General features: G+C 46.4%; 44 protein-coding genes, 1 tRNA gene and 3 pseudogenes. 33 read left to right on the top strand and 15 right to left on the bottom strand.

Annotation, left to right across the window (positions count from 1 at the left end; all coding sequences use genetic code 11):
• Window positions 1-343: 343 nt before the first annotated feature.
• The 12 genes and pseudogenes from H6G00_RS30420 (at window position 344) to H6G00_RS35825 (ending at window position 10,664) form a co-directional block, all read left to right on the top strand.
• The gene (locus tag H6G00_RS30420; protein ID WP_347278246.1) at window positions 344-586 is read left to right on the top strand and encodes an RDD family protein; all 243 of its coding nucleotides are present in this window, start codon (window positions 344-346) and stop codon (window positions 584-586) included.
• A gap of 502 nt (window positions 587-1,088) precedes the next feature.
• Window positions 1,089-1,538, top strand: coding sequence for a cupin domain-containing protein (locus H6G00_RS30425; RefSeq protein WP_190799574.1), 450 nt, complete (start codon window positions 1,089-1,091; stop codon window positions 1,536-1,538).
• A 51-nt stretch (window positions 1,539-1,589) separates the two neighbouring features.
• Window positions 1,590-2,279: an NAD(P)/FAD-dependent oxidoreductase gene (locus H6G00_RS30430; RefSeq protein WP_190799575.1), complete on the top strand. Its 690-nt coding sequence runs from the start codon at window positions 1,590-1,592 to the stop codon at window positions 2,277-2,279.
• A gap of 826 nt (window positions 2,280-3,105) precedes the next feature.
• Window positions 3,106-5,277 (top strand): dynamin family protein, encoded by a 2,172-nt coding sequence (locus tag H6G00_RS30435; protein WP_190799576.1) that lies wholly within the window; start codon window positions 3,106-3,108, stop codon window positions 5,275-5,277.
• 16 nt (window positions 5,278-5,293) lie between these two features.
• The gene (locus H6G00_RS30440; protein ID WP_190799577.1) at window positions 5,294-6,253 is read left to right on the top strand and encodes a hypothetical protein; all 960 of its coding nucleotides are present in this window, start codon (window positions 5,294-5,296) and stop codon (window positions 6,251-6,253) included.
• A 9-nt stretch (window positions 6,254-6,262) separates the two neighbouring features.
• Window positions 6,263-7,375, top strand: coding sequence for a hypothetical protein (locus H6G00_RS30445; RefSeq protein WP_190799578.1), 1,113 nt, complete (start codon window positions 6,263-6,265; stop codon window positions 7,373-7,375).
• Window positions 7,376-7,652: 277 nt separating this feature from the next.
• The gene (locus H6G00_RS30450; RefSeq protein ID WP_190799579.1) at window positions 7,653-8,054 is read left to right on the top strand and encodes a hypothetical protein; all 402 of its coding nucleotides are present in this window, start codon (window positions 7,653-7,655) and stop codon (window positions 8,052-8,054) included.
• A gap of 6 nt (window positions 8,055-8,060) precedes the next feature.
• Window positions 8,061-8,489, top strand: a pseudogene (locus H6G00_RS36900) (HNH endonuclease).
• Between the two features lie 152 nt (window positions 8,490-8,641).
• On the top strand, window positions 8,642-8,935 hold the full coding sequence (locus H6G00_RS30460) for an HNH endonuclease (RefSeq protein WP_190799580.1): 294 nt from the start codon (window positions 8,642-8,644) through the stop codon (window positions 8,933-8,935).
• Between the two features lie 251 nt (window positions 8,936-9,186).
• Complete coding sequence (locus tag H6G00_RS36905) at window positions 9,187-9,675, top strand: alpha/beta fold hydrolase (protein ID WP_347278245.1); 489 nt, start codon at window positions 9,187-9,189, stop codon at window positions 9,673-9,675.
• 56 nt (window positions 9,676-9,731) lie between these two features.
• Window positions 9,732-10,286: a hypothetical protein gene (locus H6G00_RS35820; protein WP_242042598.1), complete on the top strand. Its 555-nt coding sequence runs from the start codon at window positions 9,732-9,734 to the stop codon at window positions 10,284-10,286.
• Between the two features lie 15 nt (window positions 10,287-10,301).
• A complete protein-coding gene (locus H6G00_RS35825; RefSeq protein WP_242042599.1) occupies window positions 10,302-10,664 on the top strand; it encodes a hypothetical protein in 363 nt (120 codons plus the stop codon).
• 121 nt (window positions 10,665-10,785) lie between these two features.
• Here H6G00_RS35825 and H6G00_RS30470 read toward each other — a convergent pair whose 3' ends face one another.
• The 4 genes from H6G00_RS30470 to H6G00_RS30485 form a co-directional block, all read right to left on the bottom strand.
• A complete protein-coding gene (locus tag H6G00_RS30470; RefSeq protein ID WP_190799581.1) occupies window positions 10,786-11,127 on the bottom strand; it encodes a DUF86 domain-containing protein in 342 nt (113 codons plus the stop codon).
• Complete coding sequence (locus tag H6G00_RS30475; RefSeq protein WP_190799582.1) at window positions 11,114-11,434, bottom strand: nucleotidyltransferase family protein; 321 nt, start codon at window positions 11,432-11,434, stop codon at window positions 11,114-11,116. The genes H6G00_RS30470 and H6G00_RS30475 overlap by 14 nt, the downstream gene beginning before the upstream one ends.
• Complete coding sequence (locus H6G00_RS30480) at window positions 11,431-14,271, bottom strand: SMEK domain-containing protein (RefSeq protein WP_190799583.1); 2,841 nt, start codon at window positions 14,269-14,271, stop codon at window positions 11,431-11,433. Before H6G00_RS30480 ends, H6G00_RS30475 begins: the two co-directional genes overlap by 4 nt.
• A 105-nt stretch (window positions 14,272-14,376) precedes the next feature.
• Window positions 14,377-14,784, bottom strand: coding sequence for a hypothetical protein (locus H6G00_RS30485; RefSeq protein WP_190799584.1), 408 nt, complete (start codon window positions 14,782-14,784; stop codon window positions 14,377-14,379).
• A 97-nt stretch (window positions 14,785-14,881) separates the two neighbouring features.
• On the opposite strand from H6G00_RS30485, the gene H6G00_RS30490 reads away from it, so the two are divergent.
• The 7 genes and pseudogenes from H6G00_RS30490 to H6G00_RS36360 all read left to right on the top strand — a co-directional run bounded on the left by H6G00_RS30490 (window position 14,882) and on the right by H6G00_RS36360 (window position 19,283).
• On the top strand, window positions 14,882-15,097 hold the full coding sequence (locus H6G00_RS30490; RefSeq protein WP_190799585.1) for a hypothetical protein: 216 nt from the start codon (window positions 14,882-14,884) through the stop codon (window positions 15,095-15,097).
• 75 nt (window positions 15,098-15,172) lie between these two features.
• Window positions 15,173-15,703 (top strand): HNH endonuclease, encoded by a 531-nt coding sequence (locus tag H6G00_RS30495; RefSeq protein WP_190799586.1) that lies wholly within the window; start codon window positions 15,173-15,175, stop codon window positions 15,701-15,703.
• Window positions 15,704-15,731: 28 nt separating this feature from the next.
• Window positions 15,732-16,118, top strand: a complete 387-nt coding sequence (locus H6G00_RS30500) for an alr0857 family protein (protein ID WP_190799587.1) — start codon at window positions 15,732-15,734, stop codon at window positions 16,116-16,118.
• A gap of 148 nt (window positions 16,119-16,266) precedes the next feature.
• Window positions 16,267-16,461, top strand: a complete 195-nt coding sequence (locus H6G00_RS30505; protein WP_190799588.1) for a hypothetical protein — start codon at window positions 16,267-16,269, stop codon at window positions 16,459-16,461.
• A 56-nt stretch (window positions 16,462-16,517) separates the two neighbouring features.
• A tRNA-OTHER gene (locus tag H6G00_RS30510) sits at window positions 16,518-16,594 on the top strand.
• 1,200 nt (window positions 16,595-17,794) lie between these two features.
• Window positions 17,795-18,933, top strand: a pseudogene (locus H6G00_RS30515) (IS630 family transposase).
• Window positions 18,934-19,157: 224 nt separating this feature from the next.
• Window positions 19,158-19,283, top strand: a complete 126-nt coding sequence (locus H6G00_RS36360; RefSeq protein WP_277882008.1) for a hypothetical protein — start codon at window positions 19,158-19,160, stop codon at window positions 19,281-19,283.
• On the opposite strand, the gene H6G00_RS30520 is transcribed toward H6G00_RS36360, so the two are convergent.
• Together H6G00_RS30520 and H6G00_RS30525 are read right to left on the bottom strand one after the other, a co-directional pair.
• On the bottom strand, window positions 19,258-19,548 hold the full coding sequence (locus H6G00_RS30520) for a hypothetical protein (RefSeq protein WP_190799589.1): 291 nt from the start codon (window positions 19,546-19,548) through the stop codon (window positions 19,258-19,260). The genes H6G00_RS36360 and H6G00_RS30520 overlap by 26 nt on opposite strands.
• Complete coding sequence (locus H6G00_RS30525; protein ID WP_190799590.1) at window positions 19,548-20,180, bottom strand: TetR/AcrR family transcriptional regulator; 633 nt, start codon at window positions 20,178-20,180, stop codon at window positions 19,548-19,550. Before H6G00_RS30525 ends, H6G00_RS30520 begins: the two co-directional genes overlap by 1 nt.
• 372 nt (window positions 20,181-20,552) lie before the next feature.
• Here H6G00_RS30525 and H6G00_RS30530 point away from each other — a divergent pair, with 372 nt between their 5' ends.
• Window positions 20,553-21,926 (top strand): lactonase family protein, encoded by a 1,374-nt coding sequence (locus tag H6G00_RS30530; protein ID WP_242042600.1) that lies wholly within the window; start codon window positions 20,553-20,555, stop codon window positions 21,924-21,926.
• A 36-nt stretch (window positions 21,927-21,962) separates the two neighbouring features.
• Here the strand turns inward: H6G00_RS30530 and H6G00_RS30535 are convergent, their stop codons facing one another.
• Window positions 21,963-22,868, bottom strand: a complete 906-nt coding sequence (locus tag H6G00_RS30535) for a LysR family transcriptional regulator (protein ID WP_190799591.1) — start codon at window positions 22,866-22,868, stop codon at window positions 21,963-21,965.
• Between the two features lie 168 nt (window positions 22,869-23,036).
• Between H6G00_RS30535 and H6G00_RS30540 the strand changes: the two genes are divergently transcribed.
• Entirely contained in the window at window positions 23,037-24,158 is a 1,122-nt protein-coding gene (locus H6G00_RS30540) for a TRAP transporter substrate-binding protein (protein WP_190799592.1), read from the top strand.
• A 272-nt stretch (window positions 24,159-24,430) separates the two neighbouring features.
• Window positions 24,431-24,886, top strand: a complete 456-nt coding sequence (locus tag H6G00_RS30545) for a cytochrome P460 family protein (protein WP_347278247.1) — start codon at window positions 24,431-24,433, stop codon at window positions 24,884-24,886.
• Between the two features lie 126 nt (window positions 24,887-25,012).
• On the opposite strand, the pseudogene H6G00_RS36910 reads toward H6G00_RS30545, so the two are convergent.
• Window positions 25,013-25,339, bottom strand: a pseudogene (locus H6G00_RS36910) (winged helix-turn-helix transcriptional regulator).
• 136 nt (window positions 25,340-25,475) lie between these two features.
• Here H6G00_RS36910 and H6G00_RS30555 point away from each other — a divergent pair.
• Genes H6G00_RS30555 through H6G00_RS30565 form a run of 3 tightly spaced genes read left to right on the top strand, consistent with a single transcriptional unit; the run spans window position 25,476 to window position 28,122 of the window.
• A complete protein-coding gene (locus H6G00_RS30555) occupies window positions 25,476-26,213 on the top strand; it encodes an SDR family oxidoreductase (protein ID WP_190799593.1) in 738 nt (245 codons plus the stop codon).
• Window positions 26,214-26,269: 56 nt separating this feature from the next.
• Window positions 26,270-26,920, top strand: coding sequence for an NADPH-dependent F420 reductase (locus tag H6G00_RS30560; protein WP_190799594.1), 651 nt, complete (start codon window positions 26,270-26,272; stop codon window positions 26,918-26,920).
• A gap of 35 nt (window positions 26,921-26,955) precedes the next feature.
• Entirely contained in the window at window positions 26,956-28,122 is a 1,167-nt protein-coding gene (locus H6G00_RS30565) for an MFS transporter (RefSeq protein ID WP_190799595.1), read from the top strand.
• Window positions 28,123-28,152: 30 nt separating this feature from the next.
• Here the strand turns inward: H6G00_RS30565 and H6G00_RS30570 are convergent, their stop codons facing one another.
• The gene (locus tag H6G00_RS30570) at window positions 28,153-29,049 is read right to left on the bottom strand and encodes an NmrA family NAD(P)-binding protein (protein WP_190799596.1); all 897 of its coding nucleotides are present in this window, start codon (window positions 29,047-29,049) and stop codon (window positions 28,153-28,155) included.
• Between the two features lie 60 nt (window positions 29,050-29,109).
• On the opposite strand from H6G00_RS30570, the gene H6G00_RS30575 reads away from it, so the two are divergent.
• Window positions 29,110-30,087, top strand: coding sequence for an AraC family transcriptional regulator (locus H6G00_RS30575; protein ID WP_190799597.1), 978 nt, complete (start codon window positions 29,110-29,112; stop codon window positions 30,085-30,087).
• Between the two features lie 95 nt (window positions 30,088-30,182).
• Here H6G00_RS30575 and H6G00_RS30580 read toward each other — a convergent pair whose 3' ends face one another.
• The 3 genes from H6G00_RS30580 to H6G00_RS30590 all read right to left on the bottom strand — a co-directional run bounded on the left by H6G00_RS30580 (window position 30,183) and on the right by H6G00_RS30590 (window position 31,550).
• Window positions 30,183-30,452 carry a hypothetical protein gene (locus H6G00_RS30580; protein WP_190799598.1) on the bottom strand — a complete coding sequence of 90 codons (270 nt, stop codon included), beginning with the start codon at window positions 30,450-30,452 and terminating at the stop codon, window positions 30,183-30,185.
• A 43-nt stretch (window positions 30,453-30,495) separates the two neighbouring features.
• Complete coding sequence (locus H6G00_RS30585) at window positions 30,496-30,849, bottom strand: GFA family protein (RefSeq protein WP_199318813.1); 354 nt, start codon at window positions 30,847-30,849, stop codon at window positions 30,496-30,498.
• Window positions 30,850-30,932: 83 nt separating this feature from the next.
• Entirely contained in the window at window positions 30,933-31,550 is a 618-nt protein-coding gene (locus H6G00_RS30590) for an ABATE domain-containing protein (RefSeq protein ID WP_190799599.1), read from the bottom strand.
• Between the two features lie 110 nt (window positions 31,551-31,660).
• On the opposite strand from H6G00_RS30590, the gene H6G00_RS30595 reads away from it, so the two are divergent.
• Window positions 31,661-32,578, top strand: a complete 918-nt coding sequence (locus tag H6G00_RS30595; RefSeq protein WP_190799600.1) for a DMT family transporter — start codon at window positions 31,661-31,663, stop codon at window positions 32,576-32,578.
• 8 nt (window positions 32,579-32,586) lie between these two features.
• On the opposite strand, the gene H6G00_RS30600 is transcribed toward H6G00_RS30595, so the two are convergent.
• Window positions 32,587-33,219, bottom strand: coding sequence for a TetR/AcrR family transcriptional regulator (locus H6G00_RS30600; RefSeq protein WP_190799601.1), 633 nt, complete (start codon window positions 33,217-33,219; stop codon window positions 32,587-32,589).
• 133 nt (window positions 33,220-33,352) lie between these two features.
• On the opposite strand from H6G00_RS30600, the gene H6G00_RS30605 reads away from it, so the two are divergent.
• The gene (locus tag H6G00_RS30605; protein WP_190799602.1) at window positions 33,353-34,642 is read left to right on the top strand and encodes a glycosyltransferase; all 1,290 of its coding nucleotides are present in this window, start codon (window positions 33,353-33,355) and stop codon (window positions 34,640-34,642) included.
• On the opposite strand, the gene H6G00_RS30610 is transcribed toward H6G00_RS30605, so the two are convergent.
• Window positions 34,608-35,240: a TetR family transcriptional regulator gene (locus H6G00_RS30610; RefSeq protein ID WP_190799603.1), complete on the bottom strand. Its 633-nt coding sequence runs from the start codon at window positions 35,238-35,240 to the stop codon at window positions 34,608-34,610. The two genes, H6G00_RS30605 and H6G00_RS30610, sit on opposite strands and share 35 nt — an antisense overlap.
• Window positions 35,241-35,373: 133 nt before the next feature.
• On the opposite strand from H6G00_RS30610, the gene H6G00_RS30615 reads away from it, so the two are divergent.
• Both H6G00_RS30615 and H6G00_RS30620 read left to right on the top strand, forming a co-directional pair.
• Window positions 35,374-36,780, top strand: coding sequence for a cytochrome P450 (locus H6G00_RS30615; protein WP_190799604.1), 1,407 nt, complete (start codon window positions 35,374-35,376; stop codon window positions 36,778-36,780).
• A gap of 89 nt (window positions 36,781-36,869) precedes the next feature.
• Window positions 36,870-37,082 carry a hypothetical protein gene (locus tag H6G00_RS30620; RefSeq protein WP_190799605.1) on the top strand — a complete coding sequence of 71 codons (213 nt, stop codon included), beginning with the start codon at window positions 36,870-36,872 and terminating at the stop codon, window positions 37,080-37,082.
• 141 nt (window positions 37,083-37,223) lie between these two features.
• Here the strand turns inward: H6G00_RS30620 and H6G00_RS30625 are convergent, their stop codons facing one another.
• Window positions 37,224-37,388, bottom strand: a complete 165-nt coding sequence (locus tag H6G00_RS30625; protein WP_190799606.1) for a hypothetical protein — start codon at window positions 37,386-37,388, stop codon at window positions 37,224-37,226.
• 127 nt (window positions 37,389-37,515) lie between these two features.
• Between H6G00_RS30625 and H6G00_RS30630 the strand changes: the two genes are divergently transcribed.
• The 3 genes from H6G00_RS30630 to H6G00_RS36915 are packed head-to-tail and all read left to right on the top strand — an operon-like array spanning window position 37,516 to window position 40,924.
• Window positions 37,516-39,477: a Mu transposase C-terminal domain-containing protein gene (locus H6G00_RS30630; protein ID WP_190799607.1), complete on the top strand. Its 1,962-nt coding sequence runs from the start codon at window positions 37,516-37,518 to the stop codon at window positions 39,475-39,477.
• Between the two features lie 21 nt (window positions 39,478-39,498).
• A complete protein-coding gene (locus H6G00_RS30635) occupies window positions 39,499-40,422 on the top strand; it encodes an ATP-binding protein (RefSeq protein ID WP_190799608.1) in 924 nt (307 codons plus the stop codon).
• Complete coding sequence (locus H6G00_RS36915; RefSeq protein ID WP_190799609.1) at window positions 40,394-40,924, top strand: TniQ family protein; 531 nt, start codon at window positions 40,394-40,396, stop codon at window positions 40,922-40,924. The genes H6G00_RS30635 and H6G00_RS36915 overlap by 29 nt, the downstream gene beginning before the upstream one ends.
• Window positions 40,925-41,136: the final 212 nt, after the last annotated feature.

A 41,136-nucleotide genomic window follows, 5' to 3' on the forward strand; every position in this document is an offset into this window, starting at 1 on the left:
TTGTTGATTGGTTAGGTCTTTGCGTGAAATTGGATTGCGTGTAACCAAGATTGGTTTGTTGTCTTTGAAATACTCCTACTCCCATTTTAGCTGGGTTTTAAAACACGCCCTAGCACCATAAGAATCTGACAAACCGTCGTAAGAATCTGAAAGCGGTTAAGTATTAGTGTTTACTACACTGCAGGTAGAGAAGACAGAATGGATTAATAGTGAATGGCGGAGTGTGCTGGTGTAAATCAATTTCTGTTTATGACACAACTCATTAATGAACGGAGATTGATCAGCAGAAATAGTCTTGCGTCTCCCAATAAGGAAAAGAAACAACTCATGACACAACATCAAAATACAGTACTTTGGCTACTTCTGGAGCTGTCGAGGACGATCGATCGGCATGGGAATGATGAACATCAAAGTAGTCAAAACCGATTATCGTTCTTTATCTTTTCTGATGGCAGGTTTGCGTGGCTCCATTGGATACTACCTGAGCAGCCTCATCTTTTGGGTAGGGTGTCTCTGGTTTTTTGTGGATACACAGCAGCAGACTTGGCACGACAAGATTTTTAATACGATCGTGTTGGAAGGGTAGATGAAAGGAAATGATGAGGCATTTTACCCGGTTCACTTTACTGTATTTAGCAGCGAGAGTTTGCCTAACCGCGATCGCACTTCAGCTTCCTAACATCACCTCAAACACTAAAACAATTCTGCTCGTGAATGCTGGATTGTTATACCTTTGTGCTATCCTCAGCCCCTTCCCGTTTTGGCATCGAAGTCAAGCAGGACTACCTCAAGATCGAAATTCCATCATGCCTCGGGTCATTATTGCATTGATGCTTATTATCACAATTTCCGACCTGGTGCATCGCAACTGGACACTGGAATCTATTGCAAGAGCGTTTTTAGTCCTACTGGCCATCTTGGGACAGACAGAAAAACTCTTTATCAGAAGCCAAATTCGGAGTCATCTTGATAACTAGAGCAAGCACCGGATGAGGACGGACTAAGGAAGAAGATTAATCGTTATTGCGATCGAGTGCGTTTAAAACAACTACAGCGCCATTACACATAAACTCAATAGGAATAATTTCATGATGCAATATTTCTGGTTTTTTGGTTCTTGCCTCACCATCCTTGCCGATCACACCACAACCGGAGGGCAGTATGATCTGATCGAAGGTTACTTTCCACCTGGCTCACAGACTCCTCCTCATCGCCACACGCGCTATTCTGAACAACTCTACGTGCTGGAAGGAGAATTCACGATTTGGGCAGGTGAGCAAGAATTAGTACTCAGCACAGGTGAAAACTTTCTGATTCCAGCCGGCACACCTCACGTCGTTGCCGCACTCGGCGACCAACCAGCGAATGGATTGATGATTGCTGCGCCCAGTGCCTTTGCTCGATTAATTGCAGCCGTAGGAACGCAGAATAGAACGGACATACCAAATATCGAGTTGTTCGATCGCATTTCTGCCGACATTGGCGATGAGATTTTAGGTTCGCCCGGAACTTTACCCTCTGCTAGCACAGAAACGTAGTCAATCACCATTTATAACGCTTTACTCCTCTTTTGTCAGCGAACTAGAAACATGAACACTTACACTTCGTCTAGTCTTTTGGATGTGATTATTGTGGGTGCAGGTCCAACCGGACTTAGTGCTGCTCTGCTGTTGGGGCGATCGCGCAAACAGGTTCTCGTCATCGATTCTGGTCAACTCCGCAATGCTGTATCTCACGCAGCAAACGGCTTCTTTTCCAGAGATGGAATTGCACCTTCAGAACTGTTGCAAATCGGACGTGAGCAGTTGCACAAGTATAAAAATGTGAGATTTCAGACAGGTAAAGTAATCGATGCCAAGCCGCTTGGAACAGAGAAGGATGATCGCTTTCAAATCACACTCGATTCGGGTGAGCAATTCACCACGCGAAAATTGCTGTTAGCGACGGGTGTAACAGATAAGTTGCCTGCGATCGCAGGCTTTGCAGAACTATGGGGAACGGGTGTGTTTCACTGCCCCTACTGTCACGGCTGGGAAGTTCAAGATCAACCGCTGGCAATCTATGGCAAAGGTGCAACAGGGTTTGAAATGGCGCAACATCTCACAGGCTGGAGCCGTGATCTAATCCTTTGTTCAAATGGTAACGCGGAATTAAGTGAGGACCAACGAAACCAATTATCAACGTGGGGAGTTGAACTTCGCGAGGAAAAGATTGCCCGGCTGGAGCAAGAAAACGGAGCATTAACTGGAATTGCGCTGACTACTGGTGAGGTGATGTAGAGCGAAGAAATAAGTGTCACAACCGAAGAAATAAATGTCACAACCGCTTTTTGCCTCAAAGCTTTACAGAGTAAGACTTTGAGGTTTTTTAGTCGCCAATTTTTAGAGAAAACGCCACCGAAGAATTACGTGTCATTTCGTGAGGCTACCGAAGGAATAAATGTCATTTCGTTAATCATTGCTTGAAACTCCTATTCTGCAAGGGCTTTAGCGTTTTCTGCGATCACCGAAGAATTTCATGTCACTTCGTTAGCTTAGAAGCTAAAACCTATATGCAACAGTAATTTCAGGCTTTTCTGGCTTAAGCGAAGAATTACGTGTCATTTCGTTGGAGCCGTTTTCCTTCACGCTGAGATCGCCTATCACTCATGAAATAATCCTACGAGTAGATTCTATGTTGGAATCGATTGCTTTGTTTAGGGAGTTGTCGCTGAGTGGCTACCCATCCTCACTCTGATCCTAGGGAAGAAAATTTGTCTTATCTTGTATGATTGCAACCGCTACGCTACAACTTCCAGACCCAATTTACCAGTGACTCGTTGATACAGCGATCGCATTCGAATAGGTCATGCTCCATCGCTGAAAGTAGTAGCCCCCGGACTTGAATGCTCTTCACATTGGTGCAGACAAGACGACATGATCATGCGAATAGCATCAATGGTGAACGCGTCCATGGGGTTATGCAGTTTGAGATGAGGCTAACCCAATGTGATAAACCCCTCAAAAGAGGGAACTCTAATTCTAAAGCAATCCTGCTGTGGGATGTAAAGGTTCCTTGCAGTTGCTCTTGTCATAGTACTGTCACAACAATAAGTCCTTCTATTCAATGAATACTTCTAGAAGCGCTGTCATTGACCAAATCATTGAGAAACGTAAACCGCTTGCAAAAAAGATTCAGCAAATTGAAGCTAACTTGGAATTTTTAGCAGACAAGTTAGGACGTCTTGAAGCTTACCGACAGGCTGTGCTTGGGCAAGCTAAAAGTCAAGTGGTTAGGCAACGTTTAGAGATGGTCAACATTTCACGTTGCAAAGACAGTATCTCTAACGAGCTAAAAACTTTAAGGAAGCTGAGAAACCGGTTTGATAGACCTACACTCAATGTTGGCGTTATCGGGCGAATGGGGCAGGGCAAAAGTACTTTGCTACAAAGCTTTAGCGGATTGACCGATGTTGAGATCCCGGCAAGAGTGGGACGAGCTTGCACCGCAGTTCGAAGTGTTTTATACAATCACGAGGGTGCGACTCAAGTTTCAGTTGTTTTACATTCAGAAGAATCATTTTTACGGGACGTTATTCATGAATATTGGCAAGAGCTAGGTTGGAATGAAGCACCTGTAAATCTGAATGCATTTGCATATAATCGATTGCCAGACTTGGTAGATGATGATGCGCTGAAGATTGAGGTTTACAAGCATCTCAAAGATTATCATGAGCATGTAGATAAGTATCGATCGCTCCTACAAGCGGACATACAACCTAGAAAAAAAGAAATTTCTAAACAGGAAATTGAAGAGTACGTTACTCAACAGAGGGATAGCCAAAATCAGTTAACGACGTTCAAGCATTTAGCAGTAAAGGAAGTGAAAATTAACTGCTGCTTTAGCAATGAGGATGTTGGTAAAATCGCACTGGTTGACGTTCCTGGTTTAGGAGATACTAAGTTGGGTGACGAGGCTCTAATGCTAAGAACTCTAGGGCAAGAAGTAGATGTTGTCCTGTTTGTGCGTAGACCCGACCCAATCCGGTACCAGTGGGAAAAAGAAGATGCGGTCTTGTATCGCAATGCTGCGAGAGAGCTCAACCAGATCGCTCAACGAGCATTCATGGTATTGAATCATCAATCTAGTGCTGGTGACAACTTGAGTGGTTGCAAGGAGTTACAAAAAGCTATTTCATTTGATGTTGTTGAATGTTTGATTGTTGATTGTTCAAATCATGAAGCATCCAATCAACTGTTGGATGCTGTTTTGACACATCTAACCAATCCTGATCTTCGTCTTGATGAAGAATATTTTCAGTCTGTGTGCAAGAGTAGTTTGCAGCAAATTCAGGAGGACGTGATTGCAGAGTTAGAAAAAGCACGGCAGGGGTATGAGAGCTCAAGTTTTGCTGAGGAAGAACGCGTTGACGATCTGTTTGAGGAATTTTGGGAGGCATTGGCCGGAAGTTTGAAGGCGAAATTGGGTGAGATTCGCAGTCGGCGTAATGACCCTGATCCCGCATTTAAGAAGCAGATGGAGGAAACACTGCAACATTGTCGGGAAGATACAGGTGTTCCACCTCTAAGTACTATTCAAGGCTGGATTGATAGCAAAGGAGGACCTCAAACAGCCTATGAATTGTGCCTCAACGAAGTTCGTTTGATGCTCTCGCAAAAATTTATTTCGCTGGATCAGGGCTTAAAGCAATCCCTAAATCAGGCAAAGGGTGAAATGGCTACTGCACTGGCTACCGCCAGTGGTTTATCAGGGCTTTCACAGGCAAAAGGAGCTGAGTTTCTGAACGAGGTTGCTCAACAAATTCCTAACGATCTGCACATCTTGAAAGAAGTCTTTCAAACCTTTGCAGGATTTGACCTTCTATATCGTGGGATGATTCAGCATCGCATTCGCCCCCAACTTGATCCCCTTACCCCTGGCGCACTTAACTGTCCTCAAATTTCTAAATCGCCTACCGCACAGGATATTTTGGAAACTTTAGGAGAATTACAGAAAGAAGCCGTTTACAACTGTGAGCAAGCGTTGAAAGGCTCGCACGAAACAAAGGGATTACTGGAAGAACCAAGCCAAGCTGTGTTTGCGATCGCAGAGGAATTTGTAGATGGGGTGCTGTGGGCAAAAGATGTTAAAGCCCAATGGAAAAAATTCTTGCGACGAGTCCGTACTAAGGTTTGGACTGGTGAATTTGAAGTCTTTGAAGCCTGGAAAGAATGGCAAAGACTGATTGAGCGTGTTGAAGACGCGAATAAATTGCTCCTCAACGATCTTCTAAATTGAGTAAAGGGTATTTGCAATGACAGAGATAAAGATCACGATGCTGGGACCCAGTAGTGTCGGCAAGACAAGCCTGCTTACTGCTATGTACGAGCAGTTTAAGGATGTTGCTAGTGGGACTAGGTTACAGTTAACTCCGGTAGGTGATAGTGGAATTCTTTTACAAGACCGATTGAGCGAACTTAAAAACCTTCCTGACACATTTACCAGTATTAAAGCTGAAGGAGGGATATCAAACTCTAATAAAGTTTCAGTATTTAAGTTTGACTTAGGGAAACGGGGTAAAAACAACTCGTTACTAACCCTACAATTTCTGGATTACCCCGGTGGTTACCATAAAGATAAACAGGAATATCTCACTCAACAATTGACTGAGTGTGTTGCAGTACTAGTTGCAATCGATGCCACAGCACTTATGGAAGAGGGTGGTCGCTGGCATGATTCGGTTAACCGACCGCAACAGATTACTGAGTTATTCGAGAATACTTACATAAATTTGGATTCACCTCGATTAGTTATTCTAGCACCTGTCAAGTGTGAGAAATATTTGCAAGACAGTGAATCGCTTCGCAAGTTGCACAAAGCAATTCGAGAGAGCTATAAGAACTTACTCAATCATCTTCGTTCAGAAGAATTGCTAACAAAAGTTGCAGTTGTAGTTACACCCGTACAAACTGTTGGTAGTGTTTTCTTCTCTCGTATTGATGTAATTGAGGAATCTCCTCAATTTGTGTTCCGCAAGCCAAATGCAGCTGCTAAATACAATCCAAAAGGTAGCGAGCAACCCCTACGCTACTTACTGAGCTTTCTCCTGAAACGTTATGACGAGCAGCGGGCATGGGGATTCTTCAAATTAATTCTTGCCCTCCTCAATAGAGATACAGAGTTTAAGGATGCAATTCGTCAATTTACATTTGCTTGCGTAAGAGATAGTAGCTCTGAAGTAGTGCAGGGGCAACTTCTGCTGACTGTTGATTAGGAGGGTGAGATGCAAATTTTTATTCAAAGTCGTGGCTTTTCACGGGAGCAGGACTATACCTGGCTAAAGCTTAACCAATCTGGGATAGAGCCTTTAGATCCACCTTTGTACTCATCAATGATCGATTCTATAGAACTGAGGGATTTCTCAGTAGTACTGGGAAGATGGAATGGTCAGATCTGCTTACTGGTAGCGGGACTGAAAAGTGATCGCAAGGATATTGCCCACCGCCCGATCAGGAATTCGGTGATGTGGATTAGCCAAGATTCTGAGGATGAGTCTGCATTCCGAGCACTAGCTGCCTATGCCTTGAAAAGCCAGATATCGACATCTTCTAACCGATCCCTACAGCGAGATGTAGATAAAGTAGTACAGGTCGCAGAAAACTATGGATTTCAGTCTTCATTTTCTGCTCTACAGCCTGAAGAATTTGCTGCATCCAGCATTTCTGAGCCTAAAACTAAACTTGAAATAAATGACGATGACAGATGCACAGCAGATAAAATTAACAAGATTGCTGAACAGATTGAAAAGTGCTATTTGCCCCAAAACAACCAAAACTTAATTTTTATTTTTACATCCTCAACATCTCTAAAGAAATTGGATGAGCCACAGAATTGGCGAGTAATTAGGAAATCATCTAGTACATTAACTACTCCCCGTAAAGTCATGCCGTCTGCAATATCTTTAGATCAAGAAAATACAGCTATCTCTAATCTAAAAGATTTTTTGATTAAAGCCCTTTTTCCATCATTAGTTTCTGCAGCATTAACAGCGATTATATTTTTAGCGCCCCCTATTAGGAACTGGTTGGCCTCACCTTGTCCATCTTTGCCTAGTTCTGCGGCAGTAACTTTTAGCGGACAGCCAGTTTTTGCAGGACTAACTATTCCTTTGGTCATTGAAGGAACGGACTCTCGAATCAAGAAGTTAGTTTTGATTCGAGATCATAAGGAAAGCCGGGAAGTAGGTTTAAAGTCTAGTGGGTTTTATGAATATCCTGGATTTCAAACTGAAGGAAAGCATTATTTGACTCTGCAAGGGCTTGATAATGAAGGTAATGTAATCGGTGAGCAGACAAGGGAATATATAGTCCAAAAGCTCTCAGTCATTAAACGATAGATATTGTCTCTACACAAAATCTAAGGTAAAGAAGAACCTAGAAGTTCTACACTCTATTGGTTTTGAGTTTCACCAATTTCCCAAAAGATTACGTGTCATTTCATGGAGGCAACTCCACCTTCCGTTGGTAATTACCTACCATTGACGCTAAATCTACTCTTTCATGAGGCTTTTTAGGTGTAAGGTACTATGTTCTTTCAGCTGGTACTCGCTGACTGGCTTTCCGTCTTCAAGATGCTCCCGGTAGAATATGAGGAGATAAACTTGTTGTCCTCGTATGACTGCAACTGTCACATTGCAACTTCCAGATCCTATCTATCAGCGATTGGTCAATACGGCGATCGCAACCGGGCGATCGCTTGAAGAGGTCATGCTTCATGCGCTGAAAGTCGGTAGTCCTCCAGATTGGGAGAATGCACCCGATGAGTTCAAGGCAGATTTAGCCGCTCTTGACCGTTTGGAAGATGAGGCTCTATGGAAAGTTGCCACCGGTCGCAAGACTGAGGAGGAGATGGCACGGCATTTCGAGTTGTTGGAGCGTAACAAGGAACACACTCTTACCCCAGCAGAACAGGTGGAGTTGGTAGAACTGCGATCGCAGGCGGATCTTTTCATGTTACGGAAAGCCCATGCTGCTGCTCTTTTACGTTGGCGTGGTCATCGTGTTCCCCATCTCTAATTACTTGTGTCTGCCTATATTCCTGAATCTTTAAGGACTCAAATTCGAGAGGGCGATCGCCATCGCTGCTGCTACTGCTTGACTAGCGAAGCCAATAGCGGTCTTCCGATAAGCTTTGACCACATTCATCCTCAGTCCAAAGGCGGGAACACTTCCTTTGAAAATGTTTGCTTGGCTTGTCGCTCCTGCAGTGAGTACAAATCCGACTTGACCAAGCCCAGGATCCGCTCACTGGGGAAATCGTTCCCTTGTTTAATCCGAGGGCACAGCAGTGGTCAGAACACTTCGCTTGGAGCCTAGATGCAACTACGAGTGGAGGGGCAAACGCCAGTCGGACGAGCCACGATTGCTGCATTACGGATGAACAATTCGGTCATCGTGGCTGCTCGTTCGCGTTGGGTTATTAGTGGTTGGCATCCTCCTACAATTCAGTGAAAGTTTTTTCCTGCCTGCCACTGACAAATTCAAACGCTCTACAACTGTGTGTTGGAGGTAAACCGATTAGGCTGGTAGTGTTGGACCGGGAGGGCGATCGCTAGGATCAAGTTATGGGTCACTGTTCCCCATCATCCACTGATTACTAAACAATGCCGCAGCCCTGTGAACCTTGCCAGCGAGAGATGTCCAATCTCACCGAACACCACCTGATTCCTCGTCAAAAGACGAAACGCAAGGGTCTTGACCCCAGCCCCACAATTCAAATTTGCTCTGCCTGCCACCGACAAATCCATACGCTCTACGACAACTCCCATCTGGCACTGCACTTGAATACGTTAGAGAAGCTGAAGCAAGACCCGCAGCTACAGAAATTTTTCGTCTGGGTTCACCAGCAAGACCCGAATAAGCGAGTGAAGATAGATCGAAAGCGTGACCCCTGCTGAAGCCGTTAAAATTGGTTCTAGATTGGCAATCTGTCGCGGGTGAACTGGAGTAGTGAGTTTCACGGCTTCGGTTCGCCTCACCGTTCAAGGAAAGCTGTTTTGCTCACATTGTTGGGGCGATCGTCGAGAAGAAATGGCTTTTCACGTCTGACCATGAATCGCTAACTTCGAGATATTGGCTGAATTTCTAAATCCTGAAGATTGATTTTGCGTTACACCAGTAGGTGGTGTTTGAACGTTGGCTGAAGCCCGTGAAATTAAACTATAAACGCTGGGGACTGCTGATACTCGCAATTCTGCTGGTTGTTTTGTCCTGGGTAGGTATCGCGATCGCTCGATCTGGGCTGGAGGTGCGATCGTTCCAAAAAGAGGGTATTCCTCTGCTCTACCTGGCTCTTCAAGGGGCAAGTGAAGTCCCAGGAGTGTTGGTTGCACATGGGTTTGCAGGCTCTAAACAGTTAATGTTGGGGTATGGACACGTCCTGGCTCATGCAGGTTATGCGGTCATGCTCTGGGATTTTGATGGACATGGCGCGAACGGGACTCGTTTACAGCGTTATGAGCTACAGCAGAATCTGGATGTCGCTTTGCAAGCTCTCCTAGAACAACCCCAGGTTGACCCAAGTCGCTTGGCATTGCTAGGGCACTCGATGGGCAGCGGCATTGTGATGAATGCTGGCATTCGTGAGCGAGATCGCTTTGCGGCGACCGTTGCGGTTTCTCCAATGGGGGGAATGTAACTCCCCAATCTCCCCGAAATCTGCAACTACAGGCAGGGAGTGGAGAGGGACGATTTGTGGGCAATGCCGAGCGATTGCTGGCACAGGCGGGGGGAGATAACACAAACTTGGCAACAGGGCAGGGGCGAGAACTGGTGGTCATTCCGGGTGTCGAACATATCACAATCCTGTTTAGTGATGGTAGTCATCAGGCAGCACTACGGTGGCTGGATGCAACGTTTGGGGGAGCAAATGGTAGCCAGTATCGCGATTTGACGAGTCAACGCTATCGCGACCGCCGCATGGCTTGGTATGGACTACACCTGTTAGTTTGGTTAATCGGATTAGCAGCAATCTCACCCTTCCTAATTCACCCTCCATTGATAGCCACAAAAATAGCTCCTATTCGACGATGGGCAGGCTTAATCCTTGCTCCGCTGGCGGCAACCGCAGGGTTAGTCGTGCTGAGTCAGCAGTTTGAACTCCAGAATTTGGGTGGTGTTCAAGTTGGTGGAGCAGTTGGAGTCTGGTTTTTGATTGCTGGATTCACCTGGCTGGGAGTGCTAGCGCGTCTACCTCGCCCTACCCTTCCTGCCGTTGGGCTGGGAGTTGTGCTGTTTATCATCCTCTAGATTGCCTTTGGTGCATTGGCGCAGACGACTTGGCTTCAGTGGTGGCTGATTCCAATTCGACTCAAAGTGTGGGTGCCCGTGGCGATCGCCTGTTTCCCCTGGTTTTTGGCAGCGGGAATCGTGCAAGAGAATATTGGGGTTGGCAAACGCATTCTCTGGTGGCTGGGACAGAGCGTCGTCCTGATTGGTGGCTTCGTGTTGACACTCAACTTTCTACCTCAATTGGGATTTATGCTTTTGCTGTTGCCGCTATTTCCACCACTGATGGGAATCTTGTCTCTGGTTGCTAGTTTGTTGAATCGAGCATGGGTCTACGCAATCGGCTCTGCTTTATTCTTCGGTTGGTTGCTGGCAGCAGGTTTTTCCCTCTCTGCTTGACATCAGCAGAATTGATTGTGGAAGCGATCGCAGCACAATAGTCAGTCATTTCACTGCAATCGCGCTTCTGCTCCAAACCATAATGCGATTGAGAACATCCATAACTTTATTACGGCAACGGTTATGGCTCTTCCGACGGGAGTAACGACTGAAGAGAGGTTAGTAATTCAGGCAGTTTGTTTTGAATCACATCCCAAACGACATCGAGATCAACCTGATCGTACTCATGAACAATAACATCCCGCATTCCTGCAATTTCTCGCCAGGGAACTTCTGGATGTTGCTGACGAAAGTCCTGAGACAACCGTTTGGTTGCTTCACCAATAATCGTAATTTGATAGAGAATTGCAGATACTTTTTCGTCGTTTATTTCGAGACTGGCACGATCGCAATCAGCGGCATAGCGCAAAACTCGCCTGACTGCTCGTTCAATATCAATTAAGGATTCGTTATCGCGTGGCATAGACAACTTGTGCAGATTCGAGAATATTTTTGCGTCGTAGCCAGTTCTCGCTGCGTTCGATCGCCGCTTTGACAATAAAATCGACTTTACGACCGAAGATGATTTGTAGCTCGTCTTTCATTTGCAGGGTTTCAGATAACCCTCGTTTTGCTTCTGGTGCGAAAGTGACTAACACATCAATGTCACTATCAGGACGAAAATCATCTCGCAGAATAGAACCAAATAAGGCGAACTCGATAATCTGCCAGCGATCGCAAAATTTTTGAATTTGTTCTATTGGCAGTTCAATACTATTTTGGGTCTTCATAGCTTTACCTCTCCATCATCTGTAGACAAATCAGCACGAGTAGAAGGAGAACCATACCATGCGTGATAAAAGTCTAGATATCTCATGTTTTGAGCACAATGCCAAACTATATCAGTGTAAGATTCATACTGTAAAAGGTTGGCGTCAATGCTAGCAAGAAAACTTTCATTTGATAAAAAATTTCTCTTTAAAGTTCTAATTATTTCTGTAAAATTTTCACGTCTAAGCTCCTTTTTAATTTCTCCAGTAATTCTGTTAACATCCCAATCATCACTACAATTTTCAATTTCACAAATTAAACTATTGATGTTAATAGTAGAGCTTTCCTTAGTTGAATAACTTTCAAGGAAAGATTGAGTCTGATCGACTTCTGGAGTATGTGTATACATGACGACTTCATAAACGCGCTCATGTTCATCAACAGCAGCCATAGCTTCTTGATGTTCCGGGGCAATTTTAAGTAAAACTCCGGCAGCAAGAGCACGGTTCCAAAAATCCCTACTCGTTTGAAGTATCTGTATCAAAAACTCTATAATTTCTGGGCTTTTCTTTCCATTTCTCTCAAAGTAAGCGAGGATTTCACGTAAAACATTTTCAGGGATTCCTCGATTTACTAAACCAATAAGTTTTTTAATGACTTGTTCCTGATCAAGTCTCCTAAGTAACTCTCTAGCTGATCTTTCAACAGGTTTAATTGATTTTATAGAAGTTCTATTTTCAGGGTTTGAAATTCCAAAACTCAAATTTATTGTGTTATCTATCATTAAATTGTCAATCCTTTCTAGCAGTAATCTCATCTCATTGGAAGAGTTATCCAAAATTTTACTTTTGATACATTGAATGCCAATCGCAGCAAAAAATCTTGCTTGTAAAGTATAATAAATCCAACACTCCTCCTCAAACTCAATAAGCTCTAGAGTAGTTTCAACTTTTAGTCCAGTTTGAATATTGTCTATATCCATGTACAGCAGAAAAACTTCATTCCACTGCGATTCAAAAATTCGATAAGTTCCTTCATCTGGATTATGAGGAACATGGTTTAGGAAGAAATGCCAATCACCAATTACCAATGCTGCAAAGTATTCTTGAAACGTAGGATGGAAAAAGGCATAGACACTTTCGAGCGGATTTTCTTCTGCAACGCCAATACAATTGAGCCAACCAAGTTGGAGCGCAAGATAAAACAGTGAATCCTCATCATCGGTAGCACCAAGAAACCTGTTGACAAACCTCTCTCGTAGACGAAAGCGAGAACTTTTCTGATCAATTGCTTCTTTCGCCAGTTTTCCTAAAGCACGGTTCAATTCTTCACGCTTGGCTGCACTTAATTGTATTGGAACCTTGCCCTTATTCCATTCATAAAACGTATCCATAAACCACTCATACAGTTCAGCTTTTGTTTCCGGGAGTTCACCTTGCCGCAGTTGCCAACTGTAACAGAGCAAGGTCAAGCGCAATGGATTTTTCACCATATCCTGAATTCGTTCTCTGCCCGGTTGTTCCAACGCTACCTTCAGCTTTTGCTGTAATGCTGGTTCAGTTGCAAACCATTTATCAACAAGCTGATGCACTTCGGTTGGGTACTCAAAATCTAGATTGCGGTACACATCGAAACCATCAAGTGCATTCTTCCCCGTATCCCACACATTTAACCGACAGGTTAGAACAACCCGCACATTCTGCAACCAGCCCTCACGCATCTGAGTAGCAATCTGGTAAAGTGCATCCGAAATTGCCATTTCATCCACACCATCCAGCAACAACCAAACCTTCCCGGTTTTGAGCAGTTGCTCCAGTTCATCTCGGTGCTCTGGCGAGACTTCTAGCTCCTGAATTGCTGTTTGCAGCCAGTCACCCAGTAAACACTCTCTTAGTTTTCTTGTTCCTACTTCTGCTAACGGAATCCAAATGGGTATTCCATCGGTTTCCTCTAGAATCCAATCTTCAATTTTCTGAAGTTGGGTTGTCTTTCCGGCTCCAGGTTCCCCAATAATTGCAATACGCTCTCCTTGGCTATGCTTACTTTGCCGTTGCCGCAATACTTGTTCAAAAAAGTCCTTTGGGGTAATGGGTATAATCTTCTCCTCATAAAGTTCTGAACCTTGCTCTGCTGAGGCACCATCATTAGAGCTGTGTTTTGACTTCTCTCGTCTCTCTACTACTCCTAACGGCACAAAGATTTCATTCAGTTGAAAGCGAACTCCATTCCGCCTCATCAAAGCATTCGTTGTTAATCCTTTCCAATGGCTCAGCAGATCTCTGCAAGTTTCCCTCCAATCAATCTTTTGCCTTGATCTATCAGTCAGCACCGATGAAAACCTTTGATCTTCACCAAAATATGCTTCTAAAATTTCTTGAACTCTTAATGTTTTAGCAATTTCAAATTCAAGAATTTTGTTAAAAAGATCGTGATGGTTTAATATGTCTCTTTGTGAATCAAAATGAAATTTATTTTGAACGATCGATTGAATTACTTTATTAGAGTAAGGTTCTTCCTTGTCTCTCAGGATAAAAATAATCAATCGAGAATACTTTAAATACTGATTATCTTCGATAAATTTCTTAAGGGTTTTCTTAACCTTGTCAAGGGTAGGGGTAGCTGTGACTTGAATGGATATTCCTGCTACTTCATCAGCTAGATCAATACCAGGATAATTCTTTTTCTCAGAATTAAGATTTGTCAGGCTCCATCCATATACCTCATTGAGTAAAGGTATCAATATTGTTTCTGCGTCTTTATTGAGGTCAGTTCTACCGCTACGTGATCCTATATCAATTGACGTTACAAACTTAGCCAATAACTCTTCAATTCGATCTCGTGCCTCTGTTAGCCTCATTAGTTGTCTTAACCTCAAATAAAGCCTCAAAGCTTTCTATACAAGTCTACTAACAAAGTTTTCTGCTCAAAACGAGTATTGCAGCTATTTCAAGCGGCGATCGCCTCACTCTCCATCATCAGTCATTCCAAAACTCAGAGGAACCATATTTCCAGTCATTGTCAATCCCAACCACATGGGTTGTTGTGGATGGATCAGTTGACCCGTAACGGCGCATCGCTGTTCTTGCTGGGCAACTGCCCTAAACGTCGCTCGAATATCTGATAGGGAAAAGATCGAGGGGTAAGAGGGCAGTATGAAGCCGTTTTCCCTTTGGGGTAATTGCCGATTTCCATCATGCAGTAACTCGTCTGGTCGCACCTGTTGTTCTACAAACCGCCAGAGCACGTCTCGGATGAGGGTTTGATACCCCTGCTCTCCAGAGATTTCCCGTAATCGCTCCTTCAGTTCCGGTTCTAGTCGGATACTCGTGACCTGCATTTCCGAAGTGCTACCTCGCTTATGTGTATTCATAACCAACGCCCTAATTTCTCTAAAAGGGTGGACAAGTCAATACTACAAGTGTAGTATGTAGACATCCAGAATTGTAATACAAATACTACAGCTTTCCATGATACACATCCTCATCACATTAGCCAGCGCCATGCAGTGCCGACCCCATTCAGGTTTAGGCAGAGCAGCGGCGCTGTTTGCATTTGAGGGGACGTATCGGTTTAGTGGCGGTAAATCCGTCAGCGAAGGCATTGATAGCAAAGTGACCGGATGGCTCAATTCGGATCAACCCACTAGCAGCGGGAGGTGCAGGGCAATCCTGACACCGACATAGGGAAACCCATATTAACTTCCCCAACCCCCGCTCCTGGTGCTCAGAGGCGGGGGTTATTTTTTGAGGAGAAAACTGATGCAGACCAAGCAGCGACAGAAAATTCCAATACTCCAAAACCAGGTCGTGGTGTTCTCTAAGAACTACCTGCCCCTGGCGCGGATCAACCTTAAACGGGCGATCGTGCTTCTGGTTACTGGACAAGCAGAGACCCTGGAATTCAGTAGCACCCAGCAATGGGAAGTACGCTTTCCCAGTGTCGTACTACAAATCCCAGATCACATCCGGTTGACCAGTGGTAATTCAGAGCGGCACTGGAAACTGCCTCCAGTCAATCGTCGAGAAGTCGTCCGCCGCGACAACTACATCTGTCAGTACTGCGGCAGCACCAAGCACCTGACGCTGGATCACGTCATTCCCCGCTCGAAAGGCGGCACCCATACCTGGGACAACGTAGTGACAGCCTGCGAGAAGTGCAACTCGGCTAAGGGCGATAGCCTCCTACATGAAACCCCAATGGTGCTGAAGACCAAACCTAAAGCACCGATGCACCCTGCGATCGCCTTTGCCGAGCAGTTCTGGAAAGAGCAGCAGCCTGTTGACACCTGACCTCAAGCCTAGAAAGGAGGCACGACTGATGTTGAAGCTGAACTACACCGACGTTGGGCTGTACATGGAGCAAACCATGACCAACCCCGAATTGTTGATTGCCCAGCGAGTCCTCTTGGCAGTGCAGTTAGGGCGATCGCTCCATGTTGAACCCGGTTGTGCCTCCTTTCTGCTGCCTGCTGATATTCCTGAACTGAAAGTGCTGGAGATGGCACTACATCGGGAGTACGGCTTAGTAGCCACCCTCATTGCTGTGGATGAGGAGTTTGTCGAAGTCGGACTCAGCGGAAGCTGGATTGCCGAGGACAAAGACGCTCACGAAGGGATGTTCTTGGCGGTAATGAGCGATCGTACTGAGTTCTTGATCTACAAGCTGTGGCAGATGAGCGAAGCCCACATTTCCTCTCCAGCTTAGGGGTCAGATCCAGTGGGAGAGAGAGATACAAGGATTTTCTGGCAGTCGTTCTCTCCCAGCTCCAAAAAAGTTGTAGTACCCTCTTGACACTTTGTAGTACGTTGTATTATATTTGTAGTATGAGATGAAACACAGAGGAGCTAATCCAATGAACACTCACTCCCTCACTAAAAACAATGGTCTCTTGAAGTTCTTAGAGTTCTTACCCACTCATGTTTCTGGCATTTCCACGCCACTTCAAGACGACCCATCAGATCAGGGAAATTCATCTTTCACTCAGTACAAGCAAAAGCGACAGAACATCCAGCAAGTCTATTACCTGGAACGGCGTTGCTTCTTCTAATTCCTGCTGATTCATCAGCCAACCTGAACCTTGAAAATTGCATAAATGCCACCTTTGGGGGTGTAGCTTAGTCCGGCTCAAAGCAGTCGCGCGCCCGTGCGAAAGATCGTGGGTTCAAATCCCATCTCCCCCGTTTGGTAGCATCGTGGACGAATAGAGAAGTCGCCGTGCCTGTAGAGGTGCAGATGATTTAAGATCGCTGCAATTTTACAGGGAAATCCTGTATTGATTACGTAGTAAAGGTTTAAGGCTACTGACCAAAGTTGCAAGGAAACATATGAATTTAGATCGAACGCTGCAACTTGGTAGCAGCGTCAAGAAGATTGGACACATGGTCGTAGAACAGTATCCAAATGTCTTTGGATCTAACCTAATCCCTTCTTACTAATTTGGTAAGGTTAGTTTGAATGTATGGACCTTATAACAACAATCGAGCCTTGCTGCTTTAAAGTAAGCCTTAACAATGCAACTAACCGTGCAACCTTACTCTGGAAAGCCCGAATTGGCAATCCTGAAACACTTTACTGGCTAGGAAAAGCGTTTCATTGTTACGATTGTGTATGAGATTAGGTAGTAGAATCTAATACAATTTGCTCTAGCCTCGCAATCAAATCCCCTGGCTCTAGCTTAAGAGAGGCTAAAAGACCGCGCCCCCTACTAATACCTGTCAATCGTCGCATCCAGTCTGCATCCTCTGGAGAAATTAATCCTCTAGCCATTACTTGGTTACACAATTTGATAAGATAACTATCGTCTCGTTTGAGCGCTGGTATACGTTTTCACGAAAAATGGCGCGGCTTTCAAATTCGTGGCGCGGCATCATAAAGCGTGAAATCCTTTTAGAATAGGGGTTCTACTATTTTTTCCATCTCAAAACCCGTCAGAGTTTACTAGATCTCATTATCAAATTCGTGGCGCGAACATTTTATTTCATAGCAATAAATTCTTTAGCTACTGCAACTTAAGCTTCTAAATGCTTTCAAATTCGTGGCGCGGATTTTTGATCACTCAAACTTCTGCTGTAAGAGGCTTTCAGGCTTAACAGGACGTTAAATCTTAGCTGACGACGGTGAGCCATTTTCAAGCAGAAATTTATGCTCTCAAGTGTTTTCAAATTGATGGCGCGAATCTTATTTCTTCGAAACCTCGTTGGATCGAGGGTTTCAGGCTTTCGGCTTGGATAGCTTTCATGCCGAGAGATACAATACAACCAAGAATGCGATCGCCTCCTCAGCAATCTCCTTTAAAGGGATTGGTAACCTAGTAGACTGTCAGCTTTGATTTGAGGGGTACTTTAGCTGATAATTTAAGCTATCCCGTTTACATGAGATTCATGGCAAGGAAGAAATATATCGTCTCTCTAAGTAGTGAAGAACGAGAAGACTTGGAGCACCTTACAACCGCAGGCAAAGTTGCTGCCTACAAAATGAACCATGCCCGGATTCTGCTTAAAGCCGATACGAACCAGGAAGAGGTGGATGGACGGATGAGGCAATTAGCCAAGCGCTTGACATCAGCGTGGCAACGATTGAACGGGTAAGGCAACGCTTTGTCGAAACGAGCTTAGAAGCAGCGTTGAACCGACGAGTCCAGCAACAACGCAAACCCCGACGCTTAGATGGAGAGCAAGAAGCTCATCTGATTGCGATGACCTGTAGTGAGATACCTGAAGGACGGGCGCGTTGGAGTCTGCGACTGCTAGCAGAACGGATGGTGGAATTAGAGTATGTCGAGAGTGTGTCTCACGAAACGGTGCGCCAAACCCTGAAAAAAACGACCTCAAGCCCTGGTTGCGAGAATGCTGGGTGATTCCCCCGAAGACGAATGCGACGTTTGTCTACTACATGGAAGATGTGCTGAGCGTCTATACCCGCCCTTATGACCCACGCTATCCAGTGGTCTGTTTTGATGAAACCAGCAAACAGTTAGTCAAGGAAACCCAAGTGCCGCTGCTCATTGAACCCGGTCAACCCCCTCGATACGACTGCGAATATGAGCGCAATGGAGTCAGCAATCTATATTATGTTCGTTGAACCCTTAGCAGGTTGGAGACATGTGGAAGTCACAGAGCGCCGCACCAAGCAGGATTATGCCCAACAAATGAAATACCTGGTGGATGTGCGTTACCCGCAAGCAGAGTGGGTGACCGTTGTGCAAGACCAACTCAACACGCATGACCTTGCGGCATTGTATGCCACTTTCCCACCTCAAGAAGCCAAACGGATTCTCGACAAATTGGAGTTTCACTACACACCTGTTCATGGCAGTTGGCTCAATATGGCAGAAACAGAACTGAGTGTTTTAGCCCGTCAATGTCTCGACCGTCGTATTGCTGACCAACCGACATTGCAACGAGAAACCTTGGCGTGGGAACAGCGCAGAAATATGCAATTGCGAACGATAGATTGGCGGTTCACCACTGAAGATGCACGGGTTAAACTCAAACAGCTTTACCCCTCATTTCAACCTTGACAGTCTACTAGCGCGATCGAGCCTTGTTTAGCATCTACCTGTAATATGACTACCTAGATAAGGCGTGTTCATTGGATACCACTAATGTGTATGGAGCAGATGGACAGGTGCGCGGTGCGAAGCAGTTCCCCTTTGGGGTAATCGCATTACCTTTCGACGAGCAACGACCAAGGGGAAAGTAAGAGACACGATCCATTCCAGGATCGCCGAAGTTGAGAGAATTTTTGACAGGGTATCGGAGCGATCGCCCTTGTCTGTTTCCAGGGCAGCGGGGGCGAGGGCATATTTGTCCGGGGTCTGCCAATGCCATTTTACGGGCAGCCTTTAAGCGGCTAGGGACGGTAAAATGATGTCCTGAATGGTTGTGCGATTGCAAGTCTCAAAATCTGCGATCGCTGGCCAGCAAACATTCTCAATCCCAAAGGCTTGTTTGTAGCAGCCCAACCAACCTGGATAACGAACAAGCTGGTCTTTGTCCAGTAGACAGCAGACTCGTTGAATCCCCTGACCTTTCGTGAACGAAATCCAAGACTGGATTTGCCCAGTTGTATATCCTGGTCTGGATGCTCCAGAAACAATAGATTCAGTTGGACAAGCCGCAGCAAATTTATACACTATGCTTTTTTCCGTTTGTTTTTATAGCGGGCTAGAAAAGTTTGAACGGCTTCCGTCACAACGTGTTCAACCTCCTCTTCTGAAATCTCTAAATTCATCACCAGGAAGCGGGGCCAAAAAATGACATCGTTAATCATTCCCAAAAACTGCCGTGCTGCCAGGGGAATATCCTCAATGTGAAATCGCTTGAGTTCACTTTCCTTTTGCAAATAGGTGTGGAGGCGTTTCAAGTAAGGTTCTTTACCGCGATAGTACAATTCCTCACCCAGTTCAGGAAATCGTGGAGCTTCAGCAATAATCACCCGGAACAGAGCTTCTACCTGGGGTTGTCGTAGGAGTTGAGCATATTCGTGACCGATCGCCGTCAAGATTGCCACTGAATCCGTACCCTGCTCAACGGAATCAGACGGATCAATCCCCGTTTCCCAAATGCGCTCCATGATGCTGCCGAATAAGGCGCGTTTGGTGGAGAAATGTTTGTACACCGTTGCGGTCGAAACGCCTGCACTTTTTGCCACCATATCTAACGTCGTGCGCTCATAGCCGATCGCCAAAAAGTTCTGTATAGCCGCATCTAAAATCGCTTGCCGCTTCTGCTCGGCAACATTTTTGCGGTACTCCTCAATGGGCATCGGCTTTAACTCCTAACGACTTCTCAGGTGATGTCTATACCAACTATAAACTAAGTCAATCAACTTACCTTGACGAAAATGGGTAGGACGTGCAAACTAACTATAGTAAGGTAAGTCACTTACTATAGAAACAATTTGAATCTCGTGGAAAGCGGTGACGCAAATTAGCGGCTTATCTGCTCGTGTTGCAGTCGGTAGCTTTTGGCAATCGCGCGATCGCTAACGAGGTTTTCATTTACAGTTTGTACTGAAAACAGCGCACGATTCCACAACTGAAGCTTGCTGATATCAAAGCAAGTGTGATGGGGAATGCAGATTAACGGGTGTTGATTCCATCAATCAATTTTTCATGCAAGTTAGGAGGCTCAGAAGATGCAGTTTATGTTTGAAAAACTGTTGGCATTTGGATTGGCAATGGCATTGATTCCAGTAGATGCAGTTGCCCAAACACTTGATTTGACACGTCAACGACAAGGCGAACGAGCCGCCCCGATGAACTTTCACGGGCGTTATCTCGTGTCACTTTCAGATGCCGATATGCTGGCATCAGCCTATGTGGATGGACAACTGGGACCGCGAGAAGGACGAGATACATTGAGCGTTATTCCTTTGGGCGGTCACGTTCGGGATTTACGAGCTTATGAAACAGAAGCCAGTAATTCAGTTGCAGGTCCACCTGTTGCTGTTGCGGTTACGCCAGATGGTCACTATGCGCTAGTGGTTGAAACATTTCGACCCCGACCGGATGGAGATTGGCAGAACCAGCGATTTTCTGACCTACAGCAGGGCGATCGCATTTCGGTGTTTGATTTGAGCAATCCCACTCGACCCGCTAAAGTACAGGAAGTAGTGATAGCTGAGCGTCCTACGTCCGTTAGCATTAGTCGGAATGGTTCTCTCGTTGCGGTAACGTTTCATCCAAATGGGGCAGGTGCAGAAACTCCTCTAGCCCTTATCCCGTTTCGTGCAGGACAATTGGGGCAACCCACCTACCCCGAACTTGCCCACGTACCGGGGGGACAGGAGTTGATCCACGCAGAATGGCATCCAACGCAAGATGTGTTAGCTCTTGTCAATGCAACTACCGTAGAAGTGTCATTTGCTCGCTTGAATCGCCAGGGAGACACGCTGAGCCTTGAACCCTGGGGCAATGCGGTACAGGTTGAAAAAGCTCCGTTTATGGCTCGATTTACACCCGATGGTCGCCATGTGATTGTCAACGGTTTGTATTGGGGACTTGATGTAGAAGGGCAATGGAGTGAAGCGCCACGCGGCAGTCTGGTCAGTATTCGACTAGAGGCAGGTACTCAGGCGGATGGTTCACCACGTCATGCGCTGGTCTCGCGGGCAATCACAGGAGTCAGCCCAGAAGGGTTAGCCATCAGTCCCAATGGTCGCTATGTCGTAACAACAAATTTAGAGCGGAGCTATCTCCCCTATAACGACGATCGCGTTACCTGGTTCTCGTCTCTGACTTTGATGACGTTAGATCCGCAAACTGGGCAGTTAAATCGTGTGGCAGATTATCCATTTGATGGCATCTTGCCAGAAGCGGCTGCGTTTGATGCATCGAGTCAATACCTTGCAGTGGTTAATTACGATTTCTTTGACGATCGCACTCAAGGCGGTTCAATTGACTTCTGGCGCATCGCCAGCGATCCCCTCAACCCACAGCCGATGCTTGTTCAAACTCGCTACTCGGTTCCGGTTACAAGAGGCGCACACTCAATGGTATTAGTTCCATGACAGTAGTAGTTTTTTATCTCACACATGGGAAGAAATTTACGCTACGGATTCCCGCACAGATTTCTGAATTCGTTCTTCAACGATGTGTAAAAACTGCTGCACAACGGGTGAAAAGTTATCACGACGATAGGCGATCGCCAACTCTAATTTAGGAGCAGATCCGCTTAGTCGTCGATAGATGACCTCAGTATCCCCGACTGTTTGCAAATGTTCTGGCACAAATGTAATTCCCATTCCAGCAGCCACTAACCCCACTCTCGTCTGGCTCGTTTCCACTTCTTGCACCACGTTGGGATAAAATCCCGCCTGTTCACATAATCGAATAATTTGGTTATAGAATGCAGGTCCTTCCTGACGTGGATGCAAAATAAAAGCTTCTTTGGCAAGTGCACTCAAAGTTAACTGTTTTTGATTGGCTAAAGGGTGTTTTCTAGGTAAGGCAACCAGCCAAACTTCTTCTGCAATGGCTTTTAGAGTCAGCCATTTCTCACTCACGGGGAGATAGAGAAAGCCTACATCTGTCTGATGATTTTGCAAGGCAATGATTTGATCGTTCGTGCAGCGTTCATTCATTGTCAACTGCACATCTGGATAGTGATCGCGAAACATACGCACCATTTCTGGAAGAACGCTTCGTAATGCTGAGGCTGTAAAACTGAGCCGCAATTGTCCAACTTCTCCTCGTGCCACCCGCCTGGTTATTTGGATGGCTTGTTCAGTGTGGCAGAGAATTTGCTTGGCTTCCTCAAAAAAGGTTTGTCCGGCGATCGTCAGTTTTACACTGCGTTTAGTGCGCTGGAAAAGCTGCACATCTAACTCGGCTTCTAATGCCTGAATCTGCCGACTAAGCGCAGGTTGAGTCATGTGCAATCGTTCAGCGGCTCGACCAAAATGCAGGTCTTCTGCTACTGCAACAAAGTACCGCAGATCGTGGAGTTCCATCGCAGATTAATACCTTTAAAGCATTAATAACAGGACAAAAAGCATTGGACAGCATTAATTGCCTGCTTTTATGTTAGGGCATATGCACAAATTTTGAGTTGTGCGTTATTCGGTCACTATTTCGTTACTTTCAAAGCTTTCACTTTTGATGATTAGGAGATATTAGATATGAACCGTAACGGCTTGATTAAGCGGCGCAATTTTTTGCTGGGGGCAACGGCTTCTACAACAGCAGCGATCGCCATGAGCAGGGCAGAGCAACCTGCAAAGGCTCAGTCAGCCCAGTTTCGCTGGCATATGGTATCACGTTGGGATGAAACCTTTCCCGATCAATTGGCTGCCGGACAACGGCTTGCCGATCGCATTGCAGCGATGAGCCAGGGACGATTAATCATTGAGGTATTGCCACCAGATGCCGTTGTACCTTTTCCTGAGACGTTAAAGGCAGTCAGCAATAGCACCGTAGAAATGAGCCGCAGTCTGTCATACGATTGGCGCACTCAATCGCCCGTGCTGGAATTTTTCTTTGTCGTTCCCTACGGGTTCACTCAAAATGAGATGAGCGCATGGCTTCACTACTTTGGTGGGCAGGAGCTATGGGATGCTGCCTATGCTCCCTTTGGTGTAAAAGCCTTTCCGGCAGGTTCGTTGGGCGCGCAGTCTTTCGGATGGTTCCGCAATGAAATTAATAGCTTGAGTGATTTGCAGGGAATTCGATTTCGGACGACGGGTGTAGCTGCCGATGTCCTGTCTAAATTAGGAGCGAATCCAGTATCAATGGGGTTAACTGAAATTCGGCAAGCAATGCGGGCAGGATCGCTGGACGGGTTTAAATTTGTGGGTCCCCTAGTCGATCTGCATTACGGTTTGCAGGAAATTGCACCCTATTACTATTTCCCTTCCTATAATCAACCGTCTGGATTAGTTGAGTTAGTAGTGAATCGGGCACAGTATGAAGCGTTGCCAACTGACCTTCAGCAAATCATTGCGATCGCCGCTCAAGCTGAACACGATCAGGGCTTTGCCGAAGCCAATGCCGGGAATGCCAGGGCACTTCAGACATTAATCAATGACTACAATATCCAGGTTCGGCAATTGCCATCGGATGTGATGGAAGCCTTGGGCAATGCATCAGGTGAAGTCATTGCAGAAATGCGATCGCAGGGAGATAACTTAATGAAACGTACAATCGATTCCTTCCTGTCCACTCGTCAAACCCTGATGACATGGAGCCAGATGACCGAACAAAGCTTTTTGGCTGCGCGAACCTTGCCGTTTGTTTATGGGTAATCGTCTTTAGGGCGATCGCCCATTTACACAGAATCGTGTCTCTACATCCCAGTTACAGTTAGTTTTTGGAGACTGGCTCATGCACAAATCTTTGCTCTTTGAACGTCACTGGATGAAATGGATGGTTTTGTTTCTGAGTACTCTTGTCTTATCAATCATTTTGTCTCAGATATTGAATCGATCGCCATCACTCTCTTACAGAACAAACTCATTACAATCAACCTCCAACTACACCCTCTCCAATCACGAATGCGACTGCTAGCGAAGTACAGATTGAATCAAAATACGATCGCACATTAGCTCACTATGCCACTGTATCTCGTAGTGACGGATCGTTTCGTCAAATGTTTGTTAACGAAGAGGCGATTCCCAAGGGAGCGACAGAGCCGAACGCTTCCATTCAACCGGGAGAACCCTTGCCTGATGGAACGTTGATTGTAATGGAAACCTGGTATTCTCCTGAAAATCTGGGGACTGTGTTCGTCAAGCAAAAGCAAAACGGCGAATGGCAATATGGTTCATTCAGCCCCGATCGCCCCGACTATCAGATGCGCTTCAGTGGAAGCTGTCATAGTTGCCATACTCCGTTCCCAGAAGCAGATTTCACTCTGACAAAACCACTTTTAGAAGCGGCTTTGCAAACTCGTCAGGTGCAAACTGCTTATTGCGATCGGGCTGGACGTACTCCCTGTGATCCGCAGGCGTACATCCCCAATGCTGAATTGTAATTAAGAAGTTCCAATCGCCGTCAGGCTGTAGAACAACAAATTATTTTCTACAATCTTTACAGAAATAGCACTGCTTGACTCGATGATAGCCATTTTTCAATAACTGTCTGGATCAGCAATGTCACTTTACTGACTACACTTCAAATGATTCTCTCCCCAATTGCATAGTACTTGCAGGACAGGTTTGAGTGTCAGACCATACTCAGTAAATGAATACTCTACTTTCAGTGGCATCTTTGAATAGACATTTCGATTGACAATGCCATCTTTTTCTAGCTCTCGCAATTATTGGATCAACATCTTTTCTGTAATCTCTGGCATCAACCGTTTGAGTTCACTAATCGCTTTTTCTCATCTTTGAGATGCCAAAGAATCAAAATCTACCATTTCCCACCTAACACTTTTAAGGGTGGTCTGTACAAATACAGTACCTTGAGTGGGTTCATTGGTCATCTACGCTACTTTCCCATTCATTGAGAGAGCTTACAAAAAAGTAAGTACTTCCGAAAAAGTTAGTAGGAGTATACCCTGTTCTTTGTGATTGGTCATTGGTCACTACAAATGACGAACGACATAAGGGCACAACACCATGCAAGTTCAAGGTGCGATCGCATTAGTGACAGGCGCAAACGGTGGGATTGGGCAATACTACATTCAGGGCTTACAAGCGGCTGGAGCCATTCGCATTTATGCTGGGGCACGTAATCCAGGTAGCTTGAAGGACATTGCGGCAACAGATCCCGATCGCATCATTCCTATTCCCCTCGATATCACCGATGAAGCCTTGGTCAAGGCAGCAGTTGAGGCGTATTCTGATGTGAATCTCCTGATCAACAATGCCGGGGTAGGATTTAATCAAAGATTGGTTGCGGATCTCAATTTTGACAAGGTGCGATCGGAGATTGAGGTCAATTACCTTGGTACGTTGCGGATGTGTTTGGCGTTTGCTCCAGTTTTGAAAGCGAATGGAGGTGGGGCGATCGTCAATATGCTCACTATCCTGGCGAAGATTAGTTTTCCGTTGAATGCGTCCTACTGTGCGTCTAAAGCAGCAGCTCTATTGGCAACGCAGGGAATTCGAGCCGAGCTTGCTTCACAAGAAACACTGGTGGTTGGGGTCATGCCTGGAACAGTAGACACCAGGATGAGCAAGGATTTTCCGCCACCTAAAGTTGCACCCGAAGAGGTGGTGCGGGCAGCACTTCAGGCGGTTATTGATGAGGTTGAGGACGTTTATCCTGGCGAACAAGTGCAGGAGATGCAAGCTCAGTTACTCCAAGATCCGAAAGCGGTTGAAAAGTGGATGGCAGGAATTTTAGCCAGTTAAATTCGGATATTTGATAGTTCCGTTCGACAAGATTTTCAACTCTCCTTAGCTACAAAATGATGAAGATTGGCATTATTGGCGCGGGTAGTATGGGTAGTGCATTAGGCACGATTTGGGCAAAGCAAGGGCATCAGGTGACGTTTTCGTACTCACGAGATCCAGCAAAATTGCAGAGTATCGCAACGGCAGCAGGCGAGACTGCACAGGTTGGGACACCAGAACAAGCTGTGCAGTTGAGCGATGTAATTTTAATTGCCCTCCAACCGTTCGTATTGGAAGAGGTTTTGAGTACGGTTGGTTCTCTGGAGAACAAGATTGTCCTGACCTGTATGAGCGGTTTGAAGCCCGACTTTACGAGGCAAACCATTGGCATTAACACTGACCTTAAAGTTTCGGTTGCTGAGCGATTAGCTGAACTGGCTCCCGGTGCAAAGGTGGTAGAAGCGTTTAACATTACGTTTGCTGAAATTCTGGCTTCTGATTCTCGCCAGTTTGGGAGTGAACATCCCACCGTTTTTTACTGTGGGGACGATCCAGAAGCAAAGGAAATCGTTGCTCACCTCATCCAAGACTGTGGCTATGATGCGGTCGATGTTGGCGGGTTAATTGTGGCGCGTAGTTTAGAAACCTTAGCCACTGCCTGGGTACAATTTGCGGTGGCAAGTAACTTATTCCCAAACATTGGAATCAAAGCGTTGCGTCGATAGGGACTGCTGACCCCTAACCCTTTCCTCCTTTACCTATGCCCCTCAAAACAAACTCCCTCCTCGTTAAAGCAACGCTACTTCTGAGTAGTAGCCTCACCGTCATGGCAGGAGCGACGATCGCACCTTCTTTGCCTGCGATGCGCGATTACTTTGCAGCGGTACCCAATGCCGATTATTGGGTACGCCTCGTGCTGACGGTTCCCGCACTGTTTATTGCGATCGGTGCGCCTTTTGTTGGGACAGCGATCGATCGCTTCGGGCGGAAACCCCTGCTGGCAGTTGCCGTGTTGTTGTACGGTATTGCAGGCACTTCTGGGGTTGTATTAAACGATATTGGTCTGATCCTGGTCGGGCGAGTGCTACTGGGTTTGAGTGTGGCAGGCATCATGACCACAGCAACCGCACTGATCGTTGATTATTACATCGGAGCAGCCCGCGCCCAGTTTCTTGGCTTTCAGGCAGGCTTTATGGGCTTAGGGGGGGTGTTATTTCTGTCTCTGGGTGGCTTCCTGGCAGATGTGAATTGGCGAATGCCATTCCTGATCTATCTCCTGGCGTTGCTGATCCTGCCACTCGTCGTGCTGGTTTTACCCGAACCCGATCGCACCCAAACTGCGGAGAATTCAGGAACAGCGGTGCCTGAGTCCTTCCCTTTGCAAATTGCAGGCTTGACCTATGTAGCCGCCTTTCTATCACAGATCGTGTTTTATTTAATTCCGGTACAGTTGCCGTTTTACTTAAAGCAACTGGTGAGTGCAACTGCATCGCAAAGCGGATTGGCGATCGCCTTCGCAACCTTATTCAGTGCTGCCAGTGCGATCGCTTACAAGCAAATCAAAGCACGATTGTCATTCATTGGCATTTACGCGATCGCATTTCTTTTAATGTCAATTGGCTATCTCGTCATTAGTATTTCGCCCACCTATGCAATGGTTTTAGTGGGATTAGCCATCGCTGGAACAGGGCTAGGTTTACTGATGCCCAATATGAATGTTTGCTTAACCTCAGTAACCCCGGTCAGTCTCAGAGGACGAGTGTTGGGTGGACTAACAACAGCATTTTTTCTCGGTCAGTTTGTTTCGCCGATTCTCAGCCAACCTCTGAGCAGCGTTGTTGGTTTAGATATAACCTACCAAATAGCAGGTGGATTGATGGCTGCAATGGGAGCGATCGCACTGGGGTTAGGATGGTGTTGGCGGTAAAGCGATCGCTCCTACTCAACTTCAATCAGCCTATGCAGGGATGAGTTGGCTCAATTGGGGTAATAGTTGTTCTCGCACAAATTGAGGAAACGTTGTGGGTGTTGTCGTTTGGGATGTCCGCGGTTCTGCAGGAGTGTATTCGGGATTGCTCAAGCCCTGCCACATTTCCACATAATCCGCTGCAACATTCTCCCTTGCGCCGATTTGCAGCAGACTACTGCGAAACTGCTCTGATGTGATCGACACATGGACAATCAATCGCCCCAACTCCTGGCTTAAAATTGTTGCCGCTTCGTCAAAACTTAAGTCGGTAGGACCATGCAATCCCAGTACAGAATACCCACTCCAATCTCGTTGCAACAGCAATTTTGCCGCTACGGCTGCAATGTCCTGAGTGGCAACCATCGCAAGACGGCGATCGCCTGCAACAGGTAAAAACACACTATTCGCAGTGCGAATCGGCTCTAGCTGCATCAGATAATTTTCCATAAAAAATCCCGGTCGCAAGTGGATGATGTTTTGCGCGGCTGCATTTAATTGCTGCTCAACCTCATACAATCCAGAAATGGGACCCATCCCCTGCGGCAAATGAGCGCCGTTACTGGAAAGATTAACCACATAGGGAATTTGATTGGCTGCGATCGCTGCTGCTGCAATAGTGCCGACATGATGCTGATAGGCTCGAAAATTGGCAGCACCAAAGTTGTACGGTACAACCCAATACAGGGCTTCTACACCCTGGGTTGCTTCAATCACAAACTGGGTATCTTCCAATGAACCCTGGTGGAGAATGGCATTCTGACGAATGACAGGATGTAGCTTTTCAGGATTTCTAACTAAGACAGTGACGGTTGCTCCAGCTTCAATTAACTGTTGGGCAATGCGTCCACCTGTATTTCCGGTAGCGCCAGCGATTGCGATCGACATTGATGTGACTCCAAAAACTTAACTTTCCTCCAGTTATAAGCCCATTGAATTGGACTTAGAATGGCAGAAAAGCCAGTATTCCTATTCGATCGTCCAAACCTTGTTAGACAGATGGATGCTCTGACCGAAATTCTTAAATCTGTTAAATTACACAGCACCGTACATTGTCGCTCCCAGTTCTCAGCCCCTTGGGGTGTTCAGATTGAGGCGATGGCAGATGCCTCATTTCATGTGGTGATGCGCGGTCACTGCTGGTTAGACGTAGAAGGGGTAGACGAACAGATTCCGCTAGTCGGAGGTGATTTGGTGGTGCTGCCAACGGGCGTTGCTCATGCCTTGCGCGATCGCCCCGATAGCTCCGTCGTAACATTGGGAGAATTGCTGTCCCATCGCCCCTGCCAGGGACAATTGACGTTAAGCTACGGTGGCGGTGGAACTGGGACAACTGTTTTGTGTGGCAAAGCCAGTTTTGAAAATCGTGAGATCAATCCTTTACTCTCTGCCTTACCACCATTGCTGTTGATCAAAGGAGAAGAAGGACGAGCGGTAGAGTGGTTAGATTCCACGCTGCAATTTATCGCCTGTGAAACGGCATCGAACCGTCCAGGTGCAGAAATGATGATTACCTATCTGTCGAACATTGTGTTTATTCAGGCGGTACGAGCCTATCTCAGTAGCTTGAAACCGGATGATAACAGTTGGTTGCGCGGATTGATTGATCCCCAAATCAGCATTGCCCTGGCGCTAATTCATCATCAACCTGAAACAAACTGGACCGTAGAGAATTTGGCGAAACGAGTGAATATGTCGCGTTCTGGCTTTGCCGCCCGATTCAAGTGGTTAATGGGAGAAGCACCGCTGCAATATGTGACTCGTTCGCGAATGCTTCGAGCCGTTGAGTTGTTGCGATCGCACAATTTGACGGTAGGGGAAGTTGCCGAACGAGTCGGATACGACTCTGAAACGGCGTTCAGCAAAGCGTTTAAGCGTCAGATGGGACAGCCACCGAATCAATATCGCAAGCAATCGATGGTGTGATTATTGGACTCGTAGCCCATAGCCAGGCAAAAGATAGGTACAGAGACAACTCATGATGAAATGTGCGCCTGAACTACCCTTCAATGCAGGCACTTCTAATGATCATATGATTCATCTGTGCATGGCAAATTAAAAGCCCGTTCATCCAAAGAGCGGTGATACTGGATGCAACCTTCAAGGAATTTGGACCACTCTGGAACCACAGGAACCGGATCAGTCGTTTTCGGCAGCAGGACCCAGAGATCAGGATGATGCCAACACAGGTCATGACCCGATGTATCCCGATGTTGGCGAATGCCATTCCTGAGCTTTTTAACCTCGGCAATCAATTCAGTACGAGTCATTTGAGCAAGATCGTTGTTCATATCGGTGAGTGAGAATATTTTTAACCGTATCTTGATTAGTTATTCAATGTGCCGATGAAGCATCTCTTGGACCACAGACGCCCCACCATTTTGGACGTTTTGAAACATAGGAATGAGACAACGGTGCAAGTTCCTGGCGATTGGGTGTATCAAGTGTTCCGGCAGCGATCGCCAGTGTTGGTTGATCATCGATCGCCCCAATCGTGCTGCCGCAGATTGAGCAAAAAGCACGGCTCGACCACTCCGACGATCGCCACTTAGAAGGCACTCCACCCGGTCCCGTCCATTCAACCTGATCTTGCAAAAATTCAACCCACATTTGCGTCAACGATCCCGAATGCCGTTGGCATTGCCGACAGGAGCAGGTATGTGGTTTGAGCGCGGGACCAGTTGCCACAAGCGAATGTTTCCACATAAACAGCCACCTTCATAAATTTTGGGCTTTGCCATCACCAACACTCCAGATATTGTCTGTCATTGCTACGTTTTACGTTTACGATCGTAGTGTCGATTCGCTTTAGCTCGATTGCCACAATCTTCCATATCGCACCAGCGGCGACTACGATTGCGGCTGAAATCTAGAAATACCCAACCGCAACCGACTCCTGCACATTCCCGCAGGCGATCGCAGTCTGAGGAAGTCAACAAATCAGTAGTAGAGCGAGCGATTTGCCACAGAATGAATTCAAGCTGATTTGCCTCTGTCCACTCCCAGGTGAAGCTAGAAGCGATCGCCACGAAGCGAAGATGCTGCTGCATTTCAGACAGTAAAGTATTCAATAATTGCAGATCCTCTGCCGCCTGAGAACGCTTCACAGCGAAGGCTGAAAATATGCGATAAAGAGCCTCTCGCAGTTGGATAGCTTGATTAAAAAATTTCGCGGATTGTGCTGGTTGCTGTTGTACTTGACGCAGCCATTCCTTTGCTTGGGCAGACGACACAAGCTCAACATACTGCGCCCAGCCGATTACATCTGCTGCGTCACGAAACCAGTCTTGCAGATACTGATCTCCATCACGATCAACCGTGTTCACAAAATCCAGACACGGTTGCCCCCCTACCAACTTAAGCTGCTTCCAGTCTTGCGGCTCCTTCATGTATCGAGTTTACCACCAAAAGCAGAATAGCTGGTTAGAATTCATGCTACTCTAACCAGTATTACGGCTTAAGACAGTTAGAATAAGCTGCGTTATCAGGGTATAAACCGATGATTTCGACGAAAGTGGCAAAAACGCCTAATTCCCACGCCCTAATACTGATTACAGCCTCTGCAGGCTGCTGGGGCTTGGGAACGGTCATGAGCAAAAGTGTATTAGCCACAGTGCCGCCCCTTAGCGTCTTAACTGTGCAGCTATCTACGAGCATTCTGGTTTTATGGGTTCTGTCAACCCTGCAAGGACACACCGCGCGATTGACCCAATTTTCATGGTTCACCTGGATTCAGCTGGGCTCACCAGGGGTCTTTGAACCCGGTCTATCCTATGGCTTCGGCTTGATTGGCTTGTCCTTAAGTTCTGCCAGTCAAGCTGCTTTAATTGGCGCAACGGAGCCTGTATTTATTGTGGGATTAGCATGGCTGATGTTTCGTGAATCTATTTCACTGAGATTGCTGATGCTATCTGCATTGGCAATGATCGGTGTCATGCTTACCGTTAGTTCGGACACTGCAAGCGGCAGTCAAGCCCTGCTTGGTAACCTTTGGATTCTGATTGGAACATTTTGCGCTGCATTTTATGTGATCCTTTCTCGTCATGCTGTGGCGAACCATCCCCCGCTGATTCTGTCTGCCCTTCAGCAAACGATGGGGTTAGTTTGTATTGTGCTATTTAGCTGGAACTTTGGAGCAGGTCTGCAATTTTCATCGACAATTCCGACGCAAATCTGGCTCCTGGCAGCACTATCGGGAGTTGTGCAATATGCGTTGGCATTCTGGTTGTATTTGAGCGCAATTCGATTAATCCCTGTGAGCATTGCGGCTCAATTTCTTTCCCTGATTCCGGTGTTTGGTGTTGGTGGAGCGTATCTATTTCTAGGTGAACGCCTGACTCTTGTTCAATGCTTGGGTATGGCTATCACGATCGCAGCTGTTTCGCAAATTTCTCGTCTGCAATCGAGTCACGAGTAAATCTACAGCTATTCTCCTGGAAATGGTTCTAATGTTTTGAAGGCGATCGCCTCCGCATCCTCTTGCTCAACTCCCAACGATCTGAGAATTAACTTCGTTACTTGTTCTGGATAGTTGGGTTCGCTATGTCCTTCCAGAATGGTTCGCATTGCCATTAGTGCTGTTCCTAAAACCAGATCGATCGCGGCTTGTGTACTTTCCACCTGAAATCGCTTCAGCCGGATTCCCGCTTCTAAATCTGACATCAAACCTCGTTCGATCGTTTCACTCAAGGGGGCTGCGACTAAGCCAATGCGAACAATCACCCATCCCCACGTTGAATCTCGCATCGCTTGATGGAGAAACTGACGCAAGCCGATCGCCATTCGTTCAGCTGGGTCTGCAATCGCCGCATATTGCACCCAAATTTTTTGATTGACGGCATCACTCAATGAGGCTGCAACGGCTCTCAATACATCTTCGCGAGTCTGAAAGTAGTTATAAAACGTTCCCCTGGCAACGCCTGCCTCGGCAATGATGTCGTCAATGGTGACGGCATCGGTTTCTTTTCGGGCAAAGACTCGATAGGCGGACTCGATTAGATGCGATCGCGTCCGTTCCCGTTTTTCCAGACCAATCGAAGCGCGGCGAGAGGGCTTCATCAGAGCACTCCAAACAATACCGAACCTAGCATATCCTTTGTTGACACCCTTATCAAAATGACGTTATCGTCAAAGTGACGTAAATGTCATTTCTATCCGTAAGCTCCAGTTCATCAAATCGGAGGCATCCACGATGCGTATCGCCATCATTGCTTTGGGGAGTCAGGGAGATGTGCAACCTTACATTGCTTTAGGGAAAGGGCTAAAAGCAGCGGGTTACGAGGTTCGCTTACTGACCCATGAGAACTTTGAGGGATTGGTCACTTCTCATGGGCTGGAGTTTTGTCCCATGCAGGGAAATGTGCAAGAACTGATTAAAACCCCAGAAATGCGTGAACTGACAGAGAAGGGAAATTTTATTACGATGACCCTTCGCACGGCAAAAGAAACTGAGCAGGTGTCAATCGGCTGGGCACGGACGGCTCTAGAGGCTTGCCAGGGGATGGATTTACTGATTGCAGGCGTGGGCGGGCTTTATCTGTCCTTGGCGATCGCAGAAAAGTTCAACATTCCCCTGCTGCAAGCCTTTGTGTTTCCCTTTACGCCCACCAAAACATTTCCGGGAGTTTTGTTTCCCCAGTTGATCGCTCGATTGGGTGGAACAGCAAACTGGCTCTCGCACCAAGCGCTCCGTCAAATCATCTGGCAGGGTTCTCGTGCTGGCGATACCGCAGCTCGTCAACAAGTTCTCAACTTACCCCCCTCTTCGTTTCTCGGTCCTCATCCGTCTCCCCATTTGCATCGCCTACCGACGCTCTACGGTTTCAGTCCTTCTGTGATTGCCAAACCATCAGACTGGCAGAATACCTTTATTACAGGCTATTGGTTTTTAGATGCCGCATCTGATTGGACGCCTCCGCCCGATCTGGAGAATTTTTTGCAAGCGGGTTCGCCACCTGTCTACATTGGGTTTGGCAGCATGGGCAGCCGTAACCCCGAAGAGACGGCGGAACTGGTCTTACAAGCCCTCGAACAAACCGGGCAACGTGCCATCCTGCTGGCTGGCTGGAGTGGAATGCAGAAAGAAAAGATGCCAGACCAGGCTTTCCTGTCCGGACCGGTTCCCCATGCGTGGCTATTTCCGCGAGTGGCAGCAGTGATTCATCATGGCGGCGCAGGCACAACCGCCGCCGGACTGCGGGCAGGCGTGCCGACGATTATTGTTCCCTTCTTTGGCGATCAGGGCTTCTGGGGGCAACGGGTGGCAGATTTGGGCGTGGGAACCGCCCCGATTCCTCGCAAACAGCTTACGGTGGAACGGTTGGCAGAAGTGATTCAAACGGTTGTGGGCGATCGCACAATGCGGCAGCGGGCAGCAGACTTAGAAGCCAAAATTCGCACTGAACATGGAGTCGCGAATGCGGTAGCCATTATTCAAAAACTGAAATTCAATCGATCTGAATGTAACTTTGCAGGTAACTAAGCGTGAGCCGTTTTGTTTCTATCACGAGTCGTTGACGAAAGACTTTTTCCTGACTCAGAGATAGCCATAACAGCGTTCCGATCGCTTTTACCAACACAAAGGCGATCGCCTCACAGTCCGCCGGATCTAGCCTACGTCGCGAGAGAGACGTAGCAAAATCTTGAATGAGCAAAGCATCGGCAGCCTCTTCAATTTCTTCTAATTCAGGTATCGTTCCCTGCACTTCCATAAAAATGGCATAGTAGCCAGGATGCTCAGAGAAGAATTGGTCAGAAATATCAATTAATTGGTCTACATAGGCAGGAAGTGGAAGTTTGGCGAGTTCTAGGTTGTCGAGGATGGACAACCGTTGATGGAGTAGCTCTCCGTACCGAACCGCTAACGCCTTAAGGATCGCCGCCTTGTCTGGAAAGAACTGATAGAGCGACCCGATCGGCACCTTGGCATGAGTGGCGATCGCATTCGTTGTGGTCGCGGTGTAGCCTTCGGCAATAAACAGCGCTTCTGCTACGTCCAAAATGCGGTTGACTCGCTCTTGACTCCGGGCTTGCCGGGGTTTGCGCCGCATTCCCGTAGAGCTTGATGAAGGTTCAGTCATCAGTTCCGTCTCTTCCGTTCAGCAATAAGTGAGTACTGCTCACATTTTCCTTGACAAAACATGAGCGGTTCTCATATTTTAAAAAAGTGAGTGTTGCTCATATTTTAACCTGTTCAAGTACGGAGAGATAGCGATGAGCCTGAATTTGCAGACCCTACCGCATCCGAACGTCCAAACTGCGATCGCTGATTACAGCCGCGATCGTTTGGAGTTTATGACTCGCTGTGCCCAAGAGTTTGAAGACATTGTGCCGTTTCAGTTTGGAGATGCGTGGTACTGTTTGTTGACGAATCCAAACCACATTGCAGAAGTCCTAAAAGACCGGCTGCTGTTTGTTAAAGCAAAGGATTTGCAGATGCTCCACGGCTTGTTGGGCAATGGGTTGCTCACCAGCGAGGGAGATTTTTGGCTACGGCAGCGACGGTTAGCGCAACCTGTATTCCACCAGCACCGAATCAACAGCTACGGTGCAATCATGGTGGATTACACCCAAAAAATGCTGCAAACCTGGCAGGAGGGACAGATCCAGGATGTGCATGAGGCAATGATGCGCCTGACCCTCAACATTGTGATGAAGACACTTTTTGATCTGGATGTAGCAGATGGAGAAGCGAATCGTATTGCTCATGCGCTGGATGAAGCGATGAATTGGGCAGAACATCAGGAACAACAGGAAGCTGCCCTTGCTTCTGGCAATATCGGTGCATGGTTCCAGCAAAGCTTGAGTGCGATCGCACAAATTCTGCCCCGATCGTTACAGAGCAGAGGAACAGGAAATGAGGTGGATCGACGCTATCAGAAGGCGATCGCGATGATGGATGAAACCATTTACGCCATGATCCAGCACCGCCGCACCAATGGAACTGATAACCAGGATTTGCTGGGAATGTTGATGCAAATTGAAGATGCAGATGATGGCAGTCGCATGACCGACAAGCAACTGCGAGATGAAGTAGCCACCCTGATTCTGGCAGGGCATGAAACCACCGCAAACACGCTGTCCTGGACATGGATGCTGCTGGCAAATCACCCCCACATCCGGCAAAAACTGGATACAGAATTGAGCACGGTCTTAGATGGGCGATCGCCAACGATTACCGATTTACCACAGTTGACCTACACCCATTGGGTGGTCAAAGAATCCATGCGGTTGTATCCTCCTGTCACTGAGGTAACGCGAGAAGCCACCCAGGATTGTGAAATTGGGGGTTACGCTATTTCCAAAGGAAGCACCCTGATCGCCAGCCAGTGGGTGATGCACCGTCATCCGCACTACTTTGCAGAACCAGAGGTGTTCAATCCAGAACGCTGGAACCATGATCTAGAGAAGCAGTTGCCTCGCGGAGTGTATTTTCCGTTTGGCGATGGTCCTCGCGTTTGCATTGGCAAGAGTTTTGCCGTGATGGAAGCGATTTTGATTTTGGCAACAATCGCCCAAACATTTCACCTCGAATTGGCTCCTGATCAAACTATTAAACTGCAGCCCTCTATCACGCTACGTCCCAAAGACGGCATTCAAGTGGTGTTGAAGAAAGTTTGAATCATTTTCTGATTGGGTCTTTAGCGAGTTCGTTGTCTCTACATTCCAAACACCTAGAGTTTTAATTCTTCGATCTGCGAAGGTTGTTTATGAGTTGTCTCTGTTTGATTCAGTGTGGTTACATCGGGTTACGATTCTTGCGCTACAAATTTTCTCCCTGGCTGACACTGGCGATCGCACCCATTAAACTGCTTACTTCATCTAAAGTGCAACGCACCCGTGAACACATTCGCTACATGAGGGCAATCAGCCGAATTGATTTTGTGGGAGTTTACACACTGCTCAACGATTTGCTGTGGTAGCATACCTGCCCATGAAATTCGTCTCATCACTCTATCTACTGGCTCACCGAGTTCACTGAGAAACATCATGCTTCAGTCACCTCTAAAGCTGCCCAACTTCCGTTGGCTTTGGATTAGGCAGACCCTAATATTTTGCGCTGCTCAGTTCTGATTTGTTGCATTAACCTGGTTAGTGCTGCAAAAAACAGGGTCAGGAATTGCCTTAGGAACGGTACTCATGGCGGCAGCCATTCCTCGTGGGTTGTTTATGTTAGTCGGAGGCTCAGCGATCGCCGTATCGTCAATACACACGCCAGCAAGGCACATCAGGCAAAGTGGAGCTTAGGACAAGCTGTATCAGCGTTATCAAATTGGTGGCGCGAAAAATTTTAATCTGGTAGAGTACTGATAACTTTTTAAAGAACTCTATTGGGCTGAGCCGTGTTTTGTAGCTATGAGCGATACTCCCCTCACTGACCTCCCTGAGTGCCCCGATGATGCTGTGCTATTAGATGAAAGTAGCTTTAGCACGGACATTGACGAGTTTGTGAGACATCTTGTAGCTCAGGGTACTTGCGGAGCTAGCAAAGATGATTTGAAACCTTGGATCATTCAGTGGGTTGCTGATTCGCCCAATCGCTCTACTTATCGGGACAGGAAGTGGGAAGCAATCTGGTACTTAGGAACTCCTGAACGAACTTTTCAACAGTGGGTAAAGAACTTCCGTGAAAGGAAAGAATTGCCAAAGAAACATTCTAAAGGTCAGCATCAACTGACTAAGTACTGGGAGCCAGAGATTATCAGAATTTGGACTGAGGGAAATAAGAACGGTCAGATCAAAACTATTCAGTCTGTGTTGGATGACCTGAATGGCGAAGCATTTCACAACCAAGAAGGGAAGGAAGTTGTTTCGTATTCAACCGCATACCGTATTTTGAAGCCCTTAATTGAGCAAAGGGAACTTGTTGAAGGAGCACGTAGTTCAGGTCAGGGCGATCGCTGTATCGTTAATACACGTGACGGCAAAGCACTTCAGGCAAAGTGGAGCAATGAGATTATTCAGATTGACTCCACACTAATTGATTTATTTACTGAATATGAAGACGGGAAGGAGGTTTTAGGCTGTCGAATAGTAAAGGGGAAAGAGCAGGAAATACTGCCTCCACTAGGGGTTCTTCGTCTTTGGTTAACCCTTGCAAAAGACGTAAAGTCTACTTGTGTTCTTGGCTTTCTGTTAAATGCAAAGCATCCAACTTCGGATGATATCGCTTTGCTGATTCTTCGCGTTATTCGACCTAAGAACTATCCACCTGACTATGAATTGCAGAATGTGGCGATTCCTTACGGGCGATTCAAGCATCTGCATACCGATGGTGGAAAGTACCTTAACTGCAATTACCTGCATCAAATTGGGAAGGAAGTAGGTTTTACCTGCCATCTCAGGATGAGAACTGAAGATGGAGGAGATGTTGAGGTTATGTTTAACATTCTCAGGTATTTACTTTACGAGTGCCCTGGATATACAAACTCGAATACGCAGAAGAGACCCAAAGGCGCAGAAGAGAGGGCATGTTTAAAGCCGAAGGATGTCGATAAAATTTTAGCTTGGTTTTTCTACGGAACTCATAACTATAAAGTTTGTCGCAAGCACAGAACAATGACTCGATATCAGAGATGGATCGACAAGCTGCCTAACAAACAGCTTCCCATCGAAGTTCCTGAAGAGAAGTTAACTAGCTGCATGACAAGAGCAATCCGTCGTAAGGTTCAGAAGCAAGGTATTGTCTCATTTGAAAACCGCCTGTACCAAGGAGAATCCTTAAAGGGGTATGTAGGGCAAGATGTTTTACTAAGGCTTGACCCTGACCACATTCTACATATGGCTGCTTTCAGTTTAGAGGATGATAAACAGGGTAAGTCTTTGGGCAAGGTAGAAATGTTGAATATAGAGGAATTAAACGAGTACATTGATGAGCTAAACTTGGAAATTTCTGAGATTAGCCTGGAGAAGAACAATCTTTCTCTAGATGAGCTACTTGAAATCAATGATGCAATTAAGGTGAAGTCTAACCAAGCTGAAGCATCCAGTCAGCCTAGCAGACTTGGAAATAGAAGAAAAATTAAAAACCTTGTACAGGAGAAAACTGAACAGAAGAATAACGAACGTCGTAAACGTAAGCAAAATCAAAATGACGAATTACGCAATGCCGCCAAGCAGTCTACAAAGCCTGTTGACGAATCAACCCAACCCAACGATAAATCTCAAGAGAGTAAGAAACCCAGCTCAGATAAGGTGGTAGATTTCCAACAGCAGAAGCAAAAAAGGAACATTGAATTTTTCGACGAGATGTTGAAGTCTGATAGGGAACAGCAACCACAAGTGATCACTCCCCAGTGGAACAACCGATTTTGGTAACTTGCAATTGGTGATAGAACTATGATTCCGCAAAGTGCCCCCATCAAACACTCGGTCCAGCCCTCATCAGGACTAGGGAATGTTGAGGAAGCTATTCGAGAATTGATTGATCGTCATTTCTTCACCAGAACAGATCAATACTTGGAAATTGTTCCTTGGCTACATGAACGGCGCGAGTATAAATCATGTGGCGGAATTTCCGGCTCAAGAGGAGTTGGAAAAACTAGAGCTTTGCAGGAATACATTGCTATGGTCAATGGTCACCGTGGACCAATGCGGCGTATTAAGCCCCTACGCAGCTTCTATCTCAAAAGCTTCACATCTTGGGGTACCAGAGATGTTTTTAACCGCATTCTAGAGCTTCTTAATCATGGTGCTAGGCAAGGAGCACCTAAGGATATTAGGCTACGAACTTGGGAGATGTTGGAAGATTTTGGGTTAGAGCTTCTAATCCTTGACAATGCTCACCTCGTGACCGACAAGGTACTCTTTGACTTAGTTGAGTGCTATCGAGATTTCAAAGCTGCGATTGTTTTAGTTGGTCCAAATGATGAGTTAGACAAAAGGTTAAAGGCGTTAGATTTGCTTAACAACTTTAGGTGTCATCGTAAATTTCAATCGCTTTCCCCGAGGCAATTAGTGAGTGCGCTGAAAGGTTTCAAGAAGGATGTCTTGGCATTACCAGAAACGACAGAATTTTTCGATGGAGAAATTATAAATGCGATTTGTGAAGCATCTGGAGGTAACGCGAGCAAACCCGACGAGCCAGGTTGCAATTTCACAGCTATCACAGAAATTTTGGTCCTTACGATTGCACAATCGTCAAAGGATGGAGTCTTGCGTTTAGATAAGGGTATCCTTCGAAAGGTTTTGCTTGATTATGGTGTGGCTTTTGAACCAAAATCGGAGGAGCAAAATGATACAGAGCCTGGAGTTACCGGATGATTACCCATGGTTTAAATACGTTGAGCCGAAGGATGGGGAGAGCATTGCCAGTTTTATACATCGGTTCCGACAAGCAAAAGGTAATCGAATTTCTTCTCCTAGTCAGTTAGGAGAAATCCTTGGTGTTGGCACTGCAATTAATTGTTGGGAAAACCTTCAGTTTGGAAGGAAACCTACGCAGGAAGAAGTGGCGGCACTCAGCAAAGTAACTCGCGTTGAAACAGATAGGCTTTGGCAGATGTTTCCACCTAAAGGAGAACGATCGCAACCAAATGTAATTCGGTTGTGCGCCGCCTGTTATCAAGAAGGCCCGTATCATCGAATTGCTTGGCAACTTCGTTCAACAAGGGGGTGCGATCGCCACAAACTTAAGTTGCTGATGAAATGTCCAGGTTGTGAAACGCTGTTCCCCGTACCTTCCCGCTGGGTAGAGGGAAAATGCCAGAACAAAAAGTGTGGTATGCGGTACTCAAGGATGGCTAAGCACCAAGCAAAAATCTAAAAATTAAGGTTGTGTCGCAAAAACTTATAAAGGACAAGCGATTGGTATTGTTTTCATTGCCTTAAGTAGCAATTCCAAAAATCGCTTCGATAAATTTCAGGGTATGTCAATAGATTTGTGTCAAAGATCTAAATTCAGAGAGGAAAGCGATCTTCATAAGCGATCGCAAACTGATTTAGAGCAGGTCTCCAATCTCGAATCGGCATCGTCCA

The sequence above is a fragment of the Leptolyngbya sp. FACHB-541 genome (assembly GCF_014695875.1).
Taxonomy (GTDB): Bacteria; Cyanobacteriota; Cyanobacteriia; order Elainellales; family Elainellaceae; genus JAAUTN01.

Coding starts and splice junctions, on each gene's coding strand:
- H6G00_RS30565 (WP_190799595.1), top strand. CDS start 26,956: ATGCCCCTCAAAACAAACTCCCTCCTCGTTAAAGCAACGCTACTTCTG.
- H6G00_RS30535 (WP_190799591.1), bottom strand. CDS start 22,868: ATGGAACTCCACGATCTGCGGTACTTTGTTGCAGTAGCAGAAGACCTG.
- H6G00_RS30570 (WP_190799596.1), bottom strand. CDS start 29,049: ATGTCGATCGCAATCGCTGGCGCTACCGGAAATACAGGTGGACGCATT.
- H6G00_RS30530 (WP_242042600.1), top strand. CDS start 20,553: ATGCAGTTTATGTTTGAAAAACTGTTGGCATTTGGATTGGCAATGGCA.
- H6G00_RS30435 (WP_190799576.1), top strand. CDS start 3,106: ATGAATACTTCTAGAAGCGCTGTCATTGACCAAATCATTGAGAAACGT.
- H6G00_RS30615 (WP_190799604.1), top strand. CDS start 35,374: ATGAGCCTGAATTTGCAGACCCTACCGCATCCGAACGTCCAAACTGCG.
- H6G00_RS30440 (WP_190799577.1), top strand. CDS start 5,294: ATGACAGAGATAAAGATCACGATGCTGGGACCCAGTAGTGTCGGCAAG.
- H6G00_RS30500 (WP_190799587.1), top strand. CDS start 15,732: ATGTTGAAGCTGAACTACACCGACGTTGGGCTGTACATGGAGCAAACC.
- H6G00_RS30445 (WP_190799578.1), top strand. CDS start 6,263: ATGCAAATTTTTATTCAAAGTCGTGGCTTTTCACGGGAGCAGGACTAT.
- H6G00_RS30480 (WP_190799583.1), bottom strand. CDS start 14,271: ATGAGGCTAACAGAGGCACGAGATCGAATTGAAGAGTTATTGGCTAAG.
- H6G00_RS30450 (WP_190799579.1), top strand. CDS start 7,653: ATGACTGCAACTGTCACATTGCAACTTCCAGATCCTATCTATCAGCGA.
- H6G00_RS30495 (WP_190799586.1), top strand. CDS start 15,173: ATGCAGACCAAGCAGCGACAGAAAATTCCAATACTCCAAAACCAGGTC.
- H6G00_RS30425 (WP_190799574.1), top strand. CDS start 1,089: ATGATGCAATATTTCTGGTTTTTTGGTTCTTGCCTCACCATCCTTGCC.
- H6G00_RS30555 (WP_190799593.1), top strand. CDS start 25,476: ATGCAAGTTCAAGGTGCGATCGCATTAGTGACAGGCGCAAACGGTGGG.
- H6G00_RS30600 (WP_190799601.1), bottom strand. CDS start 33,219: ATGAAGCCCTCTCGCCGCGCTTCGATTGGTCTGGAAAAACGGGAACGG.
- H6G00_RS30470 (WP_190799581.1), bottom strand. CDS start 11,127: ATGCCACGCGATAACGAATCCTTAATTGATATTGAACGAGCAGTCAGG.
- H6G00_RS30540 (WP_190799592.1), top strand. CDS start 23,037: ATGAACCGTAACGGCTTGATTAAGCGGCGCAATTTTTTGCTGGGGGCA.
- H6G00_RS30505 (WP_190799588.1), top strand. CDS start 16,267: ATGAACACTCACTCCCTCACTAAAAACAATGGTCTCTTGAAGTTCTTA.
- H6G00_RS30485 (WP_190799584.1), bottom strand. CDS start 14,784: ATGAATACACATAAGCGAGGTAGCACTTCGGAAATGCAGGTCACGAGT.
- H6G00_RS30590 (WP_190799599.1), bottom strand. CDS start 31,550: ATGAAGGAGCCGCAAGACTGGAAGCAGCTTAAGTTGGTAGGGGGGCAA.
- H6G00_RS30430 (WP_190799575.1), top strand. CDS start 1,590: ATGAACACTTACACTTCGTCTAGTCTTTTGGATGTGATTATTGTGGGT.
- H6G00_RS30625 (WP_190799606.1), bottom strand. CDS start 37,388: ATGTGCCTTGCTGGCGTGTGTATTGACGATACGGCGATCGCTGAGCCT.
- H6G00_RS30475 (WP_190799582.1), bottom strand. CDS start 11,434: ATGAAGACCCAAAATAGTATTGAACTGCCAATAGAACAAATTCAAAAA.
- H6G00_RS30490 (WP_190799585.1), top strand. CDS start 14,882: ATGATACACATCCTCATCACATTAGCCAGCGCCATGCAGTGCCGACCC.
- H6G00_RS30595 (WP_190799600.1), top strand. CDS start 31,661: ATGATTTCGACGAAAGTGGCAAAAACGCCTAATTCCCACGCCCTAATA.
- H6G00_RS30460 (WP_190799580.1), top strand. CDS start 8,642: ATGCCGCAGCCCTGTGAACCTTGCCAGCGAGAGATGTCCAATCTCACC.
- H6G00_RS30605 (WP_190799602.1), top strand. CDS start 33,353: ATGCGTATCGCCATCATTGCTTTGGGGAGTCAGGGAGATGTGCAACCT.
- H6G00_RS30635 (WP_190799608.1), top strand. CDS start 39,499: ATGATTCCGCAAAGTGCCCCCATCAAACACTCGGTCCAGCCCTCATCA.
- H6G00_RS30610 (WP_190799603.1), bottom strand. CDS start 35,240: ATGACTGAACCTTCATCAAGCTCTACGGGAATGCGGCGCAAACCCCGG.
- H6G00_RS36915 (WP_190799609.1), top strand. CDS start 40,394: ATGATACAGAGCCTGGAGTTACCGGATGATTACCCATGGTTTAAATAC.
- H6G00_RS30630 (WP_190799607.1), top strand. CDS start 37,516: ATGAGCGATACTCCCCTCACTGACCTCCCTGAGTGCCCCGATGATGCT.
- H6G00_RS30575 (WP_190799597.1), top strand. CDS start 29,110: ATGGCAGAAAAGCCAGTATTCCTATTCGATCGTCCAAACCTTGTTAGA.
- H6G00_RS30560 (WP_190799594.1), top strand. CDS start 26,270: ATGATGAAGATTGGCATTATTGGCGCGGGTAGTATGGGTAGTGCATTA.
- H6G00_RS30580 (WP_190799598.1), bottom strand. CDS start 30,452: ATGAACAACGATCTTGCTCAAATGACTCGTACTGAATTGATTGCCGAG.
- H6G00_RS30620 (WP_190799605.1), top strand. CDS start 36,870: ATGAGTTGTCTCTGTTTGATTCAGTGTGGTTACATCGGGTTACGATTC.
- H6G00_RS30525 (WP_190799590.1), bottom strand. CDS start 20,180: ATGCCCATTGAGGAGTACCGCAAAAATGTTGCCGAGCAGAAGCGGCAA.